Origin of the sequence: Brevundimonas fluminis (genome assembly GCF_003934285.1) — a bacterium.
Lineage (GTDB): Bacteria > Pseudomonadota > Alphaproteobacteria > Caulobacterales > Caulobacteraceae > Brevundimonas > Brevundimonas fluminis.
Genome location: NZ_RQWJ01000003.1, coordinates 441,101 through 487,500, shown reverse-complemented (window position 1 = coordinate 487,500; position 46,400 = coordinate 441,101). Strand labels below are relative to the sequence as shown.

Sequence of the window (46,400 nt, the reverse complement as noted above, 5' to 3'; positions counted from 1 at the left end):
GGAATTCCGGCGGTTTCTTACGATCGCCGCTCGGCGAGCGACGTCAGCCGGCGGCGATGTAGGTGCGCAGACTCTCGGCCTCCCGGGTCGCCTCGTCGATCTGGCACTTCACGACGTCCCCGATCGAGATCACGCCCGCCAGCCGGCCGTCCGCCAGGATGGGAAGGTGACGGATTCGGCGATCGGTCATGCGCGCCATCAGGTCGCCCACCGTCTCCGACGGGTCTGCGAAGACCACGTCGGCCGTCATGTGCTCGCTGACGGGCCGGCCCAGGGCGGCCGCGCCGTCGCGCGAGACGGCGCGCACGACGTCCCGCTCGGAGATGACGCCCACCACCCGGTCGTCCTTGCACACCACCAGGGCCCCGACCCGCTTCTCGTCCAGCTGGGCGCAGGCGGCGGACAGGGGATCCTCCGGCGCGATGGAGAAGACGGCGCCGCCCTTCTGCTTGAGGATTTCGGTGACGAGCATGCGGTCCTCCTTCAGGTCACGACAGCGGGCGCGCGCCCGGCCGCGGACCGGGGCCGCTCAGGAAGAACCTTCGCTCAGGTCGACGTCCGGCGCAACGCGGACGAATCGGGGCGGGAAAAGCCGACCCAGCAGGCCGACGCCCAGCAGACCGACCAGAAAACCCGCGGCGTGCGCCTCCCAGGCGATGCGGGCGCCCACTCCGGACGCCGAGAGCCCGACCACCCCCACGACCAGGTTCAGCCCCATCCACATGGCCGACATGATCAGGACCCGTCGGTCGATCAGAGGGAGGACGAATCCCGGCCCGACGATTCGCGTCGACGCCCCGATCAGGCCGAACACCGCGCCCGACGCCCCGACCACCGGATCGAAGCCCTGCGGGTGCATCAGGACATAGCCGACGGCCGACAGAATTCCGCACGCCATATAGAAGAGTAGGAACGCCCCCGCGCCGGCCGCTCCGCGCAGCATCCGCGCCACCGGGGTCGCGAAGGCCAGAGCCCCGACCGCGTTCATGATGGCGTGGGCCCAGTCGCCGTGCAGGAACATGGAGGTGGCCAGCCCGGCCCAGTCCCCGTCCATCACCCGCCGGGGATAGAGCGCCAGCGACAGGCCCATGTCGGGCAGCCGCTCCTGGAAGAAGAACAGCGCCGGCATCGACAGCGCCAGAAGCAGCACGATCGGCGGCGCCTTCAGGGCGGGTTCTCGGCTGGGAGGGGATTCGGTCATCGACCCCGGTAACGCGCGGAAGGCGGCGGGAATCGCCACTAAGCCGTCATTAATGTCTCCATCCCATTTTGGCACGTGACTTGCTGGTTCGTTCGGCGGGATCGCGTGGAGCGTGCACATGAAGCGGACATTGATCGGCGCGGGCTTTCTGGCCGGAGCCCTCGTGGCCCTGGCCGCGCCCGACGCGGCCCTCGCCCAGTCCCAGGGATACGGCGGCACGGGCCAGTTGCAGGCGGGCTACGGCGGATCGCGCTACACCACTTCGCGGCCGGTCTCCGGCTCGACCCGCGACGCCAACGGCAACCGGCTGATCGTCAACGGCATCATCCAGACGGGCGTCGGCTCCTATTCAAGCTCCAGCGGCGGCGCCTCGGCGACCGGCTCGTGGGGGCTGGGCGGCGATGGCCGCACCACGATCGGCGGCTCCACCGCCATCGGCAACCAGCTGAACGTCGTCGTCCAGGGGAACCACAACACCGTCATCGTCAACTCGACCCAGACCAACACCGGCGACGTGCGGGCCGGAACCTCGCTCAACGGAACGCTGGACCTGCCATGAGCCCCTCAATGCGTCGCCTGCGCTTCCTCGGAACGCTCGGCTCGGCCGCGGCCTTGCTGGGCGGATGCATCGCGCCGGTCGCGGGCGGCGACGGCCGCTATGCCCAGCCGATCGGCAACGCCCCGGTGACGGCCAATCCGACGCCCTACTCCGTCGCCCTGTATTGCCTCGCCGACTACGCCCGGAAGTACGACCTGCCCTCGCCGCGCATCGCGGTGGGCCGGATCAGCGACTACACCGGCACGGTCTCATCCGACGGCGGTCGCCAGATCACCGGGGGCGCCTCTCTGATGGCCTATTCGGCGCTGGCCAAGGCGGGGGCCCAGATCGTGGAGCGCTACGACACCTCGGTGTCGGAGCTGGAGCTTCGCTACGCCAACAACAAGCTGATCGGCGATCCGGGGCGTGAGGGCGAAGACGTCGCCTATCGCCAGATTCTGGCCGGTCAGGTGCCGGGATCGGATTTCTACATCGTCGGCGGCATCACCGAGGTGAACTACAACATCCGCTCGGCCGGATGGGACATCCTGGGCGGCGAGGCGGACACCAACACCCCGCTGTCGGGCACGTTCAGCGGCCGCTATTACGTGATGAACGTCGCCATCGACCTGCGCATGGTCCAGACCACCACGCTGGAAGTGGTGGACGTCGTCTCCTACCAGAAGCAGATCATCGGCCGGGAGATCTCGGTCGGCGTGTTCGACTTCCTGAACGGCAACGTCTTCGACGTGGGCGGCGGCGAAGGCGGTTTCGAGCCGGTCCAGCTGGCGGTCCGCGCCCTGGTGGAGCGCGCCACCGTCGAGTTCATGGCGAATCTGTACGGCGCACCGGGGCCGGAGATCTGCCTCGACACCCGCAACGAGCTGCTGCGCGACACCTACGGGCCCACGGGGGGCTATTACCCGGCGTACCCCAACACGGACACCAACAATGGCCAGACCCGCGCTGATCCGACTCGCTGGCATGATCGCCGCGACGGCGACGTGCGTCGCAGCCGGTACTGAGGCCCAGGCCCAGGATCCCGACGCGCCGATCGTCCTGAACCGCCAGTTCCAGGGCGGAAACGTCGCCGCGCGCCAGACGGTCACCACGGTCGACGCCGACGATCAGGTCACCGTCTCCACCTCCGCCACCGGCAACACCCTGTCCGGCGCGGTGGAAACCGGCCACCTCACGGTCGATTCGGAGCAGGAGCTGCAGGGCGACGTCGAGGCGGAGACGACCTTGGTCCTGAACGGCGACACCGACGGCTACGTCACCTCCGTCACCCAGGCCAACGGCAACTATCTGGCCGGCGGAGCCTACGGCGGCGACCTGACGCTGGACGCGACCCAAACCGTCGGAGCGACCCGCATCGAGGCGGTGTCCGACCTGTCCGGCGGCACGGCCCGCCTGATCGGCGGAGGACGCATCGAGACCTCGGCCACGGCCAACACCGTGGCGCTGGCCGCGCAGGGCGGCCACATCGACGGCGAGATCCGTCAGGACACGGCCGCCACGCTGTTCTCGTCCAACTACGTCGCGGTCCAGTACGCCCCCGGCGAGACCGAGGTGAACAGCCAGGCGCTCGGCAACGTCGCCGCCTACACCGGCGCGGCGCCCGCCAGCCAGAACCTGCGCCTGGTCCAGTCCAGCACCGGCGATCTGGTGCAGGCGGGGACCAGCGCCAACGCCGGCAACGCCTGGGATCTGGCGGGCCGCGCCCGCGCCGGCGGCAATCAGGGCCATTTCGCCAACGCCGGCGGCTCCTCTCTCGTGGAGGCGCAGCAGAGCAACTCCTCGCGCGTCTGGGCCGAGTCGATCGTCACGAGCTACGACTATGGGCAGGTCACCAGCCACGCGCAGGCGGCCGGCAACGCCCTGTCGGTCGGCAACGACGACATCTACGTCCGCATCGACAACGACCAGATCAACACCGGCGGGGTGCAGGCCGACGCCAGCTTCGCGGGCGCCTACGGCTATGACGCTTACGTCGGCGCCGACGCCGTGGGCAACAGCGTCACCGGCTACGCCTGCGCCGAGTGCGGCGCGACGCTGCAGGCGGACAACGTCCAGAGCAACTCGGGCGACGTCTCCGCCACCGCGCGCACGACCGTCACGGGCGATTCCCGCGCTGTGATCACCGGCACGAACGCGGTCGGCAACGCGGCCAACTTCTACGTGACGCGCCCCGGAAACTGACGGGTTTGTAACTTGTGAGGCGGAACGGGGGCGGGCAACCGTGCGACGACCCGCGCCCTTGCGCGGCCCCATGAGGCGCCCGACCGTCGGCGTCCCGTCTCCGGAGCTGACCGTTCATGCGTTCCCCCCGCCGCCTTCTGCTGCTCGCCGCCTCGTCGCTGGCCCTCGCCGCCGCCCTGCCCGCCGCCGTTCAGGCCCAGCAGGCCGCCCCGGCCGTCTCCACGACGGGCGTGCAGCCCTCGGATCCCTGGCCCCAGGCGGCCAGCGACGTGCCGGCGGCCGAGAACGTGCGGTTCGGCCAGCTGCCCAACGGCCTGCGCTACGCCATCATGAAGAACGCCTCGCCTCCCGGTCAGGCCTCGATTCGCGTCCGCATCGACGCGGGCTCGCTGATGGAGCGGGAGGATCAGCTGGGTCTGGCCCATTTCATGGAGCACATGGCCTTCAACGGCTCGACCGAGGTGCCCGAGGGCGATCTGACCAAGCGGCTGGAGCGCCTGGGCCTGGCCTTCGGGGCAGACACGAACGCCTCGACCGGCTTCGACCAGACCATCTACCAACTTGACCTGCCGCGCACCGACGACGCGACCGTGGACGAAAGCCTGTTCATCCTGCGCCAGATGCTGGGCGAGGCCCTGCTGGAAACGGCCGCCATCGACCGTGAGCGGGGCATCGTCCTGTCGGAGGAGCGCACCCGCGCCAGCCCCGGCCTGCGCGCCCTGGTGGCGCAGCTTGAATTCCTGATGCCGGGGCAGCTGGTGCCCAGGCGCTTGCCGATCGGCTCGACCTCCGTTCTGGCCAACGCTCCGCGCGAGCGCTTCGTGGAATTCTACGAGGCCTATTACCGGCCGGAACGCGCCACCGTCGTGGTGGTCGGCGACTTCGACGTCGACGAGATGGAGGCGAAGGTGGTCTCCACCTTCGGCGACTGGACCAACAGCCACGCCGGCGGAGCCGAGCCGGTCATCGGCGAGGTCCGGCCGCGCGCACGAGAGGCCGGCCTGTACGTCGAGGCAGGCCTGACGCCGTCCATCCAGATCGCCTGGACCGGCGCGCCGGACGAGCGAGCGGACACGCAGGCCCTGCGCCGCGAGAACGTGGTGCGCGGGCTGGGACTCGCCGTGTTGAACCGCCGACTGGGCGTCATCGGCCGCGGCGCCAACCCGCCGTTCATCAGCGCCGGCGCCGGGCGCGCGAACCTGTTCGACAGCGTGCTGCTGGCCAACGTCTCGGCCAACTACGACGGCGACGCCTGGCAGCCCGCCCTGGCGGCCATCGAACAGGAAACCCGTCGCATCGCGCAGTTCGGCGTCACCCAGGCCGAACTGGACCGCGAGATCACCGAGATGCGCACCGCCCTGACCAATGCGGTCGAGGGCGCCGCCACGCGCCGGACGCCGGCGCTGGCCAACGGCATCGTCGGCGCGGTCAACGAGGATCAGGTCTTCACCGCGCCCGCCACCGATCTGGCGACCTTCGAAGCCGCGGTCGCCGGCCTGACGGCGGACGACGTCAACGCCCTGCTGAAGGCGACCTTCACCGGCGGGGGGCCGCTCGTCTTCCTGTCCGGCCCGACGGCCGTGGAAGGTGGGGAAGAGGCGCTTCTGGCCGCCCTGACGGCGTCCGAGGCGGTGGTGGTGACCGCGCCCGAGGCGACCGAGGCGCTGGCGTGGGACTACGCCGACTTCGGTCCGGCGGGCTCGATCGCCGAGCGCACCGTGGTCGAGGACATCGACACGACCTTCGTCACCTTCGGCAACGGCGTGCGCCTGACCGTCAAGCCCACCGAGTATCGCGACGAACAGATTCTCGTCTCCGTCCGCGTCGGTCAGGGCCAGCTTGAATTGCCGACCGACCGGCCCCTGCCGATCCTGGCTCTCGGTCCGGTCTTCGCCGAAGGCGGCCTCGGCCGTTTGACCGCCCAGCAGCTGGAAGAGGTGCTGACGGGCAAGACCTATCGCGCCAGCCTGTCCGCGGGCGAGGACGCCTTCGTTCTGTCGGGCGCCACCAAGCCGGCCGATCTGGACGTCCAGATGCAGGTCCTGGCGGCCTATGTGACCGATCCGGGCTGGCGTCCGGAGCCGTTCGAGCGCACCCGCGCCCAGTTCCGTGCCGCCTTGCCGACGCTGGAGGCCACCACCCAAGGCGTCTTCGCCAGGGAGGCCACCAGCCGCCTGCGTCCGGGCGACGCCCGCTTCGCCTTCCCCTCGCTCGAGAACGTCGCGGCCTGGTCGATCGACGACCTCAAGGCCGCCGTCGGCCCGGCTCTGGCGTCTGGTCCGATCGAGATCGTCATCGTGGGCGACGTGGACGTGGACGCCGCCATCGCCTCGGTCGCGTCGACCTTCGGCGCCCTGCCGGACCGGGCTGCGGCCGCGCAGCCGTCGGCGGCGCAGCTGGCCGCCAGCTTCCCGGCGGGCACGCCGCAGCCGCTGGACTTCAAGCACGGCGGCCGTCCGGATCAGGCGCTCGGCTTCGTCGCCTGGCCTGCGGTCGACAACTTCACGGACACCCGTGAGGCGCGCGTCGTCCGCTTGCTGGCCGACGTCCTGCGCCTGCGGCTGATCGAGGAACTGCGCGAAGGCCAGGCCGTGACCTATTCGCCCAACGTGGGCGCACAGGCGTCGGGCAATTTCGCCGGATACGGCTACGTCTCCGCCGCCATCGAGGCGCCGCCGGAGAAGCTGGGAGGCTTCTTCGCCGACGTGGACCGGATCGCCGCCTCCATGGGCTCGGCCCCGATCACCGAGGACGAACTGGAACGCGCTCGCCGTCCGCGGGTGGAGGCCCTGCGGCGCAGCCGGGCGACGAACGAGTTCTGGATCTCCGAACTGTCCGAAGCCCAGACCGATCCCAACCGCCTGCCCGCCCTGCGCAGCGCCGAGTCGGATCTTGAGGCGATCACCGCCGCCGAGGTGCAGGCCGCCGCGGCGAAGTACCTGATCCCCTCGACCGCCTACCGGATCACGGTGACGCCGCGCGCCGCGGCCGCTGCGGAGTGACGCGAAAAAAGGCCCCGGCGCTTTCGCGGCCGGGGCCAGTCTCTCTCAGGATCGTCGACGGAGCGACGAGCCCGCAATCTGCATCACGCCGCCTGACCGGCGGCTGAACGGCGTCTTCAGAAGACGCGGCCGCCGACGCCGCCGTCCAGCGTGATCGCGCCCCCCTGCACGGCCCAGCCTTCGCGGACCACGACCTCTTCGCGATACTCGGTGTAGGTTTCCTCGTACCACATGGTCAGGACCTTCACGCCGACGCCGTAGCGGCGCAGCAGCGAGCGTTCGTTGCAGTCGCGTTCCGGACGCTGCGGCTTGCATTCCACCGTGCCGCCCGGCGCGTGCCACAGGCTGTCGCCCTTGCGGCAGGTCGTGGTCTCCCCGTGCTCGAAGCGCTCGGAGCCCTGCCAATCGGCGATGGTCACCTGCATCCAGGTCCCCGCCAGGCAGCGATAGAGTTCGCCGTCATAGTCTCCCCAGACGTCGCGGTCCGGCCGAACCTGGGCCGCCGGGTGCGGGCGGCCGCGATCGTCCATGCAGACCGCGCGGATGACTACCCGGCGCTCGACCCGGCGCCGCGATTCGAACGGAACCTTGATGACTTCGCGCATCATGCCGCCGCCGACGTGCAGCCCCTGGATGGTCGTCGGATAGGGCTGCTCGACGTTGACGTAGGCCCCCCCGCCGCCGGCCACGATCACCGTGGCGGCGGCCCCGGCGCGCGCCGAGGCGCCGGCGTTGACGTTGACGTTCACGTTCACGTTGCCGCCGCCGCAGCAAGGGGGCGCGGGCGGCTGTTCGCAGCACGGCCCGGGCGGCGGAGGCGGAGGCGGAGGCGGCGGCGGCGGCTCGCAGCACGGCGGCGGCGGCGGCGGACAGACCGGCCCGCACTGGGCCGCGGCCTGGTCGGCGAAGGCCGTGACGGCGAACAGGGTCACCGCCGCCGGCAGCCAGGTGAGCGCGTGCAACCGCATGAGGTCGCCTCCGAATGGTTCAGTCGGCCGATTCCCAAGCAAGAACCGGGCCGTGGTCGGGTTGAAGGGAGCACGGCGGGCCTTTCGATTCCGTTTCGATCCGGCCCCGGACTTGCGCCGCCTCGGCGGGAGACGGCGATGATGTTCCATCCTGACACGCGTGCCCTGATCGAGCTGTGGACCGGATTGAGCCAGGCCGCCGACGCGCGCGCGGGCCTGCCGGAGCGCGCCGCCCTGATTCCCGAACGTCTGGGGCCGCGGCTGTCACGGGCCTTTCTGGCGGAACGGACGGGCGACGACGCGCGCCTGCGGCTCGCCGGCGACTGGCTGGAGGGCTTTCACGGCGCGCCGCTGGCCGGCGTCGGCCTGCTGTCGCTCTGGCGGCACGCGTCGCGCCCCCTGGTGGCCTCGGCCCTGCGCCAGACCGTGCGCGAGGGGCGCCCCGTGGTCGTGGCCGCGACCGGGGGCACGGTCGCCTTCGAGGTCACCCTTGCGCCGTTCCGCGGCGAATCGGGTGGCCGGGAGCTTGTGCTCGGCCTCTACGCCCGCGCGCCAGGGCCGCCGCCCGCCGGGCGTACGGCGCATCGGCTGACCGCCCAGGTCTGCGTCGGAGTCGGCGAACCGTCCCGGCCCGCCCTGTCGCTGGCCGCGATCGACGGTCGCCGCATAGCCTGAAGATCAGGCCGGACGCAGGTCCCGCGCGAACCGCTTCCAGTTCTGCACGTAGTGCTCGGCCGAGCCCTTCAGCGCCGCGATCTGGCCGGGGTCCAATTGGCGCACCACCCGCGCCGGGCTGCCGACGATCAGGGAGCCTTCGGGGAATTCCTTGCCCTCGGTGATCAGGGCGCCCGCCCCGACCAGGCAGTGGGCGCCGATTCTGGCCCGACCCAGCACGACCGCGCCGATGCCGATCAGGCTGTAGTCGCCCACCGTGCAGCCGTGCAGCATGGCCATGTGCCCGACCGTGACGCCGCGCCCCAGCGTCAGCGGCTCGCCGATGTCGGTGTGGAGGACGGAATTCTCCTGGACGTTGGTGTCCTCGCCGACGGTGACCGCCTCGTTGTCGCCGCGCAGCACCGCGCCGAACCAGACGCTGGCGCCCGGCTTCAGAATCACGTCTCCTACCAAGGTCGCATTCGGAGCGATCCAGTATTCGCCGTCGGCCGGCAGGCGCGGAGATTTGTCTCCGAGCGCGTGAACATTCATCCGAACCCCTCCAAAACTCAAAGAAATCCGCTCTTTAAGCGTTCGTAAACCACGCTAGCATCATCCTGTAAGCGCGATTCGAGGCCGCCATTTCGGCCCCGGATCGGAAGCCGGATCAAGCCCGGTCCGGTCAGCCCCAGGAGAACGCGCGTGCTGCGTTCCGGTCGGCGGGTCCTCCCGCTGGAGCATGAAGCCTCCGACGACCCGGGCGGACACGTCGTCTCCGCTTCCCCCCTCCCCGCTCTCGTTCGAGGCGATGCTTTCGCGGCATCGCCTTTTTTCATGCCCTGGAGGCACAGATGACCAAGCGATCGGCCCTGAAGCGTCAGACCCGCGAGATGTCGCGCGAGTTCGGTGTGCTGGACTCCAGCCAGTTCATCGAGGACGCCAAGGTGCGGCGCCTGCCCCACCATGCCGGTCAACACGCGAGCCAGAGCCAGCGAGGCTGGTCCCCCCATCCGTCCAACGACGAACGCGACCAGGGCTATCTGAAGACGCTGAAGCCGAAATCGGACGGCCAGGCCGAGCTGATGACCATGATCGATCATCACAACCTCGTCCTGGCCCTGGGCCCGGCCGGCACCGGCAAGACCTACCTGGCCGTCGCCAAGGCCGTCGAGGCGCTGGAGGCCGGCAAGGTGGGCCGCATCGTGCTGAGCCGCCCGGCGGTGGAGGCCGGCGAATCCATCGGCTTCCTGCCCGGCGACATGGAGGACAAGCTGGCCCCCTATCTGCGCCCGCTCTACGACGCGCTCTCGGATCGTCTTTCGATGAAGCGGGTCAAGGCGCTGATGGCCGAGGGCCTGATCGAGATCGCACCCATCGGCTACATGCGCGGCCGCACCCTGAACAACGCCTTCATCGTCGTCGACGAGGCCCAGAACTGCACCTACGTGCAGCTGAAGATGCTTCTCACCCGGCTGGGCTGGCATTCCACGATGGTGGTGACCGGCGACCCGCATCAGTCGGATCTGCTGCCGGGCGTCTCGGGCCTCTCCGACATCGCCGAACGCCTGACGGCGGTGCCGGACATCGGCGTGGTCCAGCTGGCCGAGCGCGACATCGTCCGCCACCCGTTGGTGGCCAGCATGATCGGCGTGCTCTGACCCCGGCCGCCTAGGACCGGCGGTCGCCCCGATCGCCGTGTCCGGGCCGGGACTCCGACTTCGCCTCGCGCTTCTGATCCTGCGCGGACGCGCGGCCCACGTCCTCCACTTCCTTGAACCGGCCCTCGCCGTCGCGCCGGACGTAGCGCTTGTCGCCGGGAGTGGGTTCGATCAGCTCGCGTTCGTTCGCCATGGAAGACTCTCCTTCACCGTAGGGAAGCCGCGGCGACTCGCCAGGTTCCCCTCAGATCAGGTCGGTGACTTTCGCGGGAGCGGGACCGGGCGCGGCCTTCGGCGCCGCGCCCATCCGGTCGATCAGTTTGAACACGAAGGGGTTGAGCGAGATCGACAGCAGGGCGGCGGCCAGGATCAGATCGTGCGTGGTCTGGCTCATGGCGCCCAGTGAAACCCCGAGCGCGGCCAGGATGAAGCTGAACTCGCCGATCTGCGCCAGCGAGGCGCCGACCGTCAGGCTGGTCGCCCGGTCCAGTCTGAACGCGGTGGTGATGACCAGCGCCGCCAGCGTCTTGCCGACGATGACGATGGCCAGCGCGATCAGGACGGCCAGCGGCTGCTCGATCAGGATCATCGGATCGAACAGCATGCCGACCGAAACGAAGAACAGCACGGCGAAGGCGTCGCGCAGCGGCAGGCTGCGCTCCGCGGCGTTGTGGCCCAGCGGCGTGCCGTTCAGCACCAGACCCGCCAGGAAAGCGCCCAGCGCGAACGAGTGGAACAGCTGGTAGGCGATCCAGGCGATGCCCAGCGCAATGGCCAGCACGCCGAGCGTGAAGAGCTCGCGCGACTTGGTGTGGGCGATCCGGACCAGAAGCCAAGGCAGCACCCGCCCCCCGACGATCAGCATGAAGGCGACGAACAGCACGACCTTCAGCAGGGTCCAGCCTATGCCGGCCGCCATGGCGCCCGCGCTCGTCGCCTCGCCGGCGGGCGCCAGCAGCATCGGCAGCAGCACCAGGGCGATGACGATCACCAGGTCCTCGACGATCAGCCAGCCCACGGCGACGCGGCCGATCTCGCCCTTGTTCTGCTTGCGCTCCTCGAGCGCCCGCATGAGGACCACGGTCGAGGCCACCGACAGCGCAAAGCCCATCAGGGCCGCCTCGACGTCGCCCAGACCGAGAACGAACCGGCCCAGCAGCCAGCCCATCCCGGTCGCGGCCGCGACCTGGACCAAGGCCCCCGGAACGGCGACCTTGCGGACCTGCATCAGGTCCTTGGGCGAGAAATGCAGCCCGACGCCGAACATCAGCAGGATGACGCCGATCTCCGCCAGCTGCGGCGCCAGCGAGGTGTCGGCCACGAATCCGGGGGTGAACGGCCCGACCGCCACGCCGGCCAGCAGATATCCGACCAAGGGCGAAAGCTTCAGGCGGTTCGCCAGCATGCCGAACACGAAGGCCAGCACGAAGCCCCCGACCAGAGTGGAGATCAGGGTCTCGGCATGCGGCATCGGCGCTCCTGCGGCGTCGGGGGAGAAGGCTCCGTTGAAGGGTGCGCTCTAACTGGGCCCTGAACGGCGGGACGGCAAGGCTTCTCCGGCCGCAAAATCAGGCCCGGGCCGCGCCTTTGGTCGCGCCGAGGGCCGACATGGCGGCGGCGGCGACGTGCTCGGCGTTCAGGCCGGCCTGGTCGTACTGCCTCGCCGGGCTGTCCTGATCCTGAAAGACGTCGGGCAGGTGCAGGGTGCGGATCTTCAGACCGGCGTCCAGCGCGCCCTTCTCGGCCAGCGCTTGCAGCACGAAGGCGCCGAAGCCGCCCATGGCGCCCTCCTCGACCGTGATCAGGGCCTCATGCTCGCGGGCCAGGCGCAGGATCAGCTCCAGATCCAGCGGTTTGGCGAAGCGCGCGTCCGCCACGGTCGCCGAGATGCCTCGGGCGGCCAGCAGGTCGGCCGCCTTCAGCGATTCCTGCAGGCGCGTGCCGAGGCTCAGGATCGCCACCGCCGTGCCTTCGCGCACGATGCGCCCGCGCCCGATCTCCAGCGGCGCCGCCAGTTCGGGAATGTCCACGCCCACGCCGTCGCCGCGCGGATAGCGGAAGGCGCTGGGCCGGTCGTCGATCTCCAGCGAGGTGGCGATCATGGCCGCCAGCTCCGCCTCGTCGGCCGCGGCCATCAGGATCATCCCCGGCAGGGCGCCCATGTAGCCGACGTCGAAGCTGCCCGCGTGGGTGGAGCCGTCCGCGCCCACCAGACCCGCCCGGTCCATGGCGAAGCGCACCGGCAGCGACTGGATGGCCACGTCGTGGACGACCTGGTCGTAGCCTCGTTGGAGGAAGGTCGAATAGATGGCGCAGACCGGCTTCAGGCCGTCCGCCGCCATGCCGGCGCAGAAGGTCACGGCGTGCTGCTCGGCGATGCCGACGTCGAAGGTCCGATCCGGAAAGGCCTGGCCGAACAGGTCCAGCCCCGTGCCGGACGGCATCGCGGCCGTGACCGCCACGATCTTCGGATCGATCTGCGCCCGCTTGATCAGCTCGGTCCCGAACACCTTGGTGTAGCTGGGGGCGTTCGAGACGGGCTTGGACTGCTTGCCAGAGACAACGTCGAACTTGACCACGGCGTGCAGCTTGTCGGCGCTGCTCTCGGCCGGGGCGTAACCCTTGCCCTTCTGGGTGACGACGTGGACCAGCACCGGCTTGTCGGTGATGGCGGCGGCGTTCTTCAGGATCGGCACGAGGTTGTCGAGATCGTGCCCGTCGATCGGCCCGACGTAATAGAAGCCGAGCTCCTCGAAGAAGGTGCCGCCGGTGACCATGCCACGGGCGTACTCCTCGGCCTTCTTCGCGGCTTTCACGAAGGGCCGCGGCAGATGCTCGACGATCGACTTCCCGAACTTCCGCATCCCGCGATAGGCGCCGCCGGAAACGAGGCCGGCCAGATAGGCGCTCATGCCGCCGACGGGCGGGGCGATCGACATGTCGTTGTCGTTCAGCACCACCATCAGCTGGCCGGAGGTGGCCTCGACGGCGTTGTTCATCGCCTCATAGGCCATGCCCGCGGACATGGAGCCGTCGCCGATCACGGCGACCACGCGGTTGGTCCTGCCCTGCTGGTCGCGCGCCGCGGCGAAGCCCAGCGCCGCGCTGATGGAGGTCGAGGCGTGGGCCGCGCCGAAGGGGTCGTATTCGCTCTCGCTGCGTTTCGTGAAGCCCGAGAGGCCACCCCCCTGGCGCAGGGTCCGGATGCGGTCGCGCCGCCCGGTCAGGATCTTGTGCGGGTAGCACTGGTGCCCGACGTCCCAGATCAGGATGTCGTCCGGCGTCTGGAACACGTGGTGCAGGGCCACCGTCAGCTCGACCACGCCCAGGCCCGCGCCCAGATGTCCGCCGGTCACGGACACGGCGTCGATGGTTTCGGCCCGGACTTCCTGCGCCAGCTGCTTCAGCTGGGGCAGGTCGAAGCCGCGCATGTCCGCGGGCGTATTGACCTTATCGAGCAGGGGCGTGTCGGGCATCCAGGGCACTTCAGGCGGCGCCCGGAGCGGGCGGGAGCGGTTTCCCCTCTCTTGAACGTCTCGGACGGCGAGCGCCAGTGAGGATTGTCTGAGGAAAGCGTGAGGCGACGTCCGGATTCAACGCCTTCGCGTCAGCACATGATCCACGCTGGCCTTCAGGATCTCGGCCTCCGCGCCGAACGGGTCCAGATGCGCCCGCGCCTGATCCGCCAGATGCGACACCCGGCCGCGCGCCTGTTCGACGCCCAGCAGGGTGACGAAGTTGGTCTTGCCGCGCGCCGCGTCCTTGCCGCCGGCCGCCTTGCCCAGAGTCGCCGCGTCGCCCTCCGCGTCCAGCAGGTCGTCGACGATCTGGTAGGCCAGCCCCACGTCGTGCGCGAAACTGAGCAGGGCATGCCGCGCCGCGTCCCCGGCACGGGCCAGAATCAGCGGAATCTCGAATGCATAGGCGAACAGGGCGCCGGTCTTCAGCCGCTGCATCCGCGCCACCCCGCCGAGATCGTCCCGCACGCCCATCAGGTCGATCATCTGGCCGCCCGCCATCCCCCGCGCGCCGCTGGCCAGCGACAGCCGCGCCGCCAGCTCGCAGCGCACCGCCGGATCGTCGTGGGTGTCCTCGTCCAGCAGGATGTCGAAGGCCGCCGTCTGCAGGGCGTCGCCCGCCAGCACGGCCGTCGCTTCGTCATAGGCGCGGTGCACGGTAGGCCGTCCACGCCGCACGTCGTCGTCGTCCATGCAGGGCAGGTCGTCGTGGACCAGCGAATAGGCGTGCACGCATTCCAGCGCGCACGCCGCGCGCAGCACGGGCCGCTCCTCCAGATCGAACAGCCGCGCCGCCTCGAGGGCGAAGAAGGGCCGCAGCCGCTTGCCGGGGCCCAACGCGGCGTAGCGCATCGCCTCGGTCAGGCGTGATTCGGGCCCGTCCGCGCGGGGCAGCAGCTCGTCCAGCGCCACGGTGACGAGGTCGGCGACTTCGGCCACGCGGTCGATCACGCCCTGCTCCGGCGAGTTTGCCGCCAGAGCCGTCAAAACAGCCGCCCACCGATGACCGCGTCCCGATCCACGCCGACCAGCACCACCTCGCCGTCGGCGTCCGGGAAGCCCAGGGTCAGCACCTCGGACATGAAGGGTCCGATCTGGCGCGGAGGAAAGTTCACCACCGCGGCCACCAGCCGTCCCTGCAACTGCTCGATCGTGTAGTGGCGCGTGATCTGGGCGGAGGACTTCTTCACGCCGACCTCCGGCCCGAAGTCGATCTTCAGCTTGAACGCCGGCTTGCGCGCCTCGGGAAACGGCTCCGCGTCGACCACGCGGCCGATGCGCACGTCCACCTTCAGGAAGTCATCGAAGCCGATCTGCGCGGCCGGGGCCGTCACTGGCCGAAGTCGGCGGGCGCCGTTCCCGTCGGCCGGCCGTCGGCACCCAGCACCACCTTCTCGACCCGCAGCTGCGCGGCCTTCAGACGGTCTTCGCACAGGGCCTTCAGGCGGGCGCCCTCCTCATACAGGGCCACGGCCTCCTCAAGCGGGGCCTGTCCGGATTCCAGACGCTGGACCAGAGATTCCAGCCGCGTCAGGGCGGCTTCGAAGGACAGGTCGGCGCCGGCGGGGGCTTGGTCGGTCATCGGGGCGGAACCTAGAGCCGGCACGCGCGCCCGGCAACGGTCAGCGCCGTTCGTAGCGACGCTGGCTCCAGTATTTGAAGCCCTGGTTGTGGACCAGCGACCAGCCGTTGGCCTTCAGCCGCTTGCCGACCATGTGGTTGAAATAGCCGTGGGCCAGCACCAGCACGTCCTGGCCGGCCTCGGCGCGCTCGATCAGCTTGCGTGCGGCGACGTCTGCGCGAACCTTGGCCTCCCGGTGGGTCTCTTCCTGGTGATGGCGGTCCGACAGCCGCCACCAGATGCGCGAGACCACGCCCCACCAGCGCGGCGACAGCTTGATGAAGTCCGGCAGGCGCGGCGGCGGCAGAGGGGCTTCGATGAACAGGGCGTCCGACATCACCTCGCGCCCCGCCGACACCGCCGCGGCCGTCTCCTGGGCGCGCTGGCGGGTGGAGGCGTAGATCGCGCCCGCGCCCTCGGCGGCGGCGACCAGTTCCGCCGGGGGCGTCTGCCCGGCCAGCAGACCGCCGACCTCGTACTTGCCCCACCAGTCCTTGTACTGGCGCGCCGTGATCAGGCATTTGCGAGACAGGGCGGGCTCGCCGTGGCGCGTGAGGATGATCGACCCCGGGCGCGCGGTCGCCGCGGCCGTCTTCGGGACGGCGGGACCCGGCGCGGCGACGGGACGGGCGATCGGCTCCTGCACGGTCATGATCCGCGGACGGCGACGGGGCCGGTCGAATGCCGGGCGGCGCGCATCCTCATTCCTCCCCCAGGGCCTGGACGTGGGCGACGGCGGACCGGCCCAGTCCCTCAAGGTCGTAACCGCCCTCGAGCGACGACACAATCCTGCCGCCGCAGACGCGCCGCGCCACCTCGGCCAGGGCGCGCGTGGCCCAGGCGAAGTCGTCGGCCTCCAGGCTCTGATGGGCCAGCGGATCGCGCCGATGGGCGTCGAAGCCCGACGAGATCAGGATCAGGTCCGGCGCGAACGCCTCCAGCGCCGGCATGAGCCCGCCTTGAAACGAGGCGCGCCAGGTCTCCCGGGCGGCGTGCGGCGTCACCGGCACGTTGACGACATTGCCGACCCCGGTCTCCGAGGCCGCGCCGGTGCCCGGATACAGCGGCATCTGATGGATGGAGCCGAGGAACAGGGTCGGGTCGGCCTGGACCGCCGCCTGGGTGCCGTTGCCATGGTGGACGTCGAAGTCGATCACCGCCACGCGCCCCAGCCCCGCCGCCTGCGCCGCCCGCGCGGCAACGGCGACGTTGGAGAAAAGACAGAAACCCATCGCCCTGTCCGGCTCGGCGTGGTGCCCGGGGGGGCGGACGGCGCAGAAGGCGCGCAGCGTCTCGCCCGCCGCCACGGCCCTTACGGCGTCGATCACGGCCCCCGCCGCCAGTCGCGCCGCACGGACGCTCCCGGGGGACAGCACCGTGTCGGCGTCCAGCGCGCGCATGCCCTGGTCCGGAGACGCGTCTAGGATCGTCCGGACGTAGTCGGCGGGGTGGACCCGCACCAGTTCCTCGACCCCCGCTTCCGCGGCCGCGCGGCGGTCGCGGTCGAGGCCCGCGTCGGCCAGGGCGTCCAGCACGGCCGTCAGGCGCGCCGGCCGCTCCGGGTGCCCCTCGCCCGTCGCATGGCGGATCATGTCCGGGTGGGTGAAGATCGGCACGGCCATCGGTTCACCATAGGCGGCGACTCGGGCCCCTGTCGCGCTCCACGTGATCGGGCTATGGCGACGTCATGGCCGCCGACGTCCTGATCCGCTCCGCCCGCCCCGACGACGCCGGGGCCCTGTCGCGCCTCGGCCGCCGCACCTTCATCGACACCTTCGTGACCGGGTTCGGGATCCCCTACCCGCAAAGCGATCTGGCGGCGCACCTCGACAAGACCTTCGGCGTCGAGGCGACCCTTGTCGCCCTCGCAGAGCCCGGCGCCGCCTGGTGGGTGGCCGACCGCGACGGCGACCTGCTGGCCTTCGCCAACGCGGGGCCCAATGGTCTGCCGCACCCGGACGCGAAGCCCAGCCACGCCGAACTGCGCCGCCTCTACGTCGACAAGTCCGCGCAAGGTCTGGGCCTGGGCACCGCGCTCCTGATCCGCGCGCTCGACTGGATGCAGGCGAACGGCGACGGCCCCCTCTGGATCGGCGTCTGGAGCGGAAACCTGAAGGCCCAGAAGCTTTACGCAGCCCACGGCTTCGAAAAGGCGGGAGAGTATCAGTATCCCGTCGGCGCTTGGCTGGACGAGGAGTTCATTCTGCGCCGGGATGGACGCGCCGGCTGAGCCGTGGTTGCTGTCGGCCATGCGCTTCAATTCAGCCTCCATCGTCGGCCTTCTCTCCATCGTCAGCATGGCGGCGGCGCTGCCCGCCGCAGCCCAGATGTCGCCCGGGGAGGCGCGCGCCCATGCCGATGCTGTCATCGGCCGAGCCGGCGCGGGGGACTGGTTCGTCAACATTACGGTTTCGGACACCCCGGTAGTCCGGCACACGCCCAGCGGCATGACCTGCGAGTTCGTGGGCCAAGACGATCGAGACGTGATCCGGCTTTACGGCTCGCCGAGCGCGGCAGGCGAAGACGTGAGTTGCGCGACGTGGATCGGACGGACATTCGTGACCGTCTTTGCGACGCGCTATCCCTTTGAAGCGACCGAACAGCAGGCGTTCGACTCAGCCTACAGTCAGATCGAGCAGAATTGGCCTCACGCCCGGGCCGTCGAGCGCCCCTTCGAAATCCTGACCTTGCCCGGCCAGACGGCCCCGACCATGGCGGTGTTCGAAGTCGATCTGGATGGCAGCCCGTCCCAAAGCATATTGATGGTCCGCCAAATCGGCGACTGGAGCTTCAAGGCGCGTGCTACGGGACCTGACGAAAACGACGTAGCAATCGAGTTTGGCACAATGCAATTCGCTACGGCCCTTCCCGGCGGATGGGACGTGCTGCAGGCCGGCCCCCGGGACTGATGCTCCTCCCCTTCTTCACCGCCCTGCGCGACGCCCGTGTGCCGGTGTCGATGAAGGAGTGGCTGCATCTCATGCAGGCCATGGATCGCGGCGTGGCGTCCGGGCGGGTCGACGACTTCTACCACCTGTCGCGGGCGGTGCTGGTGAAGGACGAGAAGCACTACGACCGCTTCGACCAGGTCTTCGGCAAGGTGTTCGCCGGCGTGGAGACCGTCGCTCCGGACGAACTGGCCCCGGCGGAAATCCCCGAGGACTGGCTGAAGCTCCTGACCGAGAAATACCTGACCGACGAGGAGAAGGCCCAGATCGAGGCGCTGGGCGGATTCGACGCCCTGATGGACACGCTGCGCCGGCGGATGGAGGAGCAACAGGGCCGGCACGAAGGCGGGAACAAGTGGATCGGCACCGGCGGAACCAGCCCCTTCGGCCATGGCGGCTACAATCCCGAGGGCGTCCGCATCGGCGGCCCGGGTCGCCACGGCCGGGCGGTCAAGGTCTGGGAGAAGCGCGAGTACCGCAATCTGGACGACCAGGTCGAACTGGGCACCCGCAACATCAAGGTCGCCCTGCGTCGCCTCCGCCGCTTCGCGCGCCAAGGCACGCCGGACGAGCTGGACATGGACGCCACCATCGACGGCACGGCGCGCCAGGGGTGGCTGGACATCCACATGCGGTCCGAGCGGCGCAACACGATCAAGGTGCTGCTGTTCCTCGACGTCGGCGGGTCGATGGACGGTCACATCAAGCTCTGTGAGGAACTGTTCTCCGCCGCCCGCACCGAGTTCCGGCATCTGGAGTTCTTCTACTTCCACAACTGCCTTTACGAAGGAGTCTGGAAGGACAACCGCCGGCGGCACAGCGAGAAGACGCCGACGTGGGAGGTGCTGAACAAATATCCCGCCGACTGGCGCGCCATCTTCGTCGGCGACGCCACCATGAGCCCGTATGAGGTCACCATGCCGGGCGGCTCGGTCGAGCACTGGAACGAGGAGGCGGGCGCCGTGTGGCTGAAACGGGCGACGCAGCAGTGGGACCGCATCGCCTGGCTGAACCCTTCGCCCGAGCGGTACTGGGGATACTCCGCCTCGGTCGGCATGATCCGTGAACTGGTCGACGACCGCATGTACCCGCTGACGCTGGAGGGCCTCGACGACGCCATGCGCGCCCTGTCGCGCTGAAGACGTCAGATCACGTCAGTCCCGGAGGGACACGCTCATGATGCCGCACGCCGTCGGAAGACCCTCGCGCCGACGCCCGCGGTCCGCGTGTGACCTGCGGAGGCAGGGAGTCCAGAGACGACGACGGCCGGACGTCGTCGACGTCCGGCCGCTCCTCCGTCGGCACGGGCGATCCCACCCTGCTCGACGACATCCTCGGGTGGTGAAGGCGACTAGTGCTTGTCGCGCATGGCGTCCTTTACGCCGCCGACGGTGTTCTGGACCTTGCCTTCCACCTGATCGGCGCGGCCCTCGGCCTTCAGCTTCTCGTCGCCGGTCATCTTGCCGACGGCTTCCTTGACGTTTCCGCCGGCCTGCTTGGCGGCGCCTTCGACGCGGTCATGATCGGGCATGGGGAGCTCCCTGTCTGACGGCGCCACCAAGGCGCCGCTTCGGTCACAAGAGCGCGTCGCCCGCTCTCATCGTTCCATATGGCCGTGCTTGTTCCGGTTTCTCAGCCACTTGGCCACCGCCCAGGCGTGGGCGTCGTGGCGCAGTCCGGCGACCGCCGCCTCCGGCGTCAGCCAGACCAGCTCATGATCCTCCTCGACCTTGGCCGACGGATCTTCCGCGACCACCGACGCCGTCCAGAAACCGCCGACGTTGTGCACCGGCGCGCCGTCGGACTTGCGGAACAGCTGACCGGCCTCGGCGAAGCGCTGGTCGGGCGCGACCGTCAGCCCCGTCTCCTCCACGAATTCGCGCGCAAGCGCCTCGGCCTCGGTCTCGTCGCCGTCCACCGCGCCGCCCGGCAGGTCGAAATAGCTGGCCGCGCCCCGGTCCACCCGCACGCAGGCGATCAGCCCGTCGCGTTCGACGACGCCGAAGGCCGTCGGCCGCTCCCGGTAGTCCAGACCCGGCTCGGCGTCGCCGAACTGCAGCCGGGGGGTCACAGGTCGAAGGCCAGCCGCGCGCGCACGCCCTTGTGCTCGGCGTCGAACTCCAGCGCGCTCTTCAGCCCCCCGGCCATGGCGGCGATGATCTTGCGGCCCAGTCCGGTGCCCTTGGGCTTGTCGTCCGCCGGATCGATGCCCGGGCCGTCGTCCTCGACGGTCAGGACCGCGCGGTGGCCGTCGGCCTTCTCCAGCCGCACGCGGATCTCGCCGCCCTGACCGGGGGCATAGGCGTACTTCACCGCATTGGTGACCAGTTCCGACACGATCACGCCCAGCGACACCGCCTGGTCGGTCGACACCGTCAGGGGCTCCGCCTCGAGCCTGAGGTCGGGCGAAGATCCGTCCGGTCCCAGCGACTGGCCCAACTCGTCGATGAGGCCCCGCAGATACTCGTCCAGCGCCACCGTCGCCATGTCGCCGGAGGTGTAGAGGCGGCGGTGCACGTGGGCCACGGCCTCGATCCGCACCTGCGCTTCCCGCAGGGCCCCCTTGGCCCCGGCGTCCTTCAGCTGCCGCGCCTGCAGCGAGATGAAGCTCGACACGAGCTGCAGGGAGTTGCCCACGCGGTGATTGACCTCACGCAGCATGGCTTCGGCCCGGTCGCGCGCGGCGGCCACCTCGGCCTGGGCCTGTTCGTTCTCGCGTTGCAGCCGCCGCCGGTTCAAGGCGTCGTCGACGGCGCTGCGCAACAGCGAGGTGAAGTCCTCGGACACGTCCTTGATGACGTAGTCGGCCGCTCCCGCGCGCAGGGCCGCCACCGCGAGGGACCCCTCCTGCGCCCCCGTGACGTAGACCACCGGCGGCGCGTCGGGCAGGGCGATCATCTCGGGCAGCACGTCGATGCCGTCCCTGCCCGGCATGTAGTGATCCAGGGCACACACGTCCCAGCCGCCTTCGGCCATCAGACGCAGGCCCTCGTCGCCGTCGCCCGCGCAGACGACGTCGTAGCCGTGACGGCCCAGCTCCTTCTGCACGAGCCGCGACAGGGCGCGGTCGTCGTCGACGTAGAGCAGCCTGACGGGGCGCTTCAGGTCGATCACTCGATGTCCGGGGCCTGCATCACCGACAGGAACAGGCCGAGCTGCCGGATGGCGTCGGCGAAGCTTTCGTAATCCACGGGCTTGGTGATGTAGACGTTGCAGCCCAGGTCGTAGCAGCGCTGGATCTCGACCTTGTCGTCCGTGGTCGTCAGGATCACGACCGGCGCGCGGCGCAGACGCTCGTCGCCCTTCACCTTCTGCAGGATGTCCGTTCCGGACATGTCCGGCAGGTTCAGGTCCAGCAGGATGAGCAGCGGCCCGTTCGCCTTCACCTCGTCCGAGAACAGATAGTCCAGCGCCGATCCGCCGTCCGCGAAATGGGCGATCTCGTTCGAGATGTTGGCGCGCCGGATGTTCTTCTCGATGAGCCGGGCATGGCCGTGATCGTCCTCGACCATCACGATCTTGACGGGGGTGGTCATGCGGGTTCTCCGGACGCGGTCACTGTCAGCCTTCTGGGCAATATCAGCGAAAAGGTCGAGCCCTCTCCGGCGACGCTGGTCACCTCGACGTCGCCGCCCAGCCGCCGCGCGCCGTTCCGCACGAAGGCCAGCCCCAGCCCCTCGCCGGGACGGTCCTGCTTTCCGGCGCGGCGGAAAAGCTCGAAAATCCGCTCCAGATCGCGATCGGCGATGCCCCGTCCGTTGTCGGTCACGCGGATTTCGACCATGCCGTCGGGCCGGTGCGCGCCCTCGATCCGGATGCGCCCCGGACGGCCGGGATCGAGATATTTGACGGCGTTGTCGACCAGATTGCCCAGCAGTTGCTCGACGGTCAGGCGGTCGCTCTCGATGGTCGGCAGGTCGCCGATCTCGATCTCGGCCCCCTGTGCGTCCGTCTGGTGGTGAACGGCCGCCGCCGCGCCGGACGCCAGCGTCTTCAGATCGATCTTCTCGGGATGCAGGGCCCGCCGGCCGTCGCGCGACAGGCGGAGGATGGCGTTGATCAACCGGTCCATCTTCTCGGTCGAGGCGCGGATGAAGCCGATGGCCTCAGGCACGTCCTCGCGGATCGCCGCCACCGCGTCCGGCTGGACCAGCTTCGGCGACTTCGCCTCCACCGCCGCCAATTGCGCCTCGAGCGCCTTGCCGGCCGACTGCAACTCGGAGGTGTAGCCCATCACGTTGACCAGCGGCGCCCTCAGGTCGTGGCTGACGATGTAGGCGAAGCGCTGGATTTCCTCATTGGCCCGGGTCAACGCCAGCGTCCGGTCACGCACCTGGTCCTCAAGGCCGGCGTTCAGCCGATCCAGCTCCAGCTGCTTGTGGCGCATGTCGGCGATGTAGGTTCGCAGCAACCAGAAGATGGCGATCGCCAGGCTGATGATCAGCACGCTGGAAATGCCGTTGACGACGCCGACGGTGCGCAGCCCGTTGGTCGAGGCCGAGTTGGCGGCGGCCAGACGGCGGCCGACCAGATCGTCGATGGCCCCGACGCCCGACCGAAGACGGTCCGTCAAAGCCTGCCCCTGCCCCGTCGCCATCACCCGGACGGCGTCGGTCACCCGACCGGATCGCGCCAGATCGAGCGTCACGCCCAGTTCCTGGGCCTTGTCGCGCGCCGTCGCCCTGACCTCCTCAACCAGCGGGGCGAGGTCCGCGTCCCGACTGGCCGCGGTCCCCAGCACCATCAGGGCGCGGTCCACCTCGCGCAGGCCCTCCATGGCCTCCGCTTCGCGGGCCGCCTCGCCGGTCAGCAGATAGGCCCGCTGAGCCGTTTCGGCGCTCAACACGCCGATCAGAACGGATCGCGAGGCCCTGCGGATTTCCTGAAAGGAGCGGGACAGGGCGTCCTGTTGCGCCGTCCGATCGATGATGACGAACGCGGTCACGTTCACCGCCAGTTTCAGCGCCAGCGCGATCACCAGAAGCAGGACCACCCGGCGGCCGAAGCCGGGCGTGTTCAGGAAGCGACGAAAGGCGTCGAAACGGGCGCGGAGCGTGGCGGGCATGGCGGCGGAACATCGTCGGCGCACGGCGGGAAGTCCAGTCGCCTTCAAGGTGAACCTTCGCCGAACGCCGGGATTAAGCCTATAGAACGGTGAAGGCTGGCAATCCGGGGGAGCGGCGGCATGGTTTGGTGGTGGTGGATCGTTCCGGCGATCACGGCGGTTCTGGGCGTGGTGTTCCTGTTCAGCGGCCTTGGGTCGCTGTTCCGCGGGCGCTTCATCTCGGGCGGCCTGGGCGCCGTCGGCGGCGGCGGGCTTCTGGCCGCGGCGGCGATCGCCGCCCTGCTGGGCCTCAACGTCCAGACCTACTCCCGCCTGACCTATGAGCGACCGGTCGCGACCATCCGCACCGAGCAGCTGGGTCCCCAGTATTTCGAGGCCACGATCACCCAGCCGGCCGCGGGCGAGAACGCGCAGCCCGTGGAGCGATCTTATCCTCTGCACGGCGACGAGTGGCGGCTGGAGGCGCAGGTCCTGCGCTGGAAGCCGTGGGCCAACGTGCTGGGCCTCGACACCCAGTACCGGCTCGACCGGCTGTCCGGTCGCTACCAGACCATCGAACAGGAACGCACCGCCGTGCGCAGCGTCCATGCCGTCGAGGGCGGCGCACCGGAGGTTGACCTGCCCTGGTCGCTCAGCGCCTGGGACACGGCGCGCAAATACCGTCGCTGGGTCGACGCCGTCGACACCCTGTACGGCGGCGGCGCCTTCATGCCGATGGCCGACGGCGCCGAATATGAGGTCTGGATCACCCAGTCCGGACTGATCGCGCGCCCGACCAACGCCGCGGCGCGCACCGCCTCCTCCGGCGGCTGGACCGAGGTTCGCTGAACGTCAGCTTTGGTCAGTGGCGCCCGCCTCGCGGGGCGTCAGGGTGGCGCGGTCTCAACGGGGGTTTTCGCATGCTCGCCATCGTTTTCGCCGCGTCCCTCGCCGCCGCACCCCAGGAGACGGTGACCCAGGCTCAGTACAACGAGTTCAAACGCTGTCAGGGCGAGTGGTTCGGCTTCTACCGCACCGGCGTCATGGTTTTCGGGGGTACGCAGTTCGAAGCCGACGTCCACGAGGCGGGTTACGAGCTCAACGAGCTGCTGGACCAGATCGACGACGCCTTCGCCGCGACCGGTCCTGCCGTCGACCTCAATGTGGGCTACAGTCACTATCAGCCGGGCTGGCATCGCTGGGACAACTGGCACAACCGGCCGGACGCCGAAGACGTCTATTTCGACTCCAGCCCTTTGACCGAGCAGTGCAACGCCGCCATCGCGCGCGTCGCGGCCTACGTCGACGCCCGCTGAGACGAACCTTCAGACGCTTCCGATGGTCCGCAGCCGCGCCCGCGGATGGACCTCGTTCTGGCTCATGACCGTGGTCTGGCCGCGGAAGCGTTCGATGATGGAGCGGACATAGGGTCGGATCTGCGGTCCGGTCAGCAGCACCGCCGTCTCGCCCGCCATGGCGGCGCGCTCGAAGGTGTCGCGCACCGCGCGGATGAAGTCCTGCAGGCGTGACGGCGCCATGGCCAGCTGGCGGTCCTCGCCCTGCCCCACCAGGCTCTCCGAGAACGCCTGCTCCCATTCCGGCGACAGCGTCACGATCGGCAGGGCGCCGTCGTCGCCGCGATGCTGCCAGCACAGCTGGCGCGCCAGCCGCGTCCGCACATGTTCGACCAGACCGGTCACCGACGTCGTGTGCGGCGCCGCCTCGGCCAGGCCCTCCAGGATGGAGGCCAGATCGCGGATCGACACCTTCTCCCGCAGCAGCGCCTGCAGCACGCGCTGCAGCGTCGTCACCGTGACCACCGACGGGATCAGCTCGTCGACCAGCTTCTTCTCCTCGCCCTCCAGCCCGTTCAGCAGCTTCTGGACCTCGGCATAGGACAGCAGATCGGCCATGTTCTCCTTCAGGATCTCCGTCAGGTGCGTGGTCAGCACCGTCGACGGGTCCACGATGGTGTAGCCGCGGAAGGTGGCCTCTTCCCTCAGCGCCTCGTCGATCCAGGTCGCGGGCAGGCCGAACGCCGGCTCCCGCGTGTGCTCGCCCGGCAGTTCGACCTGGCGGCCCGCGGGGTCCATGGCCAGCAGCTGGCCCAGCCGCACCTCGCCGGTACCGGCCTCCATCTCCTTGATGCGGATGGCATAGCCCTGCGTGCCCAGCCGCATGTTGTCCAGAATGCGCACCGCCGGCATGACGAACCCGTACTCCTGGGCCAGCGAACGGCGCAGGGCGCGCACCTGATCGGTCAGGCGACGTCCTTCCAGCTCGTTGATCAGCGACAGCAGCGAGTAGCCAAGCTCGATCTTCACCTCGTCGATGTTCAGGGCCGTGGAGATCGGCTCCTCCACGTCGGCCTTGGGCGAGGTCACGACGGCGTCGGCCTCCGTCGGCTTCGGCCTCAGCTTCTCGCGCCCCAGCTTCCACGCCATGAAGCCCGCGCCGATCGACAGGGCCGCGAACGGGATCAGCGGCATGCCCGGGATCAGGCCGATCAGGCCCGCGGCGCCGGACACCACGCCCAGGGACACCGGGTTGGTGGCCAGTTGCTGCACCAGCGCCTTGTCGGCGGAGCCCTCGACGCCCGCCTTGGACACCAGGAAACCCGCGGCGATCGACACGATCAGGGCCGGAACCTGGGTCACCAGACCGTCGCCGACCGTCAGCAGGACATAGCTGTTGGCCGCGTCGCCCGCGGCCATGCTGTGCGAAAGCACGCCGATCAGAACGCCGCCGATGGCGTTGATGGCGGTGATGATCAGGCCGGCCACGGCGTCGCCGCGCACGAATTTGGACGCGCCGTCCATGGCCCCGAAGAAGGTCGACTCCTGCTCCAGCTCCTTGCGGCGCAGCTTGGCCTGCTCCTCGTCGATCAGGCCGGACGACAGGTCGGCGTCGATCGCCATCTGCTTGCCGGGCATGGAGTCCAGGGTGAAGCGCGCCGACACCTCGGCGATGCGGGTCGAGCCCTTGGTGATGACGACGAAGTTCACCACGAGCAGGATCACGAAGATGATGATGCCGATGATGAAGCTGCCGCCCATCATCAGGCTGCCGAAGGCCTGGATGACCTGACCTGCGCTGGCCGTGCCCTCGTGGCCGTGGCTCAGGATCAGGCGGGTCGAGGCCAGGTTCAGCCCCAGTCGGAACAGCGTCGAGACCAGCAGCACTGTCGGGAAGATGGCGAAGTCCAGCGGCTTCTTCATCAGAAGCGCCGTCATCAGGATCAGCACGCTGGAAACCAGCGAGATGGCCAGCAGCAGATCCAGCAGGAAGCTGGGGATCGGCAGGATCAGCAGCATGACGATGCCGATGACGCCCATCGCCATGAAGACTTCGCCGCGCATCAGCCAGCCGCGCATGTCCCGGCCGGTGGGCCGCGCCATGCCGTCGCGCATCAGGGTGGCGTCGCTCATGCGCGACCCAGCTCGGCCAGCGCCAGACGCGTCGCCTCGGCGATCACCGCCTCGTTCCGCTCGGGAGCCGCCTCACCCGCGCCGTGGTTATAGGCGGCGACGATCACGGGAGCGCCCGTCGGCGGATACAGCACGCCGATGTCGTTGGTCGGACCATAGCCGCCGGTGCCGGTCTTGTGCGCCACGGTCCAGCCGGCGGGCACTCCGGCCTTGATCCGCGCCTGCCCGGTCGGCGTGTCGATCATCCAGCGCAGCAGCTTCTCCTTGTGCGGCGCGCTGAGCGGCGTGTCGCCGTCGATCAGCAGACGCTTCAGGTTCGCGGCCGAGCTCAGCGGCTTGATCGTGTCCTTGTCGCCGTCCAGCCGGTTCATCTCGGGTTCGTAGCGGTCGACCGTCGTGTCCGCGTCCCCGATGCCGCGGTAGAAGGCGCGCATCGCGTCGATGCCGCCGTTGGCCTTGAGCAGCAGGTTGGCCGCCGGGTTGTCGCTGACCTCGACCGTGCCCTTCATCAGGGCCTCGACGCTCAGCGCGTCCCCGATGGCGGGCTCGGTCACCGGCGCGTGGTTGACCATGTCCGCCCGCGTGACCGGGATCATCCGGTCGAGACGCTCCTCGCCCGCCTGGACGCGCAGGAAGGTCGCGGCGGCCAGGAACATCTTGAAGGTCGAGCAATAGACGAACCGCTCGTCGCCCCGCCACGCCAGCAACCGGCCGCTGTCCAGGTCCTGCGCGACGAAGCCGAGTCGTCCGCCGTCGCGCGCTTCGAGCGCGGAGAGGTCGAAGACTTCCGGCGAACGCGTCGTCGAAGCGGCGGTCGCTCGACCCTCCGTGGCGCGCGAACATGCGGTGAGCCCCAGGGCCGACAGGCCGGTCAGGACGCTTCTGCGGTCCATGGCGAAGCGCTCCTTCAGGCCGCGTAGCCGGACATGGCCACGCCCGACTGCGGCGCCGGGATGGCCGTTCCCTCGTCGGCATATTCGTTCAGCTTGTTGCGGAGCGTCCGGATCGAGATGCCGAGGATGTTGGCCGCGTGCGTCCGGTTGCCGAGGCAGTGGGTCAGGGTGTCGAGGATCAGCGCCTTCTCCATCTGCGCCACCGTCTGGCCGACGTGGGCCCGGCTCACCGCGTCCGCCGTCTGCGCCGCGCGCCCGGCGGGACCGGCGTCGTACGTGGAGCCCGTCAGCGGCTGGCCGTCCGGCAGGCGGATGGCCTCGACGTCGATCTCCGGGCCGGCCGCCAGCAGCACCGCGCGGTGCATGGCGTTCTCCAGTTCGCGCACGTTGCCGGTCCAGCGGTGACCGGCGATGGCGCGGCGCGCGGCCTCGCCGATCGGCCGCACCGGCACGCCGTTGGCGGCGGCGTACTTCTTCACGAAGTGGTCGGCGAGGGCGATCACGTCGGCGGGCCGCTCGCGCAGCGCCGGCAGCTTCAGGTTCACCACGTTCAGCCGGTACAGCAGGTCCTCGCGGAACGTGCCCTCGGCCACCGACCGGGTCAGGTCCCTGTTCGAGGTGGCGATGATGCGGATGTTGACCGGCACCGGCTTGCCGCCGCCGACGCGGTCGATGACCCGCTCCTGGATCGCGCGCAGCAGCTTGGCCTGCAGGCGCACGTCCATCTCCGAGATTTCGTCCAGCAGAAGGGTGCCGCCGTCAGCCTCCTCGAACTTGCCGATGCGCCGCGCGACCGCGCCGGTGAAGGCGCCCTTCTCGTGCCCGAACAGCTCGGATTCCAGCAGATTGTCGGGGATGGCCGCGCAGTTGACGCTGATGAAGGGCCGCTCGGCGCGCTTGGACTTCTGGTGCAGATAGCGCGCCATCACCTCCTTGCCGACGCCGCTTTCGCCGGTGATCAGGATCGAAGCTTCCGAGCGCGCCACCTGGTCGGCCAGCTGGATCACGGCCTTCATCGCCGGATCGGCGGAGATCATGGGCCGCTCGTCGTCGGCCACCGCCGACAGCACCGCAGCGATCAGGTCCGCCTCGGGCGGCAGGGGGATGAACTCCTTGGCCCCGGCGCGGATGGCCGCCGCCGCCTCGGTCGGGCCGGCGTCGACGCCGCAGGCCACCACCGGAACATGGATGCGCTCGGCCTCGTTGGCGGCGATCAGGGCGGCGATGTCGATGCGCCAGTCGACCATCAGCAGGTCCGCGCCCTGGCCCCGGCGCAGCTGCTCCGTCGCCTGGTCCCCGCGCTCGACGTGCTGGACCTTGGCCCCGTGGGCCATGGCCATCTTCACCGCCGTGGCGAGCTGTCCGCTCAGTCTGCCGACCACCAGAAGCCGCATGGGTCGTCCTCCCTAAACTTTCACGTGCGGTCGCCGATCAGGCGCCCGCGTCCTCGGTCTTGATGATTTCGGTCATGGTCACGCCCAGCCGGTCCTCGACGACGACGACCTCCCCGCGCGCGACCAGCCGGTTGTTGACGAAGATGTCGATGGCCTCGCCGACCTTGCGGTCCAGTTCCAGCACCGAGCCGGCGTTCAGCTTGAGGAGCTGGGCCACCGACATGTGGGACTTGCCCAGCACGGCGGCGATGTTCACCGGCACGTCGAACACGGGCGCCAGATCGGCCGCCGACTTGTCGCGGGCATCCTCGCCGGCGGTCAGGGCCGTGCCTTCCGGAAACTCTTCAAGGGGCAGGTCGGCGGCCATGGTCAGGCTCCCAGATCGATCGGTTCGGCGTGCCCGGCCTCGGCGGCCAGGGCGGAGTTCAGGGCGTCGGCCATACGGCGCGCGGCCCCGTCCGGATCATATTCGGCGCGGCCGTCGGCCCAGCTCAGCTCGAAGGCGGCGGGCGGCATCGACGGATCGTCGCGGAAGGCCACGGCCCCCGCGTGTCCGGCCTGCGCGCAGGCGTCCTCGATCAGGCGGCGCGTCTCGTCGTCCAGCCCGGCGGCGCGCACCGTCAGCCGGCCCTGCGCCTCGATCTCGCGTCCCAGCGCCTCGATCGCCGCCGTCACGGCGCCGGCCGGAAATCGCTCCAGCGCCGTCGACGCCAGCACGCGCCCGCAGGACAGGGCCAGTCCGGCCGATTCCTCGCGATGACGCTGCGCCACCTCCGACAGCGCGGCCACGCCGCGCGCGACGCCGTCGGCGATCACGGTCAGGGCCGCGGCGCGCCGTCCCTCGACTTCGGCCAGGGCCTGCGCCCGGGCGTCCGCGGCGGCCTGGGCCACCAACGCCTCCACCTCCGCCGGCAGGTAGGCACGCCGGGCCGGACGCCGGTCGGCGGCCCGCAACACGCGGCCGTCCTCGGCGAACTCCTGGTCGAACACGAAGGGTCGGGCGGCGTTCATGTCAGTAGATCAACTCGTCGTCGCCGCCCTGGCCGGCCAGCATGATCTCGCCCTTGGCGGCCAGATCCTTGGCCACCTGGACCATGGTCATCTGGGCCTGGTCGACGTCCTTCAGACGCACCGGCCCCATGCCCTCCATGTCCTCGCGCATGATCTTGGCGGCGCGCTCCGACATGTTGGAGAAGAACAGCTCGCGCAGGCTTTCCGACGCGCCCTTCATGGCCAGTCCCAGCTGGTCCTTGTCGACGGCGCGCAGCAGGGTCTGGATGCCGCCCGGGTCCAGCTTGGCCAGATCCTCGAACACGAACATCAGGGCGCGGATGCGCTCGGCCGCCTCGCGGTTGCGCTCTTCAAGCGCGCCGATGAAGCGCGCCTCGGTCTGGCGATCGAAGCTGTTGAAGATGTCGGCCATCATCTCATGGCTGTCGCGCTTCGACGTCCGCGCGAGGTTCGACATGAATTCGGTCCGCAGCGTCTGCTCGATCTTGTCCAGGATCTCCCGCTGAACCGGCTCCATGCGCAGCATCCGCTGCACGCACTCCAGGGCGAAGTCCTCGGGCAGGGCCGTCAGGACCCGGCTCGCGTGTTCCGGCTTGATCTTTGACAGGACCACCGCGACGGTCTGCGGGTATTCGTTCTTCAGGTAGTTGGCGAGAACGGCCTCGTTCACGTTCGCCAGCTTGTCCCACATGGTCCGGCCGGCGGGGCCGCGGATCTCCTCCATCATCCCCTCGACCCGGTCGGGGGGCATGAAGGCGCTGAGCAGCTTCTGGGTCTGCTCGAAGCTGCCCAGGACCGCGCCCGAGCCGCTCATGCCGGAGACGAACTCCACCAGCAGTTCCTCGACCACCTGGGAGGAGACGGTGCCGAGCGTGGCCATGGCCTGCGAGATTTCCTTGATCTCGTCTTCGTCCAGCCCCTGCCACAGCCGCACGTGATCCTCGCCCAGCGACAGCAGGACCACCGCGGCCTTTTCGGGCCCGGTCAGCTTCCGGGCGTCCTCGACCGCCGCCTTCTTGGTGACGAGCCGGGCCATCAGCCCTCATGCACCCAGCTGCGGAGGATCGAGGTCGATTCCTCCGGGTGCTTCTCGACGAAGTCGGCCACCTTCTTCACGGAAGAGGCCTTCACCTGTCCCTCGATGCGGGCGATGTCGAGCCGCTGCTCCATCTCGCTCGGGCCGGTCAGCTGCGCCACCGCGCCGCCGCCCATGCCGGCGGGCATGGTCTGGATCTGCGTCACCTGCGGCCCGCCCGGACCGGCGCCCGCCAGCGCAGGCATCCCCGCCGCCGAGGCTCCCCCGCCGCCCGTCGCCGCCCTCAGCAGCGGACGCAGCACGAAGAAGATCAGAAGGATGCCGGTGATCAGAAGGATCAGCAGTTCGACGCCGCGCATGACGTCGTTCTTGCCGAAATCGAACATGCCGTCGCCGCCTTCGGTCCCGCCGCCGGGCAGGGCGGCGCGGTCGAAGCGGACGTTGGTCACCTCCAGCTTGTCCCCGCGGGCCTCGTCGATGCCGACGGCGGCGGCGACCAGCGCCTTGATCTGGGCGATCTCCTCCGGCGTGCGCGGCGCATAGGTCGGCTCGGCCCCGCTCGCGCCCGGCGTCCACTTGCCGTCGACGGCCACCGCGACCGCCAGGCGGCGGACCTCGCCCGGCTCCTTCACCGTCGTCGTCGTGGTGTTCGAGATCTCGTAGTTGATGGTCTCCGAAGTGTCCTGCTGCGTCGACCCGACCGTCGCGGCGGCCGGCCCCTCACCGCCCGGGATGTTCTCCGTCGCGGTGGCGCCCCCAAGGGACTGGGCCGAGGTGTCCTGCGCCGTCGAGCCGTTGGTCGCGGTCGAGCGCACCACCTGACCGTCAGGGTCGTAGCGCAGCTCCTGCGTCGTCTGGCGGCTGTGGTCGATCTCGGCGGTGACCTGCACGCGTGCCGCGCCCGGCCCGACCACGCCCTCGACGATGTCCATGACCCGCGCCTGCAGCTGACGCTCCGTGCCCGTCTTGGCCTGCTCGGCAGCGGCGCCGAAGCCGTCGTCCTCGCCGCCTGCGGCCAGGGTGCGGTTCATGTCGTCGACCACGGTGACGCGGTTCGGCTTCATGTTCGGCACGGCCGAGGCGACCAGATTGCGGATCGCCCGCACGTTCTCGGCGGTCATCTCTCGTCCGCCCAGACCGACGACGACCGAGGCCGTCGGCTCGGCCGCCTGCGCCTGGAACAGCGCCCGCTCCGGCAGGGCGATGCGCACCCGCGCCATCGACACCCCGCGCAGGGACATGATGTCCCGCGCCAGCTCGCCTTCCAGCGCCCGCTTGGCGTTCAGGTTCTGCTGGAACTCCGTCTGTCCCAGCACCGACTGCTCGTCGAAGATCTCGTAGCCGACCGAGCCCTGGGTCACCAGGCCCTTGCCGGCCAGCAACATGCGCGCCGTGCCGACCTCGTCGCGGCTGACGAAGATGGTCGAGCCGTCGCCCTTGGACGAGTATTTGATGCCGGCGCTGTCCAGCGCCGTCGTGATCTCCGACGCCTCGCGCAGGTCGAGGTTGGAGTACAGCAGGGCGTCGGGCGCCTGGCCGATGCGCAGCATCACCGCCACCAGCACCGCCGTCACGCCCGCCGCCACGCCCAGAACGGCCGCCAGGCGACCGATCCCGAATCTCTGCACCGCCGCCGAGAAGCCGCCCACGCGCACCCGCCCTGAAACACCGGCGGGACATCCGAACGCGCCCGCTAGGCAGAAACTGCCGGGACCGTGGTAAATGCGGCGTTAAGGACGTTGGACGAGGGTTGAAACATGCTGGGAAAGCGGGAGGCATGGATCTATCGGGCAGCCGCCGCCACGGCGTGCGGCATCCTGCTGTTCGCGATCTTCACGGTACTCTGGGTCTGGCTATTCCGCGAGGCACGGGAGATCGCACCGGAATGGATGACCGAGTACGGACGAAACCCTCTGCGCCGTCGAGGCAGAGGCATATTCATCGAAGACGCATTCTACTTTGGGTGGCTCATACTGACGCCGGTGCTCGGCCTTCCAGCGGCGCTTGGCCTCTTCAGGCTCTGGCGCGTGCCGCTGGCGAACTTTCTACCGGGCGGCGTGGCCGACTACCCTTTCAGGCGCCGGCCCAAGTCGCTCGGCGAGATGACCAAGGGAGAGACGCCTTGGTCGGACGACCTCAAGCAGCGGCCGCGAGTTCCGCCTTGGCCTCCGCAGCAGCCTTGATACGCGCCTCGGCGATCGCGTCGGCGATCTCGTGGGTGGGGCGCTTCTCGGACGCCGAACGGTCCAGCACCTCTTCCAGCGTCTCCATCAGGCGGCTCAGCTTGCCCTCGACCCAGGCCGGGTCGTAGGCGCCGCCCGTCTGGCGGGCCTTCAGCTCGGACGCCACGTTGATGATGCCGCCGCCGTTGACGACGTAATCGGGCGCGTAGAGCACGCCGCGATCGAACAGGATCTTGCCGATCTCCGGCGTGGCCAGCTGGTTGTTGGCCGCGCCGACCACCGCCTTGACCGTCAGGCGGTCCAGCGTCTGCGGGTTCAGCGTCGCGCCCAGCGCGCAGGGGGCGTAGATGTCGGCCTGGACGTCATAGATGGCGTCCGGCGCCACGATCTCGGCGCCCGTGCGGGCCGCGACCTCTTCCAGCAGCGGCACGTTGACGTCGGTCACGATCAGCTTCGCGCCCGCGGCGTGCAGCTTGTCGGCCAGATAGCCGCCGACGTGGCCGATGCCCTGCACGGCGATGGTCAGGCCCGTCAGGTCGTCCTGCTTCCACAGGCGGCGCGCGACGGTCAGCGTCGAACGGAACACGCCCTCGGCGGTCACCGGGCTGGGATCGCCCGAGCCTTCCTTGCCGCCCGACAGGCCGACGACGTACTCGGTCTGGGTCCGCGCCTGAGCGATGTCCTCGACCGACACGCCGACGTCCTCGGCGGCGTAGTAGTTCCCGCCCAGTTGATCGACGGCGCGGCCGAAGGCGCGGAACAGCTCCGGCGTCTTCTGGGTCTTGGAGTCGCCGATGATCACCGACTTGCCGCCGCCCATCTCCAGATCGGCGACCGCGTTCTTGTAGCTCATGCCCCGGGACAGGCGCAGCACGTCCTCCAGCGCCTCGGCGGCGGAGCCGTAGTTCCACATGCGCGTGCCGCCCACGGCCGGGCCGCGCGCGGTCGAGTGCACCGCAACAATCGCCTTGAGGCCGGTCTTTTCGTCAGCAAAGGCGTGAACGCCTTCGTGGTTCGCGAACGACGGGGAATCAAACAGCGTCATGCCCTGTTCGAGCCTTTCCTGGGTATTTTTGTTGCGGCGGCCCTTACGCGGGGAAAGGGGCCGAGGCAAGGCGCCCTTACGTCACGTCACCGCGAGCGGAGCCGCGGCTGGACCGGGGGCGCGCCCGACGGCAATGGCGCCGAAGGATCACGGGCGAAGGTCAGCACGTCGGCGAACACGGTGACGGCGAACAGATCCCGGTTCAGCAGATGCCGCCCGTCGTCGTACCACCCGGTCCGCAGGTCGGGCGCCTCGCCCGCCCGCTCCAGCGCCCGCCGCATGGCCGGCTTCGGCACGAGGTCGTCGTGGGCGCCGTACAGCAGCAGCGTCGGCACGCCGGTTCGGCCCACATCGCGCGCGGCCACCTCCATCAGATCGACGAGACCGTGCACCACGTCGAACCGCGTCGCCGTGATGAAGGCGGGGTCGCGACCGCTGCGGACCAGTTCGATCAGGTTGTCCGAGGCCAGCAGGTCGCGGGTCGCCCACTCGGGGGGCTCCACCGCATAGGTCCCGGCGACCCGCGCCGTCACCCACAGCGAGGCCCGGTTCAGAAGGTTCTGGCTGGACCAGCCCCACACCGCCGGCCCCAGCAGGACCAGCCGGTCGGCATCGGGCGGATCGTCAGAGGCGAAGGCGGCGATGCCGACCGCCCCGCCCATGCTCTCGCCCACCACCACGACGGGCAGGCCGGGGTGACGCGCCCTGACCAGATCGACCACGTCGCGCAGGTCGTCCTGCATCAGGTCGCCCGGCCAGACTCCACGCCCCGGCGAGCGCCCGAAGCCGCGCTGGTCATAGGCATAGGCGACCGCGCCCCGCTCGGACCACCACGGACCGGCCAGCCGCCACGCCGCCGAGCTGTCGTTGACCCCGTGCAGCGCCACGATCACGACGTCCGGCTCGCCGCTCATCGGCGCCCAGCGGCGCATCGCCAGCCGCGCCCCGTCCCGCACCACGAAGGCGTCGGCCTCGATCCCGGGTCCAGTGAACCCCGCCGGCGGCGTCAGCGGCGCCTGCACCTGCGGCGTCGCGCAGGCGCCCAGCGCCAGAGCGGCGATCAGGGCCGCCGCGCGCCTCACTCCGGCGCGGTCTCCGGCAGCTTCAGCCGGATCACGCCCTTGAACGCCTCGGGGTTCACCGGCTTGCCCTTCTTGGTGATGACCAGCCGGCCCTGCCGCGCCAGGCCGGTCGCCACGGCGCGCACCTTGCCCATCTCGCGCTGCCAGCGCTCGGGGGCGATGGCCTTGGCCACTTCGGACGGACAGATGCTCTTGCCCGGGTCGCGCTTCGCCAGCTGGTCGAAAATCTCGGCTTCGATCGGATCGCTCATGCCCCTATATCCCGCATCGCAGCAACGAGAAGAAGGCCGAAACCCAGATGGTCGCCAAGATCACCGTCACCGAGGGCGAATTCGCCGGATGGCAGACCTACGACCTGCACGGCACCTTCGATCAGGTGGTCGGCCCCTTCTATTTCCGGCCTGACCCCGACGGCCGCATGCGCTGCGCCTTTCGCGCCGAGCCGAAACACATGAACGCCGGGAACCGGATGCACGGCGGCTGCCTGATGACCTTCGCCGACATCGCCCTGTTCCAGACCGCCTATCAGGAGATGGAAGGCGCCTCGGGCGTGACCGTGTCGCTGGATTCCACCTTCGTGGACGGCGCCTACGTCGGCGAACTGATCGAGGCGACCGGCGAGGTGGTCAAGGCCGGCAAGAGCCTGATCTTCGCGCGCGGCCAGATCACCACGGGCGAGCGCATCCTGATGACCTACTCGGGCGTGATCCGGAAGTTCGAGAAGCGCGTCTAGAACCCCGCCTGCGCCGCGGGCCTGGCGCGAGCGGCTTCCAGCCAGCGCGCCAGGTTCTCCAGCTCGGCAGGCGGCCGGTACCTGATCAGCCGCGCGAAATCCAGGCCGACCACCGCCACCACGTCGGCGATGGTGAACCGGTCCTCGGCGATCCACTGGTGATCGGCCAGACGACGGTCCAGCGTCTTCATGAACTTCTCGGCGCCGACCCGGCTCCATTCCGCGACGTGAGGCTGGGGCGCCTCCAGAGCGGCCAGCGCCGGGTGGCTGAAGCGCACGTTCAGCATCATCGGATTGGCCAGATACATCTCGCAGCGGCGCGTCCACATCTCGATCACCGCCTGCTCGCGCGCGTCGCGGCCGAACAGGTTGGGCTCGGGGTGCAGCGCCTCCAGATAGCGGCAGATGGCGATCGACTCGGAGATCGTCGTCCCGTCGTCCAGCTCCAGCGCGGGCACGTGCGGCACTCCCACCTTCGTCCGGTACTCCGGCGTGCGGTGCTGCCCCGCCAGCAGATCGACCTCCACCATCTCGACGTCGGTCAGGCCCTTCTCGGCCATGACCCAGCGGACCCGGCGCGGATTGGGCGCGCGTTGGGAGGTGAAAAGTCTCATGACGGCCCTGCAGTCAGTTTCTTTGCGAAACTATCCGCCGAAAACCGCCATCGGCAAGGCCCCGACCACCGAAGCGGCCATCAGGGTCGACAGGAAGCCGGCGAACAGCGCCTTCCACACCATGCCCAGCACCTCCTGCCGCCGCTCGGGGATCAGCACAGACAGGCCCGTCACGGTGATGCCGACCGAACCGATGTTGGCGAAGCCGCACAGGGCATAGGTCATCAGCATGCGCGTCCGCTCGCTCATCTCGCCCTCCGGAACGGCCCCCAGCTGGATGAAGGCCACGAACTCCGTCAGCGTCAGCTTCACGCCCAGCAGCCGCCCGGCGACGCCGGCTTCGGACCACTCCACCCCCGTCAGCCACGCCAGCGGCATGAACAGCCAGCCCAGCACCCGCTCCACCGTCACCGGCCCGTCGAACAGCCACAGGCCGCCCAGCATGACGTTCACCAGGGCGACCAGCGCCACGAACACGATAAGGATGGCCGAAATGTTCAGCACCACCATCAGTCCGTCGGACGTCCCCTTCACGATGGCGTCGATGCCGCTGTCGTACTTCAGACTGGAGCGATAGTCCGCGACCTCGCCGCCCTCGCCGGGAGCCTCCGGGATCAGGATCCGGGCCAGCAGAACGCCGGCCGGCGCGGACACGATCGAGGCCACGAGCACGTGGCCCGCCGCGTTCGGCAGCACCGGCGCGAGTATGGCCGCATAGGCGACCATGGTGGACCCCGCCACGGTCGCCAGCCCCACGACCATCATCAGGAAGATCTCGGACCGGGTCAGCTTGTCCAGATAGGCCCGGATCACGATCGGGCTCTCGATCATGCCGAGGAAGATGTTGGCCGCCACGGCCAGCGCCGAGGCGCCGCCCAGTCCCATGGTCTTCTGGAACAGCAGGCCGAAGCCCCAGGTGATCCACTTCAGGATCTTCCAGTGCCACAGAAGGGCCGACAGCGCCGAGATCACGAGGATCAGCGGCAGGACCTGGAAGGCGAAGGTGAAGAGAGCCCCCTGATTGGAGACCGCATAGGGTTGATCGCCCCCGGCCAGATAGCCGAACACGAACTTCGCGCCTTCGTTCGTGGCGCGCGCCAGACCGTCGACGGCGCCGGTGATGGCCGCCAGCACGCCCTGCGATCCCGGGATCGCGAACAGCGCCAGCACCAGCGCGGCCTGCACCGCCACCGCGCCGATCGCCAGTCGCCACGGGAACCGACGCCGATTCTCCGACAGCCCCCAGCAGGCGGCGATGACGACGAGCACGCCCAACAGGGCCTGGGCGTTCAGCGTGGAGAACATGCGGCGCGCCCCTCCCGAAGGCTTCGCCTCGTTAGAGCGCCGCGGCCGGGGCCTTGGCAAGGGTCGTCAGATTCGGTCGGCTTCCCAGCCCGCGCCCGACTGGAGTAGCGTCGTTCGGCTGACGTTTGGGGGAGCGATCATGGCGCCGGTGGTTCGGAACTTTCTGCTGGGGCTGGCGGCGACGCTGACGCTGCTGGCGATCGGAGCCGGCGACGCCCGGGCCCAGTCGCGCATCTCCGTCGGCGGGGAAGCCGCGGGGCGGCTTCAGGACGGCGACCAGCAGCTCGACTCAGGGGAATACGTCGACGTCTGGACCTTCCAGGGCCGCGCCGGCCAGCAGGTCACCATCAGCATGAGCTCGACCGAGATCGACGCCTATCTGATGCTGCGCGGACCCGGCGGCTTGTCGGAGTGGAACGACGACCGCGCCACGGGCGAGACCAACGCCCGCCTGACCGTGCGCCTTCCGGCCGACGGCCAGTACCGCATCAGCGCCACGACCTACGAGCCGGGCGAGAACGGCGAGTATCTGCTCAGCGTCGTCGAGGGCGCGGGCCCCGCCTCGGGCCAGGAGGGCGGTGGCGACCTGACGCTGGGCCAGACCGGCGCGGGCCGCCTGGCGCTGGGCGACGACCGTCTGGACGCGGGCGAGTTCACCGACCGCTGGACCTTTCGCGGCACCCCGGGAGAGACCTACGTCGTCCGCCTGAACTCCGGGGCCTTCGACCCCTATCTCATGATCCGGGGGACGGATCTGGAGGCCGACAACGACGACGAGCCCGGTCGCGGCTCGGTCAACAGCCGCGTCGAGTTCGTCATGCCGTCGGACGGCGAGGTCCGGATCTACGCGACCAGCTACCAGGCGGACGAGACGGGCGACTATTCCCTTCTGCTTTCGCACGCCGGCGCCGAGCAGGAGCCGGCGCCCGTCGTGGCCAGCCTGGCCACCCTCGCCATCGGCCAGACCCAGTCCGGCAGCCTGTCCTCCGACGCCCCGACCCTCCGCTCCGGCGAGTACATGCAGGCCTACGCCCTGAACGGCCGGGCGGGCGACCGCATCGAACTCCGCCTGCGCTCGGCGGGCTTCGACCCCTACGTCTTCATCACCGGCCCGGACGACTTCTCCGCCGCCAACGACGACGACGAGACGGGCGAGGACGGCACCAACAGCCGTCTGATCGTGACCCTGCCCGCCGACGGCGAATACCAGGTCGTGGCCACCAGCTTCGAACCCGGCGAGACGGGCGACTTCATCCTCGCCGTCGGCCGCGCGGGGGAGGAGGTCGCACCGACCCAGACCGCCTCGACCGTGGCCGCCTTCGAGGACGGCGTGGTGCGGGAGGGCATGCTGTCGCGCGGCGACGCCACCCTGGACGACGGCCAGTACGTCGACATGTACCAGTTCACCGGCCGCCGCGGCGCACGCGTCGCCATCACCGCCGAGAGCGACGCCTTCGACACCAACCTGTTCCTGCTGGGGCCGGGCGACGTCGCCGAGAACAACGACGACGGTCCCGACGGCACCAACAGCCGCATCGACTTCGTCCTGCCCCAGGACGGCGCCTACGACGTGGCCGTGACCTCGTTCAACGGCGGCGAGACAGGCGCCTATCGCCTGACCGCCGGCCTCAGCCTGGGCACGCCGCGGCAGGAGCGGGTACAGGGCGGGCCGCGCATCTTCGCCGTCATGGTCGGCATCTCGGAATACGGCGGCTACGCCTCCGACCTGCCCTACACCGACGAGGACGCGCTCAAGCTGGCCGAGGACCTGCGCCGCGACGGCCTGCTGAACCCCGCCAGCGTGGTCATCACCAACACCGACGCCACCGTGGGGGCGGTCAAGGCGGCCTTCGCCCAGGTCGCCGCCCAGGCGGGTCCCGACGACATCTTCCTGTTCTTCTACTCCGGCCACGGCTCGCAGGGCCCCGGCACGGTCAGCGCCATGGAACCCGACGGCAGGACCGAGACCATCGTCATGGTCGACGGTGAGATTTCGGACCAGGAGATGGGCCGGATGTTCGCCACCGTGAACGCCCGCATGGCCATGATCGTGCTGGACAGCTGCTTCTCCGGCGGCTTCGCCCGCAACGTCGTCACCCGCCCGGGCATCATGGGCATGTTCTCGTCGGAAGAGGATCTGACCAGCGCCGTCGCCGGCAAGTTTCAGGCGGGCGGCTATCTGTCCCACTTCCTGCGCACGGGTCTGGGCGGCGAGGCCAACGCCGACGGCGACGACATGATCACCGCCGGGGAACTGACCCAATACCTGCGCCGCCGCTACGCCATCGACGCCGCGGACGTCCGCACCCAGACCGCCGACGGCCAGCGCAGCTACCAGAACCTGGTGGTCGAACGCGGCGGAGTGCAGGTCGACGACGTCGTCGTGCGGGTGGCGCGGGCCTAGCCATCAATCCGCGCGCAAACGGCCCCGCTTCCGCTTCTCCCTCGCCCTGAATCCGACCCCATCCGGGCGCGCCATCACGAAACCGTGATCGACACGGGACAGGGAGAAACGACGATGCGCAAGGGACTTTTGCTCGCCGCGGCGGGCGTTCTGGTGTTGGCGGGGTGCGAGCAGGCCGCCGAAGAGCCGGCGAGCGAGGCGGAGATCGCGTCGGCCCCGGCCGAGGCGGGCGCCGGCTCGGACATGGCGGCGCCGACGTCGCCGACGGCCGCCCTCCCCGCCCCGGTCGCGCGCATCGCCTACGGCTTCGCCTATGCCCTCTCGGTGCCCCGCGATCGCGGCGCCGAGCTGATGAGCCGGCACGAGCTGACGTGCGCCGCCGCCGGACCCGGCTTCTGCCGGGTGGTGTCCGCCCAGGCAGACTGGTCTTCGCGCCGACCGGGTGGCCGGCTCGAGCTGCGCGGGCAGCCCGACTGGATCAACCGCTTCCGGGCGGGCCTCGCAGCCGACGCGCGCGACGCCGGAGGTCGCCTGGAAACGGCCGTCACCGAGGGCGAAGACCTCACGACCCGCATCGAGGAGGCGGATCAGGGCGTCCGCACCGAGGCCGATCTGGCCGCCCGGATCCGCGACCTGCAGACGCGCCGCGGCGGCACGCTGGAACAACGGCTGGCCATTGAGCAGGAATTGGCCGACCTGCGCCGGCGACAGGACGCGCTCGCGCTCGAGGCCCGCCGGCTCGACGCAAGGGTTCGGACCGCGACCCTGGCCATCGACTATCGCCAGGGCGGCGCGCTTGCCGCCGACAGCCCGACGCGGCCCGTGGTGCGGGCCCTTCAGGACGCCTTCGGCCTGTCCATGGGCATGCTGGCCGTCCTGATCACCGCCGGATCGATCCTGCTGCCGGTCGTCGGCATCGCCGGGGTGACCTGGTGGGCGATCCGCCGCCGCAAGCGTCCGGCGGCCGCCTGAGGTCCAGGGGCTGGGGACCTGGGCCCGGTCCTCAGCCCTGACGCCGCACCAGCCGGGAGTAGTCCTCCATCAGCCCCAAGGTGATCGCGCCCGGCTTGAACCGATATTCACCGATCTCCGACACCGGGGTGACCTCGGCCGCCGTGCCGGTCAGCCAGCACTCGCTGAAGCCCGCCAGTTCTTCGGGCCGGATGTGGCGCACGACCACCTCCAGACCCTTGGCCTGGGCCATGGCGATGATCGTCTGGCGCGTGATTCCGTCCAGGATGGCGTCGACCGGCGGGGTGTGGATCACGCCGTCCTGCACGAAGAAGACGTTGGCGCCGGTGGCCTCGGCAACGTAGCCGCGCCAGTCCAGCATCATGGCGTCGGCATAGCCGCGCTTCTCCGCCGCAGTCTTGGACAGGGTGCAGATCATGTACAGGCCCGCCGCCTTGGCCGCGGACGGGGCCGTGGCCGGGTCGGGGCGGCGCCATTTGGCCCACTCCAGCCGGATGCCCCTGGCCTTGGTCTCGGCGTCGAAATAGCTCGGCCAGTCCCAGACGGCGATGGCGACGTGGATCTTAGTCGCGCCGGCGGTCACGCTGACCTGCTCCGGCCCTCGATAGGCGACCGGCCGGACGTAGCAGTCCGACAGGCCCATCTTTTCGCAGGTTTCCTTGCAGGCTTGATCGATCTCGGCCACGCTGTACGGAAGGTCGAAATCCAGCAGTTCGCCGGAGCGCTTCAGGCGCTCGGAATGCTCCGTCAGCTTGAAGATTTCGCCCGCGTACATACGCTCACCCTCGAACACCGACGAGCCGTAGTGCAGGGCATGGGTCAGAACGTGCGTCTTCGCGTCCCGCCAGGACACGAAATCGCCGTCCATCCAGATCCAGCCGTCACGATCGTCGAAAGGAACGAAGGCCATTGAACGTCGTCTCCCGTTGCCTGACCGGGGTTAGACCCGCCGCGAAAGCCCCCGTCAACGTCGGGGCGCGCGCCTGATGGCCGGCGCCGGCTCCCATGGCCGTTCGGGTCCCGTCGCCGGTCCCGGCTCCGGCCGCCACCTGCTGGTCGTGGACGACGACGACCGCATCCGCGAACTGCTCAAGGAATTCCTGACCCGCGAGGGCTATCGCGTCACCGGCGCGGCCCACGCCGCCGCCGCGCGCCGACTGGTCGAGCTGATCGAGTTCGACCTGATCGTGCTGGACGTGATGATGCCGGGCGAGAGCGGCTTCGACCTGACCACCTGGATCCGGGCCCAGGCCGCGACCTCGGCCACGCCGGTTCTCCTGCTGACCGCACGCGGCGAGCCCGGCGACCGGATCGAGGGCCTGTCCCGCGGGGCCGACGACTATATGTCCAAGCCGTTCGAGCCGCGGGAGCTGGCGCTGCGCATCGACGCCATCCTGCGCCGCACGGGCGGCAAGCCGCTGACGCCCCGAGAGATCAAGCTGGGCGACGCCGTCTTCGACATGGAGCGGCTGGAGCTGCTGCGCGACGGCAAGCCCCAGCGCCTGACCGAGGCCGAGGCCCAGCTTCTGAAGACCCTGGCCATTCACGCCCACGCCCCGGTCGAACGCATCAGCCTGTCGCCGGACACGGCCGACGTCACCGGCCGCGCGGTCGACGTCCAGGTGACCCGCCTGCGCCGCAAGCTGGAGGCGGACCCCAAGAACCCGCGCTATCTCCAGACCGTCCGCGGCGTCGGCTACATGCTGGCGCCGGACTGAGATGAAGATCCCCTCCCCGCCCGTCCTCAAGCGGCTGCTGAAACGGCGGCTGCCCAAGACGCTGTGGGGCCGGTCTCTGCTGATCATCGTCGTGCCGGTGATGATCATGCAGGGCGCCGTGACCTGGGCCTTCTTCGACGCCCACTGGCAGACGGTGAACGCCCGCCTGTCCGAAGGTCTCGCCGGCGACGTCGCCTGGGCGACCGACGCCTATGAGCGCAACCCGACGCCTGAAGGGCTGGCGGTCGTGGCCGAACGCGCCGAGCGGTTCATGTCCCTGTCCGTGGCGTTCCAGGAAGACCGGAAGCTGCCCGCGGAAAGTCGCCGCGGCCCCACGGGTCTCGTCGACCGCGCCCTGGAGTCGGCCCTGGCGGCCCGCCTGGACAGCCCCTTCTGGTTCGACACCACCCGCTACCCCGCCTACGTCGACATCCAGGTCCAGCAGCCGGGCGGCGTGCTTCGCGTCATCGCCCCGCGCGAGCGCGCGGTGGCGACCCAGGCCCATATCTTCGTCTTCTGGCTGCTGGGCGCGACGGCCCTGCTGCTGGGGGTCGCCATCCTGTTCATCCGCAATCAGGTCCGGGCGATAGAGCGTCTCAGCGAGGCCGCGGAGGCCTTCGGCCGGGGCGAGACCGACGACCGCTTCAAGCCGCACGGCGCGCGCGAGGTCCGCGCGGCCGCGCAGGCCTTTCTGGCCATGCGCGAACGCATCCAGCGCCACATCGAGCAGCGCACCGCCCTCCTCGCCTCGGTCAGCCACGACCTGCGCACGCCGTTGACCCGCCTGCGGCTGGAACTGGCCCTGGCCCCCGCCTTCAAACGCGCCGTCGCCATGCGCGCCGACCTCGACGAGATGGAGCACATGATCGACGAATACCTGGCCTTCGCCCGAGGCGAGGCCGGAGAGCCGGCGCAGACCTTGTCGGTCCGCGACCTTCTGGACCGCGCGGCGGAGGACGCGGGACGGTCGGGCGCGAAGGTCGAGGTCGAGGCTCCCGCCGATCTGGCCGTCACGGTGCGTCCTCTGGCCTTCCGTCGGGCGCTGGCCAATCTCGCCGACAATGCCGCCGCGCACGGGGAGGTCGTCCGCCTGAGCGCCCGCGTCCTGCCTTCGGGCGGGGTGGAGATCGCGGTCGAGGACGACGGGCCCGGCATTCCCGACGACATGCATGAGGAGGCCTTCCGCCCCTTCTCGCGCCTCGACCCGGCACGCAACCAGAACCGCAAGGGCGTGGGCCTGGGCCTCGCCATCGCCCGCGACGTCGCCCGGAGCCACGGCGGCGACATCACCCTGGGCCGCAGCGATCTCGGAGGTTTGAAGGCCGCCCTGCGCCTGCCCGCTTGATCAGGCTTCGCGAATTCCCATTTCAGGAGCATAGTGAAGCTTCAGACAACCCAAGGAGGTCGCCGTGCGTAAGATCGCCTTCCTCGCTTCCCTCGCCGGGGCCGCCGCAGTCGCCGGCGTCGCCCAGGCCCAGACCGTCAACGTCGAGATAGGCGGCGAACTGAGGCGCCACGGGCTCGAGCTCGGCCAGCGCGACATTCGCGAGCAGGCCGACCGACTCGGAGAGGTCGTGCACCGCGCACTGGTCCGCCGGGGCGGCTTCGAGGGCGCCACCGTCAATCTGGTTCTGCTCGACGTCCGGCCGAACCGGCCCACCTTCCAGCAACTGGCCGACAAGCCGGGCCTCGACTATCACCGCAGCGTCTCGATCGGCGGGGCCGAGATCGAAGGCGAGATCATCATGCCCGACGGCACGGTGAAGCCGCTGCCGCGCTGGGACTGGTACAGCCACTCCATCTCCGAGGTGATGGGCTTCACGACCTGGCAGGACGCCGAGCGCGCCTATTCGCGTTACGCGACGGCCCTGACGTCAGGTCGTCTGACCCTCTGAGCCCAGTTCCCGGGCGCGGTCGACCGCCGCGTCGATCGCCGTCCGGGCGGCGTCCCTGACCGCCGCCCTCGAGGCGTCCAGCCCGGCGCGGGTCGTGCCGCCGGGCGAGGCCACGCGCCCGATGAGCGACTCCAGCGCGTCGCCGCTGGCTGCCCCGGCCGCGGCGGACCGCAGCGCGCCCCGCGCCAGCGCCAGGGCCGCCGAACGCTCGAGTCCCCGCGCCTCGCCTGCCTCCGCCAGCGCCAGCGTATGGGCGAGGATGAAAGCCGGCGCGGAACCGGCCGTCGCCGTCGCCGCGTCCATCAGCCCCTCGTCCGCCAGATCCACCACCTCGGCGACGGTCCGGAACAGCTCCGAGGCCATGAACCGGCTCCGCGCCCCTTCAGCCCAGACGGCGGCCACGCCCTGCGCCTGAGCCACGCCCGTGGTCGGCATGACCCGGGCCACGCGCCTGTCCAGCACGGACGAGATCGCCGCGGAGCCGACGCCGGCCATCAGCGAGACCACGACGGCGTCCTCTGCCAGAGCTCCCCGCAGGGCCTCGGCGGCTCCGCGCCACGTGGCCGGCTTGACCGCCAGCACCACCGACCGCGCTTGCCGCAAGGCGTCCGGGTCGGGATTGATCCGCGCGCCAGCGGCCCGCGCGGCTTCGGCGACCGGCTTTGGCGACGGCGTCAGGATGATCAGTTCGGCGGGGGTCACCGGTCCCGCCCGCATCCAGCCTTCGACCAGGGCCGAGCCCAGACGGCCGCAGCCGACCAGGACGACCGGCCGCTCCATCAGGCCGAGCCGACGGTCTCGAACATGCAGGCCGCGATGGCGTCGGCCGGCCTCTTCATGCCGCGGATCATGAAATCGAAGGCGGGGAAATAGCGGTCGGCCGCCTCCACCGCCGCGTCGATCATGGTCGCCGCCTGCGCCAGCGTCGGACGATCGCCGTGCGGCAGGGCGAGGGCGGTGCGATAGACGATCTCGCCGTCTTCGGGCCAGACCTCGAAATGGCCGATCCACGTCCTCTGATTGACCAGGCCGATCAGTTCGTTGGCGGCGTTCCGGCGACTCTTCGAGGCCCGCAGGTCCAGCGAGCAGCACAGCTGCAGGCAGTCGCCCTCCGGCCGCCAGGCGAACCACAGCTCATAGTCCCGCCAGTCTCCGGCCAGCGAAAAGGCCAGATCGCCCTCGTCCGTCCGGTCGAACGGCAGGTTCTCCGCGTTCAGCACGTGCTCGACCACGTCCAGCGGGTCGAAGGCGACGTCGACCTCGTCGGGTCTTGCGGCGTCCATTCAGGCGTTTCCGATCATCTGCGGCGACGGGCGCGACTCACGCCCGACAG

General features: G+C 70.0%; 50 protein-coding genes. 18 read left to right on the top strand and 32 right to left on the bottom strand.

Annotated elements, in window-relative coordinates; all coding sequences use genetic code 11:
* Window positions 1–43 precede the first annotated feature (43 nt).
* Together EFJ44_RS07350 and EFJ44_RS07345 are read right to left on the bottom strand one after the other, a co-directional pair.
* The gene (locus EFJ44_RS07350; RefSeq protein ID WP_125256545.1) at window positions 44–472 is read right to left on the bottom strand and encodes a CBS domain-containing protein; all 429 of its coding nucleotides are present in this window, start codon (window positions 470–472) and stop codon (window positions 44–46) included.
* Between the two features lie 57 nt (window positions 473–529).
* Complete coding sequence (locus EFJ44_RS07345) at window positions 530–1,201, bottom strand: rhomboid family intramembrane serine protease (RefSeq protein WP_125256544.1); 672 nt, start codon at window positions 1,199–1,201, stop codon at window positions 530–532.
* A 118-nt stretch (window positions 1,202–1,319) separates the two neighbouring features.
* Between EFJ44_RS07345 and hfaA the strand changes: the two genes are divergently transcribed.
* The 4 genes from hfaA (at window position 1,320) to EFJ44_RS07325 (ending at window position 6,943) form a co-directional block, all read left to right on the top strand.
* The gene (gene hfaA / locus EFJ44_RS07340; RefSeq protein ID WP_125256543.1) at window positions 1,320–1,760 is read left to right on the top strand and encodes a holdfast anchoring protein HfaA; all 441 of its coding nucleotides are present in this window, start codon (window positions 1,320–1,322) and stop codon (window positions 1,758–1,760) included.
* Window positions 1,761–1,768: 8 nt separating this feature from the next.
* The gene (hfaB, locus tag EFJ44_RS07335; protein WP_164511879.1) at window positions 1,769–2,764 is read left to right on the top strand and encodes a holdfast anchoring protein HfaB; all 996 of its coding nucleotides are present in this window, start codon (window positions 1,769–1,771) and stop codon (window positions 2,762–2,764) included.
* The gene (gene hfaD, locus EFJ44_RS13815; RefSeq protein ID WP_164511878.1) at window positions 2,691–3,941 is read left to right on the top strand and encodes a holdfast anchor protein HfaD; all 1,251 of its coding nucleotides are present in this window, start codon (window positions 2,691–2,693) and stop codon (window positions 3,939–3,941) included. The genes hfaB and hfaD overlap by 74 nt, the downstream gene beginning before the upstream one ends.
* A 116-nt stretch (window positions 3,942–4,057) precedes the next feature.
* Window positions 4,058–6,943, top strand: coding sequence for a M16 family metallopeptidase (locus EFJ44_RS07325; RefSeq protein WP_125256541.1), 2,886 nt, complete (start codon window positions 4,058–4,060; stop codon window positions 6,941–6,943).
* Window positions 6,944–7,059: 116 nt separating this feature from the next.
* On the opposite strand, the gene EFJ44_RS07320 is transcribed toward EFJ44_RS07325, so the two are convergent.
* Window positions 7,060–7,911, bottom strand: coding sequence for a hypothetical protein (locus tag EFJ44_RS07320; protein ID WP_241209708.1), 852 nt, complete (start codon window positions 7,909–7,911; stop codon window positions 7,060–7,062).
* Between the two features lie 138 nt (window positions 7,912–8,049).
* Between EFJ44_RS07320 and EFJ44_RS07310 the strand changes: the two genes are divergently transcribed.
* Complete coding sequence (locus tag EFJ44_RS07310; protein ID WP_125256538.1) at window positions 8,050–8,586, top strand: PAS domain-containing protein; 537 nt, start codon at window positions 8,050–8,052, stop codon at window positions 8,584–8,586.
* Window positions 8,587–8,589: 3 nt separating this feature from the next.
* Here EFJ44_RS07310 and EFJ44_RS07305 read toward each other — a convergent pair whose 3' ends face one another.
* Window positions 8,590–9,117 carry a gamma carbonic anhydrase family protein gene (locus tag EFJ44_RS07305; protein WP_125256537.1) on the bottom strand — a complete coding sequence of 176 codons (528 nt, stop codon included), beginning with the start codon at window positions 9,115–9,117 and terminating at the stop codon, window positions 8,590–8,592.
* 287 nt (window positions 9,118–9,404) lie between these two features.
* Here EFJ44_RS07305 and EFJ44_RS07300 point away from each other — a divergent pair, with 287 nt between their 5' ends.
* The gene (locus EFJ44_RS07300; protein ID WP_125256536.1) at window positions 9,405–10,223 is read left to right on the top strand and encodes a PhoH family protein; all 819 of its coding nucleotides are present in this window, start codon (window positions 9,405–9,407) and stop codon (window positions 10,221–10,223) included.
* 10 nt (window positions 10,224–10,233) lie between these two features.
* On the opposite strand, the gene EFJ44_RS07295 is transcribed toward EFJ44_RS07300, so the two are convergent.
* The 8 genes from EFJ44_RS07295 to EFJ44_RS07260 all read right to left on the bottom strand — a co-directional run bounded on the left by EFJ44_RS07295 (window position 10,234) and on the right by EFJ44_RS07260 (window position 16,984).
* Entirely contained in the window at window positions 10,234–10,416 is a 183-nt protein-coding gene (locus tag EFJ44_RS07295; protein ID WP_125256535.1) for a hypothetical protein, read from the bottom strand.
* A gap of 51 nt (window positions 10,417–10,467) precedes the next feature.
* Window positions 10,468–11,694 (bottom strand): cation:proton antiporter domain-containing protein, encoded by a 1,227-nt coding sequence (locus EFJ44_RS07290; protein ID WP_125256534.1) that lies wholly within the window; start codon window positions 11,692–11,694, stop codon window positions 10,468–10,470.
* A gap of 97 nt (window positions 11,695–11,791) precedes the next feature.
* Window positions 11,792–13,699: a 1-deoxy-D-xylulose-5-phosphate synthase gene (gene dxs / locus EFJ44_RS07285; RefSeq protein WP_125256533.1), complete on the bottom strand. Its 1,908-nt coding sequence runs from the start codon at window positions 13,697–13,699 to the stop codon at window positions 11,792–11,794.
* 117 nt (window positions 13,700–13,816) lie between these two features.
* The gene (locus EFJ44_RS07280; RefSeq protein WP_125256532.1) at window positions 13,817–14,692 is read right to left on the bottom strand and encodes a polyprenyl synthetase family protein; all 876 of its coding nucleotides are present in this window, start codon (window positions 14,690–14,692) and stop codon (window positions 13,817–13,819) included.
* 32 nt (window positions 14,693–14,724) lie between these two features.
* Entirely contained in the window at window positions 14,725–15,075 is a 351-nt protein-coding gene (locus EFJ44_RS07275; protein WP_125256531.1) for a tRNA-binding protein, read from the bottom strand.
* A complete protein-coding gene (locus EFJ44_RS07270; RefSeq protein ID WP_125256530.1) occupies window positions 15,072–15,323 on the bottom strand; it encodes an exodeoxyribonuclease VII small subunit in 252 nt (83 codons plus the stop codon). Before EFJ44_RS07270 ends, EFJ44_RS07275 begins: the two co-directional genes overlap by 4 nt.
* Before the next feature lie 40 nt (window positions 15,324–15,363).
* On the bottom strand, window positions 15,364–16,014 hold the full coding sequence (locus EFJ44_RS07265) for a histidine phosphatase family protein (protein WP_125256529.1): 651 nt from the start codon (window positions 16,012–16,014) through the stop codon (window positions 15,364–15,366).
* 49 nt (window positions 16,015–16,063) lie between these two features.
* On the bottom strand, window positions 16,064–16,984 hold the full coding sequence (locus tag EFJ44_RS07260; RefSeq protein ID WP_125256528.1) for a histone deacetylase family protein: 921 nt from the start codon (window positions 16,982–16,984) through the stop codon (window positions 16,064–16,066).
* A gap of 65 nt (window positions 16,985–17,049) precedes the next feature.
* Between EFJ44_RS07260 and EFJ44_RS07255 the strand changes: the two genes are divergently transcribed.
* Genes EFJ44_RS07255 through EFJ44_RS07245 form a run of 3 tightly spaced genes read left to right on the top strand, consistent with a single transcriptional unit; the run spans window position 17,050 to window position 19,449 of the window.
* Complete coding sequence (locus tag EFJ44_RS07255) at window positions 17,050–17,592, top strand: GNAT family N-acetyltransferase (RefSeq protein WP_125256527.1); 543 nt, start codon at window positions 17,050–17,052, stop codon at window positions 17,590–17,592.
* Complete coding sequence (locus tag EFJ44_RS07250; protein ID WP_125256526.1) at window positions 17,576–18,271, top strand: hypothetical protein; 696 nt, start codon at window positions 17,576–17,578, stop codon at window positions 18,269–18,271. Before EFJ44_RS07255 ends, EFJ44_RS07250 begins: the two co-directional genes overlap by 17 nt.
* On the top strand, window positions 18,271–19,449 hold the full coding sequence (locus EFJ44_RS07245; RefSeq protein WP_125256525.1) for a vWA domain-containing protein: 1,179 nt from the start codon (window positions 18,271–18,273) through the stop codon (window positions 19,447–19,449). The genes EFJ44_RS07250 and EFJ44_RS07245 overlap by 1 nt, the downstream gene beginning before the upstream one ends.
* A gap of 212 nt (window positions 19,450–19,661) precedes the next feature.
* Here EFJ44_RS07245 and EFJ44_RS07240 read toward each other — a convergent pair whose 3' ends face one another.
* The 5 genes from EFJ44_RS07240 to EFJ44_RS07220 form a co-directional block, all read right to left on the bottom strand.
* Window positions 19,662–19,841 (bottom strand): CsbD family protein, encoded by a 180-nt coding sequence (locus EFJ44_RS07240; RefSeq protein ID WP_125256524.1) that lies wholly within the window; start codon window positions 19,839–19,841, stop codon window positions 19,662–19,664.
* Between the two features lie 66 nt (window positions 19,842–19,907).
* Window positions 19,908–20,381 (bottom strand): NUDIX domain-containing protein, encoded by a 474-nt coding sequence (locus EFJ44_RS07235; RefSeq protein ID WP_125256523.1) that lies wholly within the window; start codon window positions 20,379–20,381, stop codon window positions 19,908–19,910.
* The gene (locus EFJ44_RS07230; protein WP_125256522.1) at window positions 20,378–21,424 is read right to left on the bottom strand and encodes a sensor histidine kinase; all 1,047 of its coding nucleotides are present in this window, start codon (window positions 21,422–21,424) and stop codon (window positions 20,378–20,380) included. The genes EFJ44_RS07235 and EFJ44_RS07230 overlap by 4 nt, the downstream gene beginning before the upstream one ends.
* Window positions 21,421–21,846, bottom strand: a complete 426-nt coding sequence (locus EFJ44_RS07225) for a response regulator (protein ID WP_125256521.1) — start codon at window positions 21,844–21,846, stop codon at window positions 21,421–21,423. Before EFJ44_RS07225 ends, EFJ44_RS07230 begins: the two co-directional genes overlap by 4 nt.
* Entirely contained in the window at window positions 21,843–23,375 is a 1,533-nt protein-coding gene (locus EFJ44_RS07220) for a sensor histidine kinase (protein ID WP_125256520.1), read from the bottom strand. The genes EFJ44_RS07225 and EFJ44_RS07220 overlap by 4 nt, the downstream gene beginning before the upstream one ends.
* Window positions 23,376–23,495: 120 nt before the next feature.
* On the opposite strand from EFJ44_RS07220, the gene EFJ44_RS07215 reads away from it, so the two are divergent.
* Window positions 23,496–24,203, top strand: coding sequence for a hypothetical protein (locus EFJ44_RS07215; RefSeq protein ID WP_125256519.1), 708 nt, complete (start codon window positions 23,496–23,498; stop codon window positions 24,201–24,203).
* Between the two features lie 71 nt (window positions 24,204–24,274).
* Entirely contained in the window at window positions 24,275–24,670 is a 396-nt protein-coding gene (locus EFJ44_RS07210; RefSeq protein WP_125256518.1) for a hypothetical protein, read from the top strand.
* 9 nt (window positions 24,671–24,679) lie between these two features.
* Here the strand turns inward: EFJ44_RS07210 and flhA are convergent, their stop codons facing one another.
* Genes flhA through fliF form a run of 7 tightly spaced genes read right to left on the bottom strand, consistent with a single transcriptional unit; the run spans window position 24,680 to window position 32,765 of the window.
* On the bottom strand, window positions 24,680–26,764 hold the full coding sequence (gene flhA, locus EFJ44_RS07205; RefSeq protein ID WP_420897384.1) for a flagellar biosynthesis protein FlhA: 2,085 nt from the start codon (window positions 26,762–26,764) through the stop codon (window positions 24,680–24,682).
* A gap of 14 nt (window positions 26,765–26,778) precedes the next feature.
* The gene (gene bla / locus EFJ44_RS07200) at window positions 26,779–27,675 is read right to left on the bottom strand and encodes a class A beta-lactamase (RefSeq protein WP_125256516.1); all 897 of its coding nucleotides are present in this window, start codon (window positions 27,673–27,675) and stop codon (window positions 26,779–26,781) included.
* A 14-nt stretch (window positions 27,676–27,689) separates the two neighbouring features.
* A complete protein-coding gene (flbD, locus tag EFJ44_RS07195; protein ID WP_125256515.1) occupies window positions 27,690–29,069 on the bottom strand; it encodes a sigma-54-dependent transcriptional regulator FlbD in 1,380 nt (459 codons plus the stop codon).
* Between the two features lie 37 nt (window positions 29,070–29,106).
* Window positions 29,107–29,436 (bottom strand): flagellar motor switch protein FliN, encoded by a 330-nt coding sequence (gene fliN, locus EFJ44_RS07190; protein ID WP_125256514.1) that lies wholly within the window; start codon window positions 29,434–29,436, stop codon window positions 29,107–29,109.
* A 2-nt stretch (window positions 29,437–29,438) separates the two neighbouring features.
* On the bottom strand, window positions 29,439–30,080 hold the full coding sequence (locus EFJ44_RS07185; protein WP_125256513.1) for a FliH/SctL family protein: 642 nt from the start codon (window positions 30,078–30,080) through the stop codon (window positions 29,439–29,441).
* A gap of 1 nt (window position 30,081) precedes the next feature.
* Window positions 30,082–31,116 carry a flagellar motor switch protein FliG gene (gene fliG / locus EFJ44_RS07180; RefSeq protein ID WP_125256512.1) on the bottom strand — a complete coding sequence of 345 codons (1,035 nt, stop codon included), beginning with the start codon at window positions 31,114–31,116 and terminating at the stop codon, window positions 30,082–30,084.
* Window positions 31,116–32,765 (bottom strand): flagellar basal-body MS-ring/collar protein FliF, encoded by a 1,650-nt coding sequence (gene fliF / locus EFJ44_RS07175; protein ID WP_125256831.1) that lies wholly within the window; start codon window positions 32,763–32,765, stop codon window positions 31,116–31,118. Before fliF ends, fliG begins: the two co-directional genes overlap by 1 nt.
* Window positions 32,766–32,873: 108 nt before the next feature.
* Between fliF and EFJ44_RS07170 the strand changes: the two genes are divergently transcribed.
* Window positions 32,874–33,299 (top strand): hypothetical protein, encoded by a 426-nt coding sequence (locus EFJ44_RS07170; RefSeq protein WP_125256511.1) that lies wholly within the window; start codon window positions 32,874–32,876, stop codon window positions 33,297–33,299.
* Here the strand turns inward: EFJ44_RS07170 and EFJ44_RS07165 are convergent.
* The 3 genes from EFJ44_RS07165 to EFJ44_RS07155 all read right to left on the bottom strand — a co-directional run bounded on the left by EFJ44_RS07165 (window position 33,253) and on the right by EFJ44_RS07155 (window position 35,677).
* Window positions 33,253–34,344 carry a Glu/Leu/Phe/Val family dehydrogenase gene (locus tag EFJ44_RS07165; RefSeq protein WP_125256510.1) on the bottom strand — a complete coding sequence of 364 codons (1,092 nt, stop codon included), beginning with the start codon at window positions 34,342–34,344 and terminating at the stop codon, window positions 33,253–33,255. The two genes, EFJ44_RS07170 and EFJ44_RS07165, sit on opposite strands and share 47 nt — an antisense overlap.
* 86 nt (window positions 34,345–34,430) lie before the next feature.
* A complete protein-coding gene (locus tag EFJ44_RS07160; RefSeq protein ID WP_125256509.1) occupies window positions 34,431–35,426 on the bottom strand; it encodes an alpha/beta fold hydrolase in 996 nt (331 codons plus the stop codon).
* The gene (locus tag EFJ44_RS07155) at window positions 35,423–35,677 is read right to left on the bottom strand and encodes a DUF3253 domain-containing protein (protein WP_125256508.1); all 255 of its coding nucleotides are present in this window, start codon (window positions 35,675–35,677) and stop codon (window positions 35,423–35,425) included. Before EFJ44_RS07155 ends, EFJ44_RS07160 begins: the two co-directional genes overlap by 4 nt.
* A gap of 47 nt (window positions 35,678–35,724) precedes the next feature.
* Here EFJ44_RS07155 and EFJ44_RS07150 point away from each other — a divergent pair, with 47 nt between their 5' ends.
* Window positions 35,725–36,159 carry a PaaI family thioesterase gene (locus EFJ44_RS07150; RefSeq protein WP_125256507.1) on the top strand — a complete coding sequence of 145 codons (435 nt, stop codon included), beginning with the start codon at window positions 35,725–35,727 and terminating at the stop codon, window positions 36,157–36,159.
* Here EFJ44_RS07150 and EFJ44_RS07145 read toward each other — a convergent pair.
* Together EFJ44_RS07145 and EFJ44_RS07140 are read right to left on the bottom strand one after the other, a co-directional pair.
* Window positions 36,156–36,773 carry a glutathione S-transferase family protein gene (locus EFJ44_RS07145; RefSeq protein WP_125256506.1) on the bottom strand — a complete coding sequence of 206 codons (618 nt, stop codon included), beginning with the start codon at window positions 36,771–36,773 and terminating at the stop codon, window positions 36,156–36,158. The two genes, EFJ44_RS07150 and EFJ44_RS07145, sit on opposite strands and share 4 nt — an antisense overlap.
* Window positions 36,774–36,803: 30 nt before the next feature.
* On the bottom strand, window positions 36,804–38,078 hold the full coding sequence (locus EFJ44_RS07140) for a NupC/NupG family nucleoside CNT transporter (RefSeq protein ID WP_125256505.1): 1,275 nt from the start codon (window positions 38,076–38,078) through the stop codon (window positions 36,804–36,806).
* Window positions 38,079–38,217: 139 nt separating this feature from the next.
* Between EFJ44_RS07140 and EFJ44_RS07135 the strand changes: the two genes are divergently transcribed.
* Both EFJ44_RS07135 and EFJ44_RS07130 read left to right on the top strand, forming a co-directional pair.
* Window positions 38,218–40,482, top strand: coding sequence for a pre-peptidase C-terminal domain-containing protein (locus EFJ44_RS07135; RefSeq protein WP_164511877.1), 2,265 nt, complete (start codon window positions 38,218–38,220; stop codon window positions 40,480–40,482).
* Window positions 40,483–40,596: 114 nt separating this feature from the next.
* The gene (locus EFJ44_RS07130; RefSeq protein ID WP_125256503.1) at window positions 40,597–41,454 is read left to right on the top strand and encodes a DUF4349 domain-containing protein; all 858 of its coding nucleotides are present in this window, start codon (window positions 40,597–40,599) and stop codon (window positions 41,452–41,454) included.
* A gap of 31 nt (window positions 41,455–41,485) precedes the next feature.
* Here EFJ44_RS07130 and EFJ44_RS07125 read toward each other — a convergent pair whose 3' ends face one another.
* Window positions 41,486–42,364, bottom strand: a complete 879-nt coding sequence (locus EFJ44_RS07125; RefSeq protein ID WP_125256502.1) for a branched-chain amino acid aminotransferase — start codon at window positions 42,362–42,364, stop codon at window positions 41,486–41,488.
* 76 nt (window positions 42,365–42,440) lie between these two features.
* Here EFJ44_RS07125 and EFJ44_RS07120 point away from each other — a divergent pair, with 76 nt between their 5' ends.
* The 3 genes from EFJ44_RS07120 (at window position 42,441) to EFJ44_RS07110 (ending at window position 45,067) form a co-directional block, all read left to right on the top strand.
* Window positions 42,441–43,172, top strand: a complete 732-nt coding sequence (locus EFJ44_RS07120) for a response regulator (RefSeq protein WP_125256501.1) — start codon at window positions 42,441–42,443, stop codon at window positions 43,170–43,172.
* A 1-nt stretch (window position 43,173) separates the two neighbouring features.
* On the top strand, window positions 43,174–44,517 hold the full coding sequence (locus tag EFJ44_RS07115) for an ATP-binding protein (protein WP_125256500.1): 1,344 nt from the start codon (window positions 43,174–43,176) through the stop codon (window positions 44,515–44,517).
* Between the two features lie 64 nt (window positions 44,518–44,581).
* A complete protein-coding gene (locus EFJ44_RS07110) occupies window positions 44,582–45,067 on the top strand; it encodes a hypothetical protein (protein ID WP_125256499.1) in 486 nt (161 codons plus the stop codon).
* Here EFJ44_RS07110 and EFJ44_RS07105 read toward each other — a convergent pair.
* Both EFJ44_RS07105 and EFJ44_RS07100 read right to left on the bottom strand, forming a co-directional pair.
* Complete coding sequence (locus EFJ44_RS07105; protein ID WP_125256498.1) at window positions 45,047–45,847, bottom strand: pyrroline-5-carboxylate reductase family protein; 801 nt, start codon at window positions 45,845–45,847, stop codon at window positions 45,047–45,049. The two genes, EFJ44_RS07110 and EFJ44_RS07105, sit on opposite strands and share 21 nt — an antisense overlap.
* A complete protein-coding gene (locus EFJ44_RS07100) occupies window positions 45,847–46,350 on the bottom strand; it encodes a type III secretion system chaperone family protein (protein WP_125256497.1) in 504 nt (167 codons plus the stop codon). Before EFJ44_RS07100 ends, EFJ44_RS07105 begins: the two co-directional genes overlap by 1 nt.
* Window positions 46,351–46,400 lie beyond the last annotated feature (50 nt).

What these genes read in the sequence shown, in the direction of transcription:
- EFJ44_RS07310 (WP_125256538.1), top strand. Translation starts at nt 8,050, where the DNA reads ATGATGTTCCATCCTGACACGCGTGCCCTGATCGAGCTGTGGACCGGA.
- EFJ44_RS07345 (WP_125256544.1), bottom strand. Translation starts at nt 1,201, where the DNA reads ATGACCGAATCCCCTCCCAGCCGAGAACCCGCCCTGAAGGCGCCGCCG.
- fliN (WP_125256514.1), bottom strand. Translation starts at nt 29,436, where the DNA reads ATGGCCGCCGACCTGCCCCTTGAAGAGTTTCCGGAAGGCACGGCCCTG.
- EFJ44_RS07145 (WP_125256506.1), bottom strand. Translation starts at nt 36,773, where the DNA reads ATGAGACTTTTCACCTCCCAACGCGCGCCCAATCCGCGCCGGGTCCGC.
- EFJ44_RS07115 (WP_125256500.1), top strand. Translation starts at nt 43,174, where the DNA reads ATGAAGATCCCCTCCCCGCCCGTCCTCAAGCGGCTGCTGAAACGGCGG.
- EFJ44_RS07135 (WP_164511877.1), top strand. Translation starts at nt 38,218, where the DNA reads ATGGCGCCGGTGGTTCGGAACTTTCTGCTGGGGCTGGCGGCGACGCTG.
- bla (WP_125256516.1), bottom strand. Translation starts at nt 27,675, where the DNA reads ATGGACCGCAGAAGCGTCCTGACCGGCCTGTCGGCCCTGGGGCTCACC.
- EFJ44_RS07350 (WP_125256545.1), bottom strand. Translation starts at nt 472, where the DNA reads ATGCTCGTCACCGAAATCCTCAAGCAGAAGGGCGGCGCCGTCTTCTCC.
- EFJ44_RS07270 (WP_125256530.1), bottom strand. Translation starts at nt 15,323, where the DNA reads ATGACCGACCAAGCCCCCGCCGGCGCCGACCTGTCCTTCGAAGCCGCC.
- EFJ44_RS07240 (WP_125256524.1), bottom strand. Translation starts at nt 19,841, where the DNA reads ATGCCCGATCATGACCGCGTCGAAGGCGCCGCCAAGCAGGCCGGCGGA.
- EFJ44_RS07155 (WP_125256508.1), bottom strand. Translation starts at nt 35,677, where the DNA reads ATGAGCGATCCGATCGAAGCCGAGATTTTCGACCAGCTGGCGAAGCGC.
- EFJ44_RS07325 (WP_125256541.1), top strand. Translation starts at nt 4,058, where the DNA reads ATGCGTTCCCCCCGCCGCCTTCTGCTGCTCGCCGCCTCGTCGCTGGCC.
- EFJ44_RS07225 (WP_125256521.1), bottom strand. Translation starts at nt 21,846, where the DNA reads ATGACCACCCCCGTCAAGATCGTGATGGTCGAGGACGATCACGGCCAT.
- EFJ44_RS07165 (WP_125256510.1), bottom strand. Translation starts at nt 34,344, where the DNA reads ATGACGCTGTTTGATTCCCCGTCGTTCGCGAACCACGAAGGCGTTCAC.
- EFJ44_RS07105 (WP_125256498.1), bottom strand. Translation starts at nt 45,847, where the DNA reads ATGGAGCGGCCGGTCGTCCTGGTCGGCTGCGGCCGTCTGGGCTCGGCC.
- EFJ44_RS07255 (WP_125256527.1), top strand. Translation starts at nt 17,050, where the DNA reads ATGGCCGCCGACGTCCTGATCCGCTCCGCCCGCCCCGACGACGCCGGG.
- EFJ44_RS07295 (WP_125256535.1), bottom strand. Translation starts at nt 10,416, where the DNA reads ATGGCGAACGAACGCGAGCTGATCGAACCCACTCCCGGCGACAAGCGC.
- EFJ44_RS07260 (WP_125256528.1), bottom strand. Translation starts at nt 16,984, where the DNA reads ATGGCCGTGCCGATCTTCACCCACCCGGACATGATCCGCCATGCGACG.
- EFJ44_RS07140 (WP_125256505.1), bottom strand. Translation starts at nt 38,078, where the DNA reads ATGTTCTCCACGCTGAACGCCCAGGCCCTGTTGGGCGTGCTCGTCGTC.
- EFJ44_RS07215 (WP_125256519.1), top strand. Translation starts at nt 23,496, where the DNA reads ATGGTTTGGTGGTGGTGGATCGTTCCGGCGATCACGGCGGTTCTGGGC.
- dxs (WP_125256533.1), bottom strand. Translation starts at nt 13,699, where the DNA reads ATGCCCGACACGCCCCTGCTCGATAAGGTCAATACGCCCGCGGACATG.
- flbD (WP_125256515.1), bottom strand. Translation starts at nt 29,069, where the DNA reads ATGCGGCTTCTGGTGGTCGGCAGACTGAGCGGACAGCTCGCCACGGCG.
- EFJ44_RS07120 (WP_125256501.1), top strand. Translation starts at nt 42,441, where the DNA reads ATGGCCGGCGCCGGCTCCCATGGCCGTTCGGGTCCCGTCGCCGGTCCC.
- EFJ44_RS07220 (WP_125256520.1), bottom strand. Translation starts at nt 23,375, where the DNA reads ATGCCCGCCACGCTCCGCGCCCGTTTCGACGCCTTTCGTCGCTTCCTG.
- EFJ44_RS07265 (WP_125256529.1), bottom strand. Translation starts at nt 16,014, where the DNA reads ATGACCGTGCAGGAGCCGATCGCCCGTCCCGTCGCCGCGCCGGGTCCC.
- EFJ44_RS07100 (WP_125256497.1), bottom strand. Translation starts at nt 46,350, where the DNA reads ATGGACGCCGCAAGACCCGACGAGGTCGACGTCGCCTTCGACCCGCTG.
- EFJ44_RS07185 (WP_125256513.1), bottom strand. Translation starts at nt 30,080, where the DNA reads ATGAACGCCGCCCGACCCTTCGTGTTCGACCAGGAGTTCGCCGAGGAC.
- EFJ44_RS07125 (WP_125256502.1), bottom strand. Translation starts at nt 42,364, where the DNA reads ATGGCCTTCGTTCCTTTCGACGATCGTGACGGCTGGATCTGGATGGAC.
- EFJ44_RS07170 (WP_125256511.1), top strand. Translation starts at nt 32,874, where the DNA reads ATGCTGGGAAAGCGGGAGGCATGGATCTATCGGGCAGCCGCCGCCACG.
- EFJ44_RS07305 (WP_125256537.1), bottom strand. Translation starts at nt 9,117, where the DNA reads ATGAATGTTCACGCGCTCGGAGACAAATCTCCGCGCCTGCCGGCCGAC.
- hfaD (WP_164511878.1), top strand. Translation starts at nt 2,691, where the DNA reads ATGGCCAGACCCGCGCTGATCCGACTCGCTGGCATGATCGCCGCGACG.
- EFJ44_RS07250 (WP_125256526.1), top strand. Translation starts at nt 17,576, where the DNA reads ATGGACGCGCCGGCTGAGCCGTGGTTGCTGTCGGCCATGCGCTTCAAT.
- EFJ44_RS07150 (WP_125256507.1), top strand. Translation starts at nt 35,725, where the DNA reads ATGGTCGCCAAGATCACCGTCACCGAGGGCGAATTCGCCGGATGGCAG.
- EFJ44_RS07290 (WP_125256534.1), bottom strand. Translation starts at nt 11,694, where the DNA reads ATGCCGCATGCCGAGACCCTGATCTCCACTCTGGTCGGGGGCTTCGTG.
- EFJ44_RS07210 (WP_125256518.1), top strand. Translation starts at nt 24,275, where the DNA reads ATGCTCGCCATCGTTTTCGCCGCGTCCCTCGCCGCCGCACCCCAGGAG.
- fliG (WP_125256512.1), bottom strand. Translation starts at nt 31,116, where the DNA reads ATGGCCCGGCTCGTCACCAAGAAGGCGGCGGTCGAGGACGCCCGGAAG.
- EFJ44_RS07245 (WP_125256525.1), top strand. Translation starts at nt 18,271, where the DNA reads ATGCTCCTCCCCTTCTTCACCGCCCTGCGCGACGCCCGTGTGCCGGTG.
- hfaA (WP_125256543.1), top strand. Translation starts at nt 1,320, where the DNA reads ATGAAGCGGACATTGATCGGCGCGGGCTTTCTGGCCGGAGCCCTCGTG.
- EFJ44_RS07130 (WP_125256503.1), top strand. Translation starts at nt 40,597, where the DNA reads ATGCGCAAGGGACTTTTGCTCGCCGCGGCGGGCGTTCTGGTGTTGGCG.
- EFJ44_RS07320 (WP_241209708.1), bottom strand. Translation starts at nt 7,911, where the DNA reads ATGCGGTTGCACGCGCTCACCTGGCTGCCGGCGGCGGTGACCCTGTTC.
- hfaB (WP_164511879.1), top strand. Translation starts at nt 1,769, where the DNA reads ATGCGTCGCCTGCGCTTCCTCGGAACGCTCGGCTCGGCCGCGGCCTTG.
- flhA (WP_420897384.1), bottom strand. Translation starts at nt 26,764, where the DNA reads ATGCGCGACGGCATGGCGCGGCCCACCGGCCGGGACATGCGCGGCTGG.